Origin of the sequence: Pseudalkalibacillus berkeleyi (genome assembly GCF_021608225.1) — a bacterium.
GTDB lineage: Bacteria > Bacillota > Bacilli > Bacillales > Fictibacillaceae > Pseudalkalibacillus > Pseudalkalibacillus berkeleyi.
The window spans coordinates 1-50,487 of record NZ_JAKIJS010000006.1 but is presented as its reverse complement, the minus strand read 5'-3'; the positions used below and the strand labels follow the sequence as shown (position 1 = coordinate 50,487).

The 50,487-nt window shown below is 39.7% G+C and carries 49 protein-coding genes, 2 tRNA genes and 1 rRNA gene; 1 reads left to right on the top strand and 51 read right to left on the bottom strand.

All coding sequences use genetic code 11. The features are described from left to right. Positions 1–434: 434 nt before the first annotated feature. From cysK to metG, 39 genes are all read right to left on the bottom strand, one after another. Complete coding sequence (gene cysK / locus L2716_RS18010; protein ID WP_236339222.1) at positions 435–1,361, bottom strand: cysteine synthase A; 927 nt, start codon at positions 1,359–1,361, stop codon at positions 435–437. An 81-nt stretch (positions 1,362–1,442) separates the two neighbouring features. Then, positions 1,443–2,366 carry a peptidyl-prolyl cis-trans isomerase gene (locus L2716_RS18005; protein ID WP_236339219.1) on the bottom strand — a complete coding sequence of 308 codons (924 nt, stop codon included), beginning with the start codon at positions 2,364–2,366 and terminating at the stop codon, positions 1,443–1,445. Then, positions 2,363–3,259 (bottom strand): Hsp33 family molecular chaperone HslO, encoded by an 897-nt coding sequence (hslO, locus tag L2716_RS18000; RefSeq protein WP_236339217.1) that lies wholly within the window; start codon positions 3,257–3,259, stop codon positions 2,363–2,365. Before hslO ends, L2716_RS18005 begins: the two co-directional genes overlap by 4 nt. 18 nt (positions 3,260–3,277) lie before the next feature. Next, positions 3,278–4,051 carry a type III pantothenate kinase gene (locus L2716_RS17995; protein WP_236339215.1) on the bottom strand — a complete coding sequence of 258 codons (774 nt, stop codon included), beginning with the start codon at positions 4,049–4,051 and terminating at the stop codon, positions 3,278–3,280. Positions 4,052–4,263: 212 nt separating this feature from the next. After that, on the bottom strand, positions 4,264–6,222 hold the full coding sequence (ftsH, locus tag L2716_RS17990) for an ATP-dependent zinc metalloprotease FtsH (RefSeq protein WP_236339213.1): 1,959 nt from the start codon (positions 6,220–6,222) through the stop codon (positions 4,264–4,266). Between the two features lie 77 nt (positions 6,223–6,299). After that, positions 6,300–6,842 carry a hypoxanthine phosphoribosyltransferase gene (gene hpt / locus L2716_RS17985; protein ID WP_236339202.1) on the bottom strand — a complete coding sequence of 181 codons (543 nt, stop codon included), beginning with the start codon at positions 6,840–6,842 and terminating at the stop codon, positions 6,300–6,302. Positions 6,843–6,857: 15 nt separating this feature from the next. Beyond that, positions 6,858–8,258, bottom strand: a complete 1,401-nt coding sequence (gene tilS, locus L2716_RS17980; RefSeq protein WP_236339200.1) for a tRNA lysidine(34) synthetase TilS — start codon at positions 8,256–8,258, stop codon at positions 6,858–6,860. A gap of 243 nt (positions 8,259–8,501) precedes the next feature. Beyond that, positions 8,502–9,482 (bottom strand): serine/threonine protein kinase, encoded by a 981-nt coding sequence (locus L2716_RS17975; protein WP_236339175.1) that lies wholly within the window; start codon positions 9,480–9,482, stop codon positions 8,502–8,504. After that, complete coding sequence (locus L2716_RS17970) at positions 9,454–10,194, bottom strand: vWA domain-containing protein (RefSeq protein WP_236339164.1); 741 nt, start codon at positions 10,192–10,194, stop codon at positions 9,454–9,456. The genes L2716_RS17975 and L2716_RS17970 overlap by 29 nt, the downstream gene beginning before the upstream one ends. 137 nt (positions 10,195–10,331) lie before the next feature. Next, positions 10,332–12,821, bottom strand: a complete 2,490-nt coding sequence (gene spoIIE / locus L2716_RS17965) for a stage II sporulation protein E (protein ID WP_236339154.1) — start codon at positions 12,819–12,821, stop codon at positions 10,332–10,334. A 470-nt stretch (positions 12,822–13,291) separates the two neighbouring features. Next, positions 13,292–13,366, bottom strand: a tRNA-Glu gene (locus tag L2716_RS17960). A gap of 227 nt (positions 13,367–13,593) precedes the next feature. Continuing rightward, positions 13,594–13,670 (bottom strand) — tRNA-Met (locus L2716_RS17955). Between the two features lie 315 nt (positions 13,671–13,985). Next, the gene (locus tag L2716_RS17950) at positions 13,986–14,411 is read right to left on the bottom strand and encodes a S1 domain-containing RNA-binding protein (RefSeq protein ID WP_236339152.1); all 426 of its coding nucleotides are present in this window, start codon (positions 14,409–14,411) and stop codon (positions 13,986–13,988) included. Between the two features lie 73 nt (positions 14,412–14,484). Beyond that, the gene (locus L2716_RS17945; protein WP_236339150.1) at positions 14,485–14,868 is read right to left on the bottom strand and encodes an FtsB family cell division protein; all 384 of its coding nucleotides are present in this window, start codon (positions 14,866–14,868) and stop codon (positions 14,485–14,487) included. Between the two features lie 14 nt (positions 14,869–14,882). After that, entirely contained in the window at positions 14,883–15,485 is a 603-nt protein-coding gene (gene yabQ, locus L2716_RS17940) for a spore cortex biosynthesis protein YabQ (RefSeq protein WP_236339148.1), read from the bottom strand. Further along, the gene (gene yabP / locus L2716_RS17935) at positions 15,482–15,796 is read right to left on the bottom strand and encodes a sporulation protein YabP (protein WP_236339146.1); all 315 of its coding nucleotides are present in this window, start codon (positions 15,794–15,796) and stop codon (positions 15,482–15,484) included. The genes yabQ and yabP overlap by 4 nt, the downstream gene beginning before the upstream one ends. Before the next feature lie 272 nt (positions 15,797–16,068). After that, positions 16,069–16,329 (bottom strand): RNA-binding S4 domain-containing protein, encoded by a 261-nt coding sequence (locus L2716_RS17930; RefSeq protein ID WP_236339144.1) that lies wholly within the window; start codon positions 16,327–16,329, stop codon positions 16,069–16,071. Beyond that, positions 16,330–16,602, bottom strand: a complete 273-nt coding sequence (locus L2716_RS17925; RefSeq protein WP_236339142.1) for an HU family DNA-binding protein — start codon at positions 16,600–16,602, stop codon at positions 16,330–16,332. Between the two features lie 89 nt (positions 16,603–16,691). Further along, entirely contained in the window at positions 16,692–18,173 is a 1,482-nt protein-coding gene (gene yabN, locus L2716_RS17920; RefSeq protein ID WP_236339140.1) for a bifunctional methyltransferase/pyrophosphohydrolase YabN, read from the bottom strand. Continuing rightward, positions 18,166–19,812: a putative polysaccharide biosynthesis protein gene (locus L2716_RS17915; protein WP_236339139.1), complete on the bottom strand. Its 1,647-nt coding sequence runs from the start codon at positions 19,810–19,812 to the stop codon at positions 18,166–18,168. Before L2716_RS17915 ends, yabN begins: the two co-directional genes overlap by 8 nt. Before the next feature lie 242 nt (positions 19,813–20,054). Continuing rightward, on the bottom strand, positions 20,055–20,591 hold the full coding sequence (gene spoVT / locus L2716_RS17910) for a stage V sporulation protein T (RefSeq protein ID WP_236339137.1): 537 nt from the start codon (positions 20,589–20,591) through the stop codon (positions 20,055–20,057). Between the two features lie 333 nt (positions 20,592–20,924). Continuing rightward, a complete protein-coding gene (mfd, locus tag L2716_RS17905) occupies positions 20,925–24,461 on the bottom strand; it encodes a transcription-repair coupling factor (protein ID WP_236339135.1) in 3,537 nt (1,178 codons plus the stop codon). A 270-nt stretch (positions 24,462–24,731) separates the two neighbouring features. Then, positions 24,732–24,962, bottom strand: coding sequence for an anti-sigma-F factor Fin (gene fin / locus L2716_RS17900; protein ID WP_236339132.1), 231 nt, complete (start codon positions 24,960–24,962; stop codon positions 24,732–24,734). Between the two features lie 59 nt (positions 24,963–25,021). Continuing rightward, the gene (pth, locus tag L2716_RS17895; RefSeq protein WP_236339230.1) at positions 25,022–25,582 is read right to left on the bottom strand and encodes an aminoacyl-tRNA hydrolase; all 561 of its coding nucleotides are present in this window, start codon (positions 25,580–25,582) and stop codon (positions 25,022–25,024) included. Between the two features lie 733 nt (positions 25,583–26,315). Beyond that, complete coding sequence (locus L2716_RS17890) at positions 26,316–26,969, bottom strand: 50S ribosomal protein L25/general stress protein Ctc (RefSeq protein WP_236339131.1); 654 nt, start codon at positions 26,967–26,969, stop codon at positions 26,316–26,318. Between the two features lie 78 nt (positions 26,970–27,047). After that, on the bottom strand, positions 27,048–27,998 hold the full coding sequence (locus L2716_RS17885; protein WP_236339128.1) for a ribose-phosphate diphosphokinase: 951 nt from the start codon (positions 27,996–27,998) through the stop codon (positions 27,048–27,050). Positions 27,999–28,003: 5 nt separating this feature from the next. Next, on the bottom strand, positions 28,004–29,392 hold the full coding sequence (glmU, locus tag L2716_RS17880; protein WP_236339126.1) for a bifunctional UDP-N-acetylglucosamine diphosphorylase/glucosamine-1-phosphate N-acetyltransferase GlmU: 1,389 nt from the start codon (positions 29,390–29,392) through the stop codon (positions 28,004–28,006). Between the two features lie 478 nt (positions 29,393–29,870). Beyond that, positions 29,871–30,161 (bottom strand): septation regulator SpoVG, encoded by a 291-nt coding sequence (gene spoVG / locus L2716_RS17875; protein WP_236339119.1) that lies wholly within the window; start codon positions 30,159–30,161, stop codon positions 29,871–29,873. 225 nt (positions 30,162–30,386) lie between these two features. Further along, on the bottom strand, positions 30,387–30,764 hold the full coding sequence (locus tag L2716_RS17870; protein ID WP_236339087.1) for a RidA family protein: 378 nt from the start codon (positions 30,762–30,764) through the stop codon (positions 30,387–30,389). A 6-nt stretch (positions 30,765–30,770) separates the two neighbouring features. Continuing rightward, the gene (gene purR, locus L2716_RS17865) at positions 30,771–31,604 is read right to left on the bottom strand and encodes a pur operon repressor (RefSeq protein WP_236339077.1); all 834 of its coding nucleotides are present in this window, start codon (positions 31,602–31,604) and stop codon (positions 30,771–30,773) included. A gap of 68 nt (positions 31,605–31,672) precedes the next feature. After that, on the bottom strand, positions 31,673–32,533 hold the full coding sequence (gene ispE, locus L2716_RS17860) for a 4-(cytidine 5'-diphospho)-2-C-methyl-D-erythritol kinase (RefSeq protein WP_236339075.1): 861 nt from the start codon (positions 32,531–32,533) through the stop codon (positions 31,673–31,675). 234 nt (positions 32,534–32,767) lie between these two features. Further along, entirely contained in the window at positions 32,768–32,938 is a 171-nt protein-coding gene (locus L2716_RS17855; protein ID WP_236339066.1) for a small, acid-soluble spore protein, alpha/beta type, read from the bottom strand. Between the two features lie 319 nt (positions 32,939–33,257). After that, complete coding sequence (gene veg / locus L2716_RS17850) at positions 33,258–33,527, bottom strand: biofilm formation stimulator Veg (protein WP_236339056.1); 270 nt, start codon at positions 33,525–33,527, stop codon at positions 33,258–33,260. A gap of 242 nt (positions 33,528–33,769) precedes the next feature. Beyond that, positions 33,770–34,675 carry a sporulation peptidase YabG gene (yabG, locus tag L2716_RS17845; protein WP_236339047.1) on the bottom strand — a complete coding sequence of 302 codons (906 nt, stop codon included), beginning with the start codon at positions 34,673–34,675 and terminating at the stop codon, positions 33,770–33,772. 201 nt (positions 34,676–34,876) lie between these two features. Next, positions 34,877–35,755: a 16S rRNA (adenine(1518)-N(6)/adenine(1519)-N(6))-dimethyltransferase RsmA gene (gene rsmA / locus L2716_RS17840; protein WP_236339045.1), complete on the bottom strand. Its 879-nt coding sequence runs from the start codon at positions 35,753–35,755 to the stop codon at positions 34,877–34,879. Then, the gene (rnmV, locus tag L2716_RS17835; protein WP_236339043.1) at positions 35,752–36,312 is read right to left on the bottom strand and encodes a ribonuclease M5; all 561 of its coding nucleotides are present in this window, start codon (positions 36,310–36,312) and stop codon (positions 35,752–35,754) included. The genes rsmA and rnmV overlap by 4 nt, the downstream gene beginning before the upstream one ends. A gap of 219 nt (positions 36,313–36,531) precedes the next feature. Then, positions 36,532–37,728, bottom strand: coding sequence for a resuscitation-promoting factor (locus L2716_RS17830; protein ID WP_236339041.1), 1,197 nt, complete (start codon positions 37,726–37,728; stop codon positions 36,532–36,534). 207 nt (positions 37,729–37,935) lie between these two features. Next, the gene (locus tag L2716_RS17825; protein WP_236339021.1) at positions 37,936–38,706 is read right to left on the bottom strand and encodes a TatD family hydrolase; all 771 of its coding nucleotides are present in this window, start codon (positions 38,704–38,706) and stop codon (positions 37,936–37,938) included. A 366-nt stretch (positions 38,707–39,072) separates the two neighbouring features. Continuing rightward, positions 39,073–41,046 carry a methionine--tRNA ligase gene (metG, locus tag L2716_RS17820; RefSeq protein WP_236339019.1) on the bottom strand — a complete coding sequence of 658 codons (1,974 nt, stop codon included), beginning with the start codon at positions 41,044–41,046 and terminating at the stop codon, positions 39,073–39,075. A 573-nt stretch (positions 41,047–41,619) separates the two neighbouring features. Between metG and abrB the strand changes: the two genes are divergently transcribed. Continuing rightward, entirely contained in the window at positions 41,620–41,904 is a 285-nt protein-coding gene (gene abrB / locus L2716_RS17815) for a transition state genes transcriptional regulator AbrB (protein WP_236339017.1), read from the top strand. Between the two features lie 51 nt (positions 41,905–41,955). Here abrB and rsmI read toward each other — a convergent pair whose 3' ends face one another. The 12 genes from rsmI to rrf all read right to left on the bottom strand — a co-directional run. Further along, positions 41,956–42,828, bottom strand: a complete 873-nt coding sequence (gene rsmI, locus L2716_RS17810; protein WP_236339015.1) for a 16S rRNA (cytidine(1402)-2'-O)-methyltransferase — start codon at positions 42,826–42,828, stop codon at positions 41,956–41,958. Next, positions 42,794–43,093: a GIY-YIG nuclease family protein gene (locus L2716_RS17805; protein ID WP_236339005.1), complete on the bottom strand. Its 300-nt coding sequence runs from the start codon at positions 43,091–43,093 to the stop codon at positions 42,794–42,796. The genes rsmI and L2716_RS17805 overlap by 35 nt, the downstream gene beginning before the upstream one ends. Beyond that, positions 43,083–43,820, bottom strand: a complete 738-nt coding sequence (locus L2716_RS17800; protein ID WP_236339003.1) for a tRNA1(Val) (adenine(37)-N6)-methyltransferase — start codon at positions 43,818–43,820, stop codon at positions 43,083–43,085. The genes L2716_RS17805 and L2716_RS17800 overlap by 11 nt, the downstream gene beginning before the upstream one ends. Before the next feature lie 239 nt (positions 43,821–44,059). Continuing rightward, positions 44,060–44,416, bottom strand: a complete 357-nt coding sequence (yabA, locus tag L2716_RS17795; RefSeq protein WP_236339001.1) for a DNA replication initiation control protein YabA — start codon at positions 44,414–44,416, stop codon at positions 44,060–44,062. A gap of 12 nt (positions 44,417–44,428) precedes the next feature. Continuing rightward, positions 44,429–45,253 (bottom strand): PSP1 domain-containing protein, encoded by an 825-nt coding sequence (locus L2716_RS17790; protein WP_236338999.1) that lies wholly within the window; start codon positions 45,251–45,253, stop codon positions 44,429–44,431. 5 nt (positions 45,254–45,258) lie between these two features. Next, a complete protein-coding gene (holB, locus tag L2716_RS17785; RefSeq protein ID WP_236338997.1) occupies positions 45,259–46,245 on the bottom strand; it encodes a DNA polymerase III subunit delta' in 987 nt (328 codons plus the stop codon). A gap of 16 nt (positions 46,246–46,261) precedes the next feature. Then, positions 46,262–46,702, bottom strand: coding sequence for a YaaR family protein (locus tag L2716_RS17780; protein ID WP_236338989.1), 441 nt, complete (start codon positions 46,700–46,702; stop codon positions 46,262–46,264). Positions 46,703–46,714: 12 nt separating this feature from the next. Then, positions 46,715–47,044, bottom strand: a complete 330-nt coding sequence (locus L2716_RS17775; protein ID WP_236338987.1) for a cyclic-di-AMP receptor — start codon at positions 47,042–47,044, stop codon at positions 46,715–46,717. Between the two features lie 96 nt (positions 47,045–47,140). Next, the gene (tmk, locus tag L2716_RS17770) at positions 47,141–47,773 is read right to left on the bottom strand and encodes a dTMP kinase (protein WP_236338985.1); all 633 of its coding nucleotides are present in this window, start codon (positions 47,771–47,773) and stop codon (positions 47,141–47,143) included. Further along, positions 47,766–49,220: an aminotransferase class I/II-fold pyridoxal phosphate-dependent enzyme gene (locus L2716_RS17765; protein ID WP_236338975.1), complete on the bottom strand. Its 1,455-nt coding sequence runs from the start codon at positions 49,218–49,220 to the stop codon at positions 47,766–47,768. The genes tmk and L2716_RS17765 overlap by 8 nt, the downstream gene beginning before the upstream one ends. 169 nt (positions 49,221–49,389) lie before the next feature. Then, the gene (locus L2716_RS18465) at positions 49,390–49,545 is read right to left on the bottom strand and encodes a sigma factor G inhibitor Gin (protein ID WP_408005356.1); all 156 of its coding nucleotides are present in this window, start codon (positions 49,543–49,545) and stop codon (positions 49,390–49,392) included. Between the two features lie 853 nt (positions 49,546–50,398). Beyond that, a 5S ribosomal RNA gene (gene rrf / locus L2716_RS17760) occupies positions 50,399–50,487 on the bottom strand; the annotation flags it as partial.

Genomic DNA, 50,487 nt, shown 5'->3' with positions numbered 1-50,487 from the left:
AAAAGCGGAATCGCCTTGGTCAGGTGCGTAGAGCGCTGGAGGTTCCTCGCAATAACACGCTTTTTGTGTTGTAAGAGGAATCGAAGCGACCTCGAGCACTTAGGCGATGTAGCTAGACATCAAGAAAAGCGGAATCGCCTTGGTCAGGTGCGTAGAGCGCTGGAGGTTCCTCGCAATAACACGCTTTTTGTGTTGTAAGAGGAATCGAAGCGACCTCGAGCACCTAGGCGATGTAGCTAGACATCAAGAAAAGCGGAATCGCCTTGGTCAGGTGCGTAGAGTGCTGGAGGTTCCTCGCAATAACACGCTTTTTGTGTTGTAAGAGGAATCGAAACAACCCCCAATAGAGTTCGCTCTCTCATCTATGCGACCATTTCTTCCATTAAAAAAGAGCCGACACTATTGTCAGCTCTTCACACTTTGGTCCATTAAATTTATTCTTCGTCGAATTGGTAGAGAGGAGTACTTAAGTAACGTTCACCATTACTCGGAATAATTGCTAGTACCTTCTTACCCTTACCTAGTTTCTTAGCTACTTTTAATGCCGCTGCAATTGCAGCACCTGAAGAAATACCCCCAAGTAATCCTTCTTCTCTAGCGGCCTTTCGAGCGTATTCAAAAGACTCATCTGAAGTTATAGTAAGCACTTCATCATAGATCGAAGTATTCAAAATGGATGGCACAAATCCAGCGCCAATTCCTTGTATTTTATGAGGACCAGGACTTCCACCAGACAAAATCGGAGAATCTGTAGGTTCTACTGCATAGATCTGAATCGATGGATAGTGCTCTTTAAGGACTTCGCCAGCTCCTGTAATTGTACCGCCTGTACCGATGCCAGAAACAAACGCATCGAGTTGATCTCCCATTTGTTCAACAATTTCTTTCCCAGTCGTATCTCGATGTACGGCTGGATTTGCTTCATTTTGGAACTGTTGCGGCATGAAGTAGCCACGCTCGCTTGCAAGAGCTTCAGCTTTTGCAATTGCACCTTTCATCCCTTCTGCACCTGGAGTAAGGATCAGTTTGGCTCCATATGCACGGAGAAGATTTCTGCGCTCCATACTCATCGTATCTGGCATAACGAGTATCGTACGGTAACCTTTTGCAGCTGCAACCATCGCAAGACCGATGCCTGTATTACCACTAGTAGGCTCAATGATTGTATCATTCTCCTTAAGTGCACCAGCTTTTTCTGCCGTCTCAATCATCGATAATGCTATACGGTCTTTGACACTACTACCTGGATTCATGAATTCGAGTTTCAAGTATACATCTGCATCTTCTTCACTAGTTAGTCGGTTCAATTTTACAATTGGTGTTTGACCAATCAGATCGACTATAGAATTTCCCACTCTCATACCGTTCACTCCCCAATTCTTAGTATCTTCATAGGAATACTAACTTCAATCCATCTTAGCATTATCAGAATCTTTATTCAATTAATCAGTACCATACTCCCAGTTCACATCTAACTCTTTCCACAATTGTTTAGGATCGAAATCAGACTCCAGTTGTTGTATGGCTAATTGACGTCTAATTTGTCCTTTAACCTCTTCGAATTTATAAGAAGAGCCTTTCTTCGTATCATGAAGATATACAATGCCATATCCGTCTTTAGTTTTGAGTGGTCCACTCCAACTATCTTTCTTCATATTCTCGATCTCTTCAAAATATGCTGGATCAACGTAGTTACTTGAAGTATCAACCCACCCCATTACACCGCCGCTAGGTGCTGAAAATTCATCAATAGACTTTTCTCTCGCAAGTGTTGAAAACGACGAACCATTCTCAAGCTCTTCTATCACTTGATCTGCTTCTTCCTTAGTTTCAACGACAATTTGGGAGATCTGGAATAAAGGTTTCAAATCATACAATTGTTGATGATCATTATAATATTTACGCAATTCCTCTTCGTTAATGACGACATCTTTCGTAATCAGTTCTTCTAATAAAATGGCATGCTTAATTTCTTGCTTTAATTGATCATCGTTCATCTTTTGAATGTCAGGATGTTCTTGTGCATCCGCTCCAGTTCCGACCATTCGATGATACAATTCTATTTCTCTTTTTAATTCATCACTCGAAACAGACAAATTATGTTTCTTAGCAAGTTGAGATACAACCAATTTGTTGATCATTTGTGTGAGCATTTCTTTTCCGTAGCGTTCTTTTAGTTGTTGCACCCATTCTTTTTCAGAGATTGATTCATTACCGATTTGGGCAACACTACCTGACAATGTTGACAGCATGGACTTCTTTCCCCCGCTAGCTGTTTCTTCACTTTCATTCATGAAATAGGATAGTGTCCCTATATTTGTGATTAAAAGAAAAACAACAATACCGATCAACCATTTCTCTTTCATTCACCGTTCTCCTTGCGAGCTTCTTCTAGGAATTTTTGCAAATCATCTTGAGTAAAGTGGTAAGCTTCATTACAGAAATGACATGTTGCGTCTGCCTTTCCATCTTCATCAATCATTGCTTGTATTTCCTCTTCACCAAGGCTAATGATCGCATCAGCAAAACGTTCTTGTGAACATGTACATTGAAATTGGACAGGTGAATTGGAGAGTAATTTTACGTTATCCTCTCCTAGAACATTGTAAAGAAGCTGTTCAGGTGTATTTCCTGCTTCAATCATTTTAGATACAGGATCCAAATTTTCCAAGCGCTTTTCAATAAAGGTAATCATTTCATCCTGCGCACCTGGCATAACTTGAATAATGAATCCACCCGAAGCAAGTACTGAATTATCTGGATTCACAAGTACGCCAACGGCAACAGCAGATGGTATTTGCTCTGAGGATACGAAATAATAAGTGAAGTCTTCACCCAATTCTCCGGAAACAAGGGGCACTTGCCCAGTAAAGTTATCTCGCATGCCAAGGTCTTTCACTACTGAGAGCGTACCATTCTTCCCAACTGCCCTTGCGACATCTAGCTTGCCCGCAGCGTTCAAGTCAAAATGAACATGAGGATTAGAAACGAAGCCTCTCGTCCCTCCATCTACGTTAGCGTCTACGATGATCGCACCTAGTGGACCATCTCCTTCAACCTTGACTGTTAATTTATTCCCATCACCTTTGAGCATCGACGCCATCATTGTTGAGGCTGTCATCGCACGTCCTAATGCAGCCGAAGCCGTAGGCAGTGTACCTTGACGTCGTTGGGCTTCTTTAACCATTTCTGTTGTATCTACAGCAAAAGCACGAATGCTACCATTAAACGCTAACGCTTTAACTAAATAATCTGACATGATGTGAAACTTCCTTTCTTAATATGCATCTGTATTTTTCTGATAGATCAGTTGTAATCCTTTTAATGTCAAGAATGGATCCACAACGTCAATGATGTTTGATTCATCACCAATTAGGTGAGCAAGTCCACCAGTAGCGATAACCGTTGGATTTGTACCTGATTGGTCTTTCATCCGTTGTACTATTCCTTCAACTTGACCAACATATCCATAAAAAATGCCGGCTTGCATCGCACTCACGGTATTTTTCCCTACAACGTTTTCAGGTTTCATGATTTCAATACGAGGTAATTTAGCTGCATTTGTATATAAGGCCTCTGTTGATATACCTATACCAGGGGAAATTGCCCCTCCTAAGTAATGGTTCTGTTCGTCAATATAACAATATGTTGTCGCGGTTCCAAAATCTACAATGATCAATGGGCTCGCGTATTCATGCAGTGCTGCGACAGCATTCACAATTCGATCAGCACCGACTTCTCTTGGATTTTCAGTCTTTATGTTCAAACCTGTTTTGATACCTGGGCCAATGACTAGAGGTTTAAGGTTAAAATACTTTTCGCACATTTTTTCAAGTGGAAACATGAGTGGCGGTACGACAGATGATAATATGATTCCATCTATGCTCTTGAAATTTAAACCAACATGCGTCAGTAGATTAGAAATAAACATACCGTACTCATCTTCAGACTTCTTTTTGCTCGTTCCGACACGCCAATGATATTTCAACTCATCCCCTTCGTAAACGCCGAGGACGATATTCGTATTCCCTACATCCATTACTAGAATCATGTTATTCCCCACTATCTATACCATTTTCTTTAGTTATAACACAAACACAATATGAAAACACGCGCAAAAAAATAACGTTACTGTACTATTCCTCTTTAATTACAAAAGGCTGTTTTCATATACATTGTTGCCCTTGTAACAGATTGTTGAAAGAGAGCCTTAGATTAAGAAAAGGATGTCCGAAGTGGACACCCTTTTCTGACCGAACAGTATTATTCTTTATTGTTCTGATCCGAATCATTTGTATCTTCGGAATCGTCTGTTGTATTTTCTTCTTTCTTATTGATGTTAACTTTCACATCATCGTCAGAAGCTTGTTCTTTCTTTTCAGGCATAACATATCCCTCTGGCATTTTGCCTGTTTCGTATAGGGATTTAATTTGTTCTTGATCGAGCGTCTCAACTTCTTTCAACGTCTCAGCAATCAAGTTCAGCTTATCTTGGTTCTCTAAAAGAACTTCTCTACAACGGTTATATGCTTCCATGATGATCTTTTGTACTTCTAGATCAATGTCATGAGCGATTGCATCACTGTAGTTCTGTTCATTTTGAATATCTCTACCAAGGAATACATTCCCACCAGATCCTTGACCAAATTGCATAGGACCTAATTTTTCACTCATACCGAATTCAGTTACCATTTTCCGCGCAATACCTGTAGCACGTTGGAAGTCATTACTTGCTCCCGTACTTGCTTCACCGAATGTGACTTCTTCAGCTACGCGGCCTCCAAGAAGACCGATAATCTTATCAATCAATTCTGGTTTCGTCATGAAGTAACGGTCTTCTTTCGGAAGTGTCACTGCATATCCACCAGCTTGACCACGTGGAACAATTGTAACTTTGTGTACAATTTCGGCATTATCGAGCGCAAGCCCGATAATTGTATGACCGGCTTCGTGATAAGCAACGATATCTTTTTCCTTTTTGGAAATGACACGGCTTTTCTTAGCTGGTCCAGCAATGACTCGGTCTGTTGCCTCGTCAATGTCTTCCATATCGACTTTCTTCTTATTTCTTCGAGCAGCTACTAGAGCAGCTTCATTTAATAAGTTTTCTAAGTCGGCACCAGAAAATCCTGGTGTTCTCATTGCGATCGTCTTCATATCGACTTCGTCTGCTAACGGTTTGTTTCGCGCATGGACCTTAAGGACCGCTTCACGACCTTTAACATCTGGACGGCCGACAGGAATTTGACGGTCGAAACGACCAGGACGTAGTAATGCAGGGTCTAAAATATCTGGTCTGTTCGTTGCCGCTACAATGATGATACCTTCATTTGCACTGAAACCATCCATTTCAACAAGCAATTGGTTTAGCGTTTGTTCACGTTCGTCGTGACCGCCGCCTAGTCCTGCGCCACGTTGACGACCAACGGCATCAATTTCATCAATGAAAATGATACATGGTGCGTTTTTCTTGGCATTTTCGAACAAGTCACGGACACGAGATGCACCGACACCGACAAACATTTCAACGAAGTCTGAACCACTGATTGAGAAGAACGGCACGCCAGCTTCTCCAGCGACAGCTCTCGCTAACAATGTTTTACCAGTACCAGGAGGTCCTACAAGTAAGACACCCTTCGGAATACGAGCACCTAGTGCAGCGAACTTACGAGGGTCTTTCAAGAATTCAACAACCTCAACAAGTTCTTGCTTTTCTTCATCTGCGCCAGCTACATCTTTAAATGTAACTTTCTTCTTTTCTTCGCTATAAAGCTTTGCCTTACTTTTACCAAAGTTCATAACACGGCTACCGCCACCTTGAGCTTGGTTAAGTAAGAAGAAGAATAAGATAAATATGATGACAAACGGAATAATCGAGGTAAAGAAAGTTACCCAACCGCTCGTTCCTTCTGCTTCTTGTACTTCCAATTGAACTTTTGCTTCCTCGGAAAGTGCGACCACTTCTTCCGTTAAAGCTGGTGGAATGTTCGTTGTAAAGAACTCTTCATCCTTATAGGAGTTAAGTTGCCCCTTTAATACATACACCTGATTCTTAGGTTGCATGGATAGGGAGTCTACTTCACCTTTTTGTAATTCCTGTTTAAATTCGTCGTATCTTAATTGTTTCACGTCGTTGTTACTGCCATTGAAAAAGCTCACTATACCTACAACGACAAGGAATATTAATAAATAAAAGATTGTATTTCTAAAGATGCGATTCATCCCTTACCTCCTCTCGCATACAAGCAAATCAATAATTATAGTACCATACGTGTTCATTTATTCACAACAATATGACTTTACTGGTTTTGGTAAATTTCAGGCTTCAATACACCTATAAATGGTAAATTTCGATAACGCTCCGCAAAGTCTAACCCATAACCTACTACAAATGCATCTGGAACAATAAATCCAGCAGTATCAGGCTTGAGATCAACCTTTCGGCCAGTTGGTTTATCAAGCAAAGTTACAATCTTAATAGAGTTAGCTTTTCGATGCTTAAACAACTCAACAAGATAATTCAATGTTAAACCACTGTCGATAATATCTTCGACAATGAGTACGTCACGGCCTTCCATTGAAGTGTTCAAATCTTTTACAATCTTAACCTCTCCTGAAGAAACCGTTGAATTTCCGTAGCTAGATACATCCATAAAATCAAGCTCAACATGGATGTCCATGCGTTTGACTAGATCAGCCATGAAAGGTAGTGCACCTTTCAAAACTCCAATCACGAGTGGAAAACGATCCTTATATTCTTCTGATAGTTGTGCTGCTAGCTCCTGGACCTTTTCTTGAATTTCTTCTTCAGAAATCAAGATCTCTTCCATATCGTTTCTCATAAGTATGTATTCCTCCTAGACCTCATGCCTCGTATTTTCAAAAGATAATAACATCCAATCATCCTCGGCACCCGTAGGGGGTGGTAGTTCTGCATGCTTGATTCCTGGAATCCAAATGATCTTACCAGTCGAATCCACAACAATCGGCCAAACATCCCGAAGGTGCTTCGGTACTTTCGCATCAATGAATACGTCTTTCACTTTACGAGACCCTTGGACACCTGCTGGCTGGAGTCGATCTCCATTTTCCCTTGTTCTTACGAAGAGAGGGAAGTTAACCTGGGTTGGTGCAAACACTAAATAATCTTTCCCTCTTTTGTCGGTCTTCATTCTGCTTTTCGGCAGAAATGTTAACTTTCCTATCGGTACTTGATGGACCTCACCCTCTATAAGAGCAAAACGGTAAGGTAAGTGATGATCATTGGGGTCAAATGAAAAGGTACACTTCTCATATGAACGACGTACGAATAATCCATTCGGAAGGTGTATTTCACTTGATGGGTTCTCCGACTTGATCAGCTGCAAACAATCCTTGATATGATTAGATATAATATTCTCTTGGTTTGTTGGATAAAGATAGTTTAATATTAGATGAATCCCTCTTCTTTGTAAAGGAATTGCCATCTTGAGAAAAGGTCGTACAGACAATGTCAATTCTTTGTCACACTTTTTCAAAATAACATTTCCTAATGCGTCCTCCGTTTGCTTCCTCAAATATTGTTCATCTTCGGAAACAGCCTCACTTAACGATTGAAATTTCAAGTGAACATGTGTATTTTCCTCTTTCAAAAATGGAAGGATTTCTTTTCTAAATCTATTTCTTGTATATTTGGACTCCGCGTTACTCGGATCATTACGAAAGGGAACGGAATGAACATCACAATATTTCAAAATTTGATCCTTCGTTACTTCTAGCAAGGGGCGGATAATCATACCTGTTGAAAAAGGCCGACTCAATGGGATGCCAGATAAACCAGCAGCACTTGTACCTCGAACGATATTCATCATCATTGTTTCAATCTGATCATCCCCATGATGGGCTAGGGCAAGATAATCCGCTTGGTAGGCCTTCATCACGCCATCATAAAATTGATATCTCAATTTGCGTGACGCCAGCTGCGGTGATGAACCTGTCTCTTGTATATATTGTGGAAGATTCTTTCTCGTTTGTTCAAATTCTATCGAATGCTCCTGGCAATACCTCTTTACGAATTGAGCATCCTCAACCGATCCTTCTCCTCTAAACATATGATCCATATGTGCAGCAACGATTGTTAAACCCCAACCCTTCCGTTTCATGGACAAATAATGGAGTAATGCCATTGAATCAGGGCCACCAGACACACCAACAACAATGACAGCACCTGACCTTACGAGCTTTTTTCTTTCAATAAACTTGTCTACTTCCTCGAACATGGAGAAGTCTCCTTTATATATGTAAAGAAAAGCGCAAGCACCCTTCTTAGTCATGAAGGTCACTGGAAGTCCGACGAGGAGGCTGTTGCCGCCGCAGGAGGACTGAAGTGATCCAAATGACTGGGTGCTGAAGCTAGACATTACATCTAAGTGACCAAAAAATTATACTTTCTTATCTATCCAAAGAAACGAGCGTCATCACCTCGCTTCCTAAATGTAAGGTCATTATAACATGGTAAGAGCTTACACCGTATTTCCGATTAAATAGACAATGTAAAAAGCTAGTAAGAACAGAAAGATGAGCATCGTTTCTGTAATTTGCCTTTTACGTTTTGATTTCTTTCTTTGATAACGTCCTTTAGTCGAACCTTTAGGAGTTGGTTTTGGGGTGGGGCTTTTTTTCGGTATCGCTTGTGATGATGATTTTCTAGAATAATATTCCAGCAAATCATCCTTCATTGCATCTGCTGTTGCATATTGTCCATGTAGCGCTTTATATAAGATTTTTCTGTACTTTTTGAGCGAACGGTTATGATCAATCAACTTCTGAAGCTGTTGCCACCCACCTTCTTTCTTATCAAACCGTTTCGGGTAGGCGAAGTTCATTATAATCATAGCGACAGCAAATAAGTCATAGGTCGGTTCCGCCTTTCTCGATCCCATCCCCCAATAACCACGGTCAAAGAATTCCGTATACTCCTTGATCGCTCTTCCCATCATTGTCGTACCACCTACATCAAGCCAGCGGATTTTCGGCGGAGGTCCTGTAATGAGTAAGTTATCGGGTTTCAAATCACCAAAGACCCAACCTGACTTATGAAGGTCAGCCAAATCTCTTAATAGTTGCAGAATCAGGATGCCAAACCATTCTTCTTTCCTTTGACGCATGAATACGAAAAGTGACTCCCCCTGTACATACTCCATTACATAGAATGGGAATGTACCTTTAGGCGTCCTCCAATCATCCATTTCGACGAAAGAAGGTCCAAGCGTTTTTCCCTGGACCTTAGATAGATGCTTCAACACGTTTACTTCTGAGGTAATCGACAGCGTATCATGACTTACTTTTACAGCCACCTTCGACTGTTTACTCTTTGCCAGATAGACCGTCCCGGTTGCTCCAGAACCCAATTCCCGAAGAATCGTGTAATGATTCTGATTCCACTTACCTATTATGAGATCACCTGGCGATAGATTAACTTCCGGATTCTTCGAAGTATTCATCTTCTTCACCTAAAAACTTGCGCTTAGAACCCCTTTCCGAAAACTGTTCAAGCGCTTCTTGAAGTGCCGGTCCTGTTGGCGTAATACCACCCGTTGTGATTTTCTTGAATAACTTCCCTAGTGTATCTAATTGTGGTGTCCAATCTAGAAGTTTTTCTACTGATTGTTTTTTACCAGGAAATGCGAATATGGAGAACACATTCTGTCCACCTCTTGAGTTCAATGAGATGGATAAGTCTATGAGCGATTCTTGAACAGTCGGCAATTTGTCATCCATACTCGCCGAAATATCAACTAAGATCAATACTTCCAAGTTAACAGTCTCGCCGATTTCATCGACAACTTCCATCACTTGTCCCCGTTTATCTGGAGGAAGATCCTCCATTTGTTGATCATCACCTAAAATGTGTGTAAGCTCCTTATTGATCATACCGTGAATCGTTTGCGTCATCGCCTTTTGTGTAACCATTTTCACCGTATGGGCAAGCTGATTTGCATATACAATTTGACTAACGCCACCACCGCTCATTGCTATATCTTCAACTTCCTTCAAACCATGCTCACCGTATGCTTCATTTTTCGATAAGATTCCAATGACGTTGATTGCAACGCCTTTCTCACGGGCTAATGCCGCAATGGCAACTGGGTCTTCACCTTGATTCGAGCATCCATCTGTAATCAGTAAGATTTGTCGTAATGTCCCTTTACTCATGCGAAAAATCCCCTCTCTCAAATTGTTATTACCATAATGGTCAACCGAGAAGGGATTTATACTAGTTTTGGTGAGTCTCGTATTATCATTCGCATATTGCTAGAATCTCCTTATCTTTCAATAAGCATTTAAATCAATTAAGCCTGTTTCTGCTCCCCCTTATTCTGATACCTGATCGTCGACCATTTAGGAATATTGCGGTTTAATTTCGTTACGACGACGGTCATATCATCATCAATATGACCACAATCTGTACGAATGACCTCTTCTAAAAGGAGGTCAGCTATCAGTTGAGGGTCATCAGAATGGATTTCTCGTATTTTACGCTTGATCCAAGCTTCTTTATTTTCTACATTCTTCGGACCTTCGAAAATACCATCGCTCATCATGATGAGGAAGTCTCCTGCTTTTAACTGATCACTCACCACCTCAACGTCAAACTCCTCAATAATGCCCATTGGTAGATTACTTGCTTCTATCATTCTGACTTGATCTGCTCGTTTAACGAAGCTTGGACTTGAACCGATCTTCAAAAATCGTACCGCGGCATCTTGGAGGTCAATCATTGCAAGATCTAATGTTGAAAAGATTTCATCAGTTGTCCTTAGTGAGAGAATTGAGTTAACAGACTTAATTGCTGTTGTTTCATCGATCCCCGACTGTAGGATTTGCTGCAAAAGCTTTAACGTCTCATTGCTCTCGAGATGAGCACGTTCCCCGTTCCCCATACCATCGCTAATCGCAACAGCGTACTTTCCAACTCCAAGCTCGATTGTCGAATGACTATCCCCAGACACCCAAGCGCCCCCTTTAGCTGCACTTGCGACACCTGTCTCAATCACAAAGTTTTGTGATGAACGGAAAACGACGTGGCAGTAACCGTTTGGATAAGCTGCGCATTCTTCATTTTTCACGACAATTGCTTCATCCAATATGTCTGATAATAATGGAGCAATTACCTTTTCGGCTTCTCCTCGTCCATTGCAGTATGGAATACTCATCTCGATGTCAATGCTACCCTTGTCTAGGTTATATATTTCAATGTTTCCAACCTCAAGTCCAATATCATCTAAAGCTAATTTCACTTGTTCTTCTTGTATTTGATGATTTTCTCTCTCACGTTGAATTTCTTTTGCGAAATTATCCATAACTTGCGATACACCATGGAGTTGTTCTGCAACAAGCCTTCTACTTTCCTTCACTTGCTGTTTCAGTTTGATGTTCGCATGATATTGACCGAGCTCATATTGGATCGTATCAATGACTTTCTTTGACCGCACGCAGTGTCGCTCCCAATCCTTTTGTAACCCTCGATCTTTCAATGTTCCATTCGGTGTCGTTTCGGTCATAATATTTGCCATGTAACCATACGTCTCTTCAAAGTTATTCACCCAACAATGTCGTTTCTTGAAGCAGTTTTGACATGTTTTTTCAGTGATATTACTCAAAAACATATCTAACTCTCGTTTCCCTTCTTCCTCCAACATCGTTGTAGCACTCGTATTTAAGAAACTATTCGATAAGGTTTGGAACAAATGAGAGAATTGCTCTACGCGGTTTGCTGTAACGTCCCTCACCTTGCGTAAATACTGTTGTTGTTCTTGGTTATATTCTTTCGTCCCGGGTATGTAGCGAGAGATTTTTGAAATAGCTTTGTTCGGCGTTAGAAGAAAGAGACCGACCGCTACGCAGGATTCGAGAAAACTATTGAAAAGCATGCCTGATTCATTGCCATAGAGTCCAATTAACATCGTTCCTATAAAGAGACCGACACCAACCCCCAATTTCTTCCCTTCTTTTAGGAGACCACCTAACAACCCCGAAAATGCGAGTAAACTCATTTGATAGAGACTCGCAATATTAGCAAGACCTAATATAAGACCTGTTACTACCCCTACTGTTGCGCCAATCGCAGTTCCACCGACAATAGCGAAGATTAACACGAGATAGCGTGACAAAATATGTTCAAGTGATAAATCGTATACTTGCCAACCGATCGTGCCTGTCATAACCGATGCGAGCAGGATAATAAAACATACAATCTCTTCATTTTTTAAGGAGTGTTGAATTTTCTTTATAGAAAGGAGAGGGATGCTTTGTAAGAAGATCAGCGTGAGTATACCGCTTAATCCCGCTTCTATTGCAACCATTAACATTGTCCCTGTAGTAATTGACTCTGAGGCAAAAGTTAGCAAACTCATCCGAGTTATGAAGCTTGCCGCTACAACCGTATACGGTAGGATTTTGAAACTTTGTTTTACTAGATTAGTAGTAATGGCATTTATAACGAAGAAGACGGCTAGGCCAACGGAGATGAACAACCCGGTTTTATCAAAGGTTGTTAATGCACCTGCTAACAATGCGATCGCTGCCACTCCTGCTCGCTCACGCTTTAATAATAAGACTGCACCAAAGAATGGAATGGCAAATGGAGATAATTCGGTAAGTATAAAGGCTCGTCCAAGTAAGAAGCCTGTACAAAATAACACTAAACTCCAATGCATGAGAACGCGCTGGACTCTCATGATTGCTTCTCTTGTATGCATGGAAATATTGTTTTTCAACCTTTCAACAAGAACAAACTTTCTCAGTATTTGGTTGCTATGGGCTCCAACCTTTTGCATCATTCCCCGCACCACCCGTTAATAGATTTGTGTTGTCTATTTAACCACATACCATTTTCATATTTTGTCAAAAGGTAAGGCGGAGGGAAAAAAACTTCTCGACGCGTTACGATGCCGAGCGTCAATATGATTCAATTTTTTAAATATCAAATAGGGATAGATACTTTGCCCTTATCCTTAGGGACGTCTATACGCACCCATTATTTGTAAGAGGTGAATTAGAAATGAGAATTATGGCGAAGGGACTACAGGATGGAAGAAAGTTTATATGATTCTACATAAATGGAGTCATATGTCGATGGGTTGACGCCTGCTCTGTAATATTTTCACCACTTATTTTGAGCATCACTAGAATATATGTTGGGATTAGGCATTTTGTATCTTCTTTCTATTAAAAACAAGAAGACTCTCAACCATTTTTCAGCACAAAAAAACTGTCCCTTACATGAAGGACAGTTACTCATTATATGTATTGGTGACCCCTACGGGATTCGAACCCGTGTTACCGCCGTGAAAGGGCGGTGTCTTAACCACTTGACCAAGGGGCCTAATTTATATTTATGATATAAGTAGAAATTCGACGTTTATCATTCGTTGCTCTTTTTAAAATCTTAAATTATAAGTTAAAAAGTAGACGAATCAGAAACTAGAAGTTCAAGGCACGATAAATTTGAGGATCGGAATGTATGTCGTTTATACATGAGAACCGGAAAATCAGAGTAACGTAGAAATTCGACGTTTATCATTCGTTGCTCTTTTTAAAATCCTATAAAAATGGTAGCGGCGGAGGGGATCGAACCCCCGACCTCACGGGTATGAACCGTACGCTCTAGCCAGCTGAGCTACACCGCCATAAACAATATGTTTTAAAGACACAACAAGAATAATACAAGATAATCAAAACCTAGTCAATAGTTTTTTTGGATTTGTTGGTGGCAAATAAAGAAAACTTGGCAAAGCCAAGCCTTGGCGTAGGGTGAGCCTTAGTTGCGCTTATACTTAATACAGGAATTTTCAATTACGTCGAGTAAATCTGAATCTGAAAAATTATATACCTTCTTAACGCATAAAAAAAGACTAACATCGCTGTCAGTCCTTCTTCTATTTTTGCTTGCATATTCCGATTAGAGCTGATTTTACTACAATCGGTAAGCAGCAGATGATGAATTACCCTCGGCGTGCACCGCGTCCTCCACGTTTTGATTCGGTTTGCCTTTTTATAGTGGATAAGCGATCTTCACTATCCTTCAAGAAACGATTCAACTTATCTTCAAATGAAACGACTTCATTTTGCTGTCTTCTAGGTTTGCCTCCCTTTCCACGAGGGCGGTCTGGCCTGCGATTCTGTCTTGGTGGTTGGTCTTTCGCTTTCTTGATTGAAAGTCCAATTTTGCCATCATTATCAACATTGATGACCTTTACCTCAACTTCATCTCCGACAGTTAGGTGTTCGTTAATGTCCTTGACATAATTATCGGCAACCTCACTAATGTGGACTAAACCGGTGATACCATCTGGCAGCTCGACAAATGCTCCAAAATGGGTAATGCCTGTTACTTTTCCCTTCAATTTGCTGCCTACTTCAATTGTCATTGTAAAAATTGCTCCTCCTTAAAAAGATGAATAAATCAAATTTACTTTATTATACATGCCCCAAAATATATGGTCAACGAGACTCCTCTTTCTTTTTAGGAAGTTTGAAGATCGTTTCCCCAGGTTTGGACATATTATAATCTCTTCTTGCTACCTCACCAATATAATCTGGGTCTTGTAGTTTATTCACTTCTTCGCTTAGTTGTGATTTTTCTTGTTTAACTTCTTCTAGACGCTTTTCTACTTTTTGTCGTTCTTCCTTCTTTTCTGCAATGACAGTAGATTGTGAGGTAAGTGTGGAAATCATGACGGTAAACATGATGACAACCAGTACACCGAAAACCACTAAACGCCTGTAAAGCCCTTTCTTTCTACGATGTGCACGTTCCTGTTTTTTTCGTTCCTGATTCATGATGTTTTCGTTTAACGCTGTTACCTTGTCATTTCGTTGGACCATCTTGAGCCCCCTTTTTACCTTTTGAATTTCCCTATCCAGTCTTTCACTTTATTCGTTGGCTTCTTCCATATTCCTGCTTTTCCCTTTAGTTTTGTTAGCATTTTCGCTTGAATCCTTTTCAAAACTTTTTGAAGAAGGAAAACACCGATGATTTTAAAGGGGAAGAGAAGAATACCTAAAATGAATAGAAGGACAGATGATAGCAGTCTACCTATCATTTTACTCAAGGTAAGAAGGAGATTCAATATGACTTTTATGGGATGGATGACAAAAGTGGAAACTAATTTCTTAATCATTCTTGTCACCCCTACGAAAAATGTAATCAAGTACTCCAATAATTTTTTGTAGCCTCTTTGCAATAAACTTTGATAACAGGCAAATCCACAAAGTAATGCTAGAAAAATAATGACGCGTACTTCACCGTGATTCACTTGTAGTAATACATAGAAAATGAGAAGAGCTTGTAAGACCCAGAAGACGATATCATTTACAAACCTTAACCAGTTCCACTTCTTGTCCCTAGGCTGGAATCTGTGATACGTGTCAAGGGCTGCTCCAATCCAAATCCCACTTCCGATCATCGCCAGGATCGTATAGAATTGGACGGTCAAGCTCATTTGAACAGCTTGCTAAAAAAACCTTTAGCTTTTTCCCCTTGTTGCTGATCTAAATAAACAAGGTCGTACACCTTTCCCTCAATTGAAACTAATCCTTGTTCTAGGTTTAGGTTCTTCATCTTTAAGTTGTAGCCTCTAACTGCGAGGAATCCCATTGAGGTTTCCAGCAAAAATTCCTCATTATCAAAGCTTTCTACTTGCTTCACACCTGTTATATCAAGTGCTTTCCTACCTCTCATCTTGACATCATGATCCGGTGCTGTTTCAGGTTTATTGTAATTGGAACCATTATAATCGTAGTACGAATCCATGTGCTCCCCTCCAAACATAGTTTGTACAAATGTATGAGCACACAGGATTAAATAGAACAAGCTTTAATTGTCGGTATCCAATGACATCCGAGCTACCTTGGCGATTCCTCTTTTCTAACAAACCAAAAAAGATTGACCTCCAGCTGTTCGGTCGCCACTACCACACCATTTTTGCAAAATGATAAAGTAATGAAGACCGACATTTCTGTAAGTCAATCTTTCTTTTAAATTAACCCCGTTTTATTCGAGAATGTCTTACTCGCTCCACGCAGTTACTCGTTAACACGTTCCTCACTAACGAGTGAATACATAGATGCTGCATCCTCTTTCTTGGTTGTCTCTTTTAAATCTTCCACTTTGACCGTAACAATCTTTTGTCCAAACCGGATTTTCAGTTCATCTCCCGGTTGGATAACTGAGGACGCTTTACCAGCGTTCCCGTTTATTAAGATTCTCCCTTGATCCGATATCTCTTTCGCTACGGTGCGTCGTTTAATCAAGCGAGAAACTTTCAAAAATTTATCGAGACGCATTTACTTTACAGCGTCTTTCAACTTGTTTCCGGCACGGAATGCAGGAACAGTTGATGCTGGAATGTCGATAGACTCACCAGTTTGTGGGTTACGGCCCGTACGGCTTGAGCGTTCACGAGTTTCAAAAGTTCCAAATCCAACAAATTGTACTTTGTCGCCTTCTTTTAGTGCATCTGTAATTTCAGTAAGCAATCCGTTCACAACTGCTTCTACGTCTTTTTTCGTTAGACCTTCTTTTTCAGAAATATTGTTGATTAGATCATTTTTATTCATTGTATGTACCTCCTATTATTCTTACCTTGTTTGATAGACAGATTCGCACATGAAGCAACATCTCTGTCCATTCCACAGAATAAAATTCTCTATTCTCCTAGAGAATCCTTCTTTTTTGACATATTTTTTGCTTGTTCCCACAAAACGTCCATGTCCTCGAGCGTTACTTGGTCAAAAGGGACACCTTTCTCTTGAAGCGAATCCTCAATGTACCGAAATCGGTTGAAAAATTTGTGATTCGTACGATTGAGAGCAAGCTCAGGGTCAATCCCATAATAACGGCATAGATTAACGAGTGCAAACAAACAGTCCCCGAATTCATTTTCCATTTCGCTTTCATCTTGCTTTTGGACGGCTTGTTGGAATTCGTTTAGTTCTTCTTTAATTTTAGCTAAAATCGGTTCAACTTCATCCCAATCAAACCCTACTTTCGCAGCTTTCTTCTGAAGTTTCTCAGCTCTAATTAAGGCAGGATATCGGTCGGTCCCATCCAGAACGGATGCCGCATTCTTTCCACCTTTTTCAGTTTTCTTAATCTCATCCCAAGTTTTCTTCACTTCCTCAGCTGTGTCTAGAGAATCATCCCCAAACACGTGCGGGTGACGGCGGATCATTTTTTCAGTTAAAGCTTGTATGACATCTTCTATTGAGAAATAGCCTTCGTCTTCACCGATCTGGGCATGGAGCATGACTTGAAGAAGGACATCCCCTAGTTCATCGGTCAGGTGATCATCGTCTTGCTCATCAATCGCTTCGATCACTTCATACGCTTCTTCAAGCAAATATTTACGCAAGCTCTCATGCGTTTGTTTCTTATCCCATGGACATCCATTAGGACCTCTGAGTGTCCGGATGACATGGCGTAACTGATTAAATTCTCGCGTTAATTTACCCTCGTCTTTTATAGGCTCAACATAAAGTGCCGTTAAGTTATGTAGTTCGACGTGACGATCCAACTCGTATAATTGCACAGATACGATGCTCTCATTGTTTGAGCCTGCAGCTGTGACAACATGAACAGGATGGTCATCTGGGTATCGCTCCATCAGAGTCAATTTCACATGCGAAGCAACGAATGAATCATAAACTTGACCGATGATGACGTGTTGCTGTAAATTCATTTGCTCCATGGTAAGGTTGGTACCATCGAGCAGTTGAAACCCATCAATCGGGTCAATTTGAACTGCTTGAAACATCGCATCTAGAAAGCTTTGTCCACCCTGGAACTCGACCTTCGTGTCATGCTCATCTTGTCCATGAATCAGTAATTGCACGGTTTGTTCTGCAACTAACGGATGTCCTGGAACCGCATATACGATATCCTTTTTCTTCGCTTCTTCCCATAGCTTGTTTGCGATTTCTTGATAAACATCTTCAAATTCTGATTTTTGCTCATAAAGTTTGTCGAAGCTTTCAAATGTTAACCCTTCAAGCTCTAATTCTTTCACAACAGGATGCTCTTTCGTCCGCAAAAAGACGTGCGATGACGCTTTAATTCGCTTATAAACACCTAGCGGGATTTGATCAAGATCACCTGCACCTAAACCAATCACTGTAATCGTATTACCCATTCTCACCTCTCCTATCTCTGTAGAACCATTTAATTAAGTATTCGCCCTTCGGTAGCATCCGAAGTTCGTCTCGGTTCCAAACATTTTGATACATAAGTACCAGTAAATAAACAGCAGCACCTATTCCCGCACTTGATAACGCAATAACCCCGGCAACTAATCGTTCATTACCTGACTGAAAGAGTAACAAGGATTCTTTCCATAGAAATGTACTGACTGCCATTAAAATCAAGGCAAATACAACTTTCAAACTAGAAAATCGATGGACTTGAAATACATTGGTCAGCTTTTGGACCATCATTAAGTTACAAATCGCAACAAAGGCGGCACTCATTACAGTCGTAATTGCGGCCCCGGTAATGCCGAAATGAGGAATGAACCATAAGTTCAACAGCCCTTTAATTCCTAGTGAAATTAAGATGAAAAGTACAGGAAAACTAATTTTTCCAAGCCCTTGTAGAATCGCTGAAGACGTAATCGCAATCGATCCAAATAAGATCGCCACCCCGAGAATACCAAGAGCTAAAGAACCATTTTGATCCTCATATAAGAACACATTCGTCGGTTCAATAATGACTGCTAATCCAATCGCAGCAGCACCACCAACGATGAAGCTAAATTTTAATGACTGACCAGCAAACTCAATGACTCGCTTTCGATCATTACTTTGATTCGCTTTCGCAATGAATGGAATAAGCGGTAAAGCCATTGCAGTCGCCAAAACCGTTCCTAATTGCAGTAATGGCTGGCCCCGGTCAAATACACCTTTACTCACTTTTGCATCTAAAGAATCCATACCGCTTGATTGCAGTCCAGGAACAACTTGTAAAGCGTCAACAAGCTGAAACAATGCAAACATCACGGCTGTAATACATATCGCAAGTCCACCTTTTAAAATGGTTCCAATCAATGCAGTTGACTGACGAATTGGCAGAAAATGAATCCCCAATATAGGTTTTGATTGTTTCTTCAAAAATAAACCTAATATAAAGATAGCAACTACACTACCGGCTAAACCTCCAAATACAGCCCCACTTCCTACTAAATAGCGATCGGCTCCGTTCGTGACGAGATAAATCGTAAAAATTAAAATAAGACCTACTCTAATCATTTGTTCTGCAATTTGAGAGACAGCTGTCGGTGTCATATCTTTTTCACCTTGGTAGTATCCTCTCATTACAGATAAAAACGGAACAAATAGAAAAGAAAAAGAGGCCATCCTTAACGGTCCAACGAGCATCGGATCGTTCATACCTTTCGCAATGTGATCCGCAGAATGGTACAAGATGAGAAAGACAATTACAAAAAAAGTACACAAACCAACAAACGTTGTCGTTAGTGCGTCTCTTGCTTGTCTCCCCTCATTTTCAGAAATGATTTTAGATATAATGAGCGGAAAACCATATAAACTTAATGCAAATGCTATCGCATAGAATGGATATACTTGTTGATACACATATAATCCAAGGTCACCAGCGATATTTTGAAAAGGAATCCGATAAAAGGCACTTAACACTTTGACAATCAATGCAGCGCCAGATATGACAAGTGTTCCTCTCCAAAACGTTTTCTGTACATCCGTTTGATCTAACATTGTGACACCGCCTAAATCGATAAAGAACACATATACTTTATTCATAAACCTACAAGAAATCTAAAGTATTGCCTAAAAAAGCTTTTTTTAAGTACAATAATAGCCCCATTATATCACGAGTGATATGAAATAAAGAGGCTACACAATTACAAACGGTTATTCAGAACACCTGGCGATCGCTGTGACTTGAGGTATTTATTTCGGCTTCACGTATCCTTATGAAAAGCCAAAAAAAATAGAGCTTCCAGAAAATCAGTGTTCACTGACTTTTTGGACAGCCCCTTCACTTATTGCTCCATTTGTTTCGCTAAAAATCCTGCAGCTGTTTCAGATAACTTTTGTTCAATGTCCCCAATAGGCTTGTCCGTTTTTGAAAGAAGCACTACCGAACCAATGGGATCCCCATTTGCTATGATTGGAGCTATGACATGAGATACAGGCTCATTGTTACCATCAATAATCTCTACACTTGTTGCTTGCGTTGAGACAACCGTTTTCCTGTCATTCATCGAGTTTTCAATCAATTTACCGATGTTCTTATTCATGTACTCCTTTTTGCCTCCACCAGCCACCGCGATAAAAGAATCACGATCAGAAATCAACGCGATATGTTGAGTGTGCTCATATAATGACTCTGCATATTCTTGAGCAAAATCTCCAAGCTCACTGATGGGAGAGTATTTCTTAAGTATGACTTCCCCTTCGCGGTCTACGAAAATTTCAAGAGGATCCCCCTCACGAATACGTAAGGTTCTTCTAATTTCCTTAGGGATGACGACCCGTCCAAGATCATCAATGCGACGTACGATACCTGTGGCTTTCATTCTTTGTTGTCCTCACTTTCTATCGTTGCAAGATAATGGAGATACAATAGCATTCTTGGTATGAATGAATAAATATACCATTCATTTTCCTTTAGTATCCGTACGTTCACTTAATCTATTCACCAAAAACGGAAAATTCTTCATAAAAATGAAAGAAAAGCGCACAGGATGTACTGACTTCGATGTTCACCACAGGAGGTGGTTCTTAGTCGAACATCCTTACTCATAGTCGAATAACTATTGTCACAGGTAGTTGTGGGGACTCGCCTGGATCGCTTATCCCGCAGGACTTACAAATAAAAAAAGCAGGTATCAACCTGCCTTTTTTACATTTTATGCTTGTACCGCTTCCTTCTTCGCTTGTGGAACTTTCTCAAGGACATCTTCAATCGTTTGAAGAATTTGTTCATCTGTCATTTTTCTATGGTTAATAAGTACTTTGATTTGTTCTTGTGTCATCCCCAAGTTAACATGACGACCAATTTTGTTGACGATATCAAATAACTTGCTGCCATCTATGTTCAATGTCGTTTCCTTTGAGAAGAGCATTTGAATTTGTTTATTTTTCAATTGTTCGATTTTCTCTACCTTCTCTACTTGCGCGTATAGCTTGATTCTTGCAACCGCAAATAAATTCGCTACTTGATCTGGATAGTCTCCAAATCTGTCGACCATTTCATCATTAAGGTCGAATATGTCATCAAAGCTCTCGATTCCTTTGAAACGTTTGTACATATCAATTTTCTGCTTTTCATCTTGAATATATGATGCTGGAATATAAGCGTCGACATTCAAATCAAGTTCGAGTTCAATTTCCTTCTTCTTCGGTTTGTCACCTTTACGTTCTTCAATTGCTTCTTTGAGCATTTGAGAATATAAGTCGAATCCGACGGAATCAATAAATCCATGCTGTTGTGCACCTAATAAATTACCCGCACCACGAATAGATAGGTCTCGCATTGCAATTTTAAATCCTGAGCCTAACTCTGTAAATTCCTTGATGGCTTGCAGACGTTTCTCAGCGACCTCCGTAAGTACCTTGTCACGCTGATACATGAAATACGAATAGGCTACACGATTTGACCGGCCTACACGACCGCGTAACTGATACAACTGAGATAAGCCCATCTTATCGGCATCATTTACGATCAACGTGTTAACGTTCGGTATATCTACACCCGTTTCAATGATGGTCGTACTTACGAGTACATCGAAATTACCATCTAAGAAATCAATCATGACTGATTCAAGCTCATTTTCACGCATTTGTCCATGCGCAAATGCCACACGAGCATCAGGAACAAGCTGCGAAATTTCCTCTGTCATTCGTTCTATTGATTCAACTTTATTATAGAGAAAGTACACCTGCCCTCCTCTAGAAAGTTCACGCTCTATCGCTTCTCGAATGGTGCCACCACTATATTCAACAACATACGTTTGCACCGGGAATCGATTTTCTGGTGGTGTCTCGATTACAGATAAATCACGAACACCAAGCATAGACATATGCAACGTTCTCGGGATAGGTGTAGCTGTAAGCGTAAGGACATCTACGTTCGTTTTCATTTGTTTAATCTTTTCTTTGTGCGTGACACCAAAGCGTTGCTCTTCATCAATAATTAACAAACCAAGATCCTTAAATTGAATGTCCTTTGAGAGGATCCGGTGTGTGCCAACCACAATGTCGACAGTTCCTGCTTTTAAGCTTTTCATCGTCTCTGTCTGCTCTTTTCTCGTTCTGAACCGACTTAATGATTTGATCGTAATCGGAAATTCGGAGAATCTTTCTTGGAATGTTTCGTAATGTTGTTGCGCCAAAATTGTCGTTGGAACAAGGAATGCCACTTGTTTACCATCATTAATCGCCTTAAATGCAGCACGAATAGCAACTTCCGTTTTCCCATATCCAACGTCACCGCACAATAGTCGGTCCATCGGTCTTTCTTTTTCCATGTCTTGTTTAATTTCTTCAATTGCCCGGAGTTGATCCTCTGTTTCCTGATAGGTAAATGCACTTTCAAAGTCTTGCTGCATTCCACCATCCTTTGAAAATGCATGCCCTTTTGAGGCTTCTCGTTCGGCGTACAGTTTAATCAAATCATCGGCAATATCTTGAACAGAAGACTGCACCCTGCTCTTGACCTTCTTCCACTCACTACCGCCAAGCTTATATACTTTTGGTTCTTTCCCTTCTGAACCTACGAACTTTTGTACTTGATCGATTTGTTCGACGGGGACATAGAGCTTATCATCCCCAGCATATTTCAAATGTATATAATCTTTATGGACGCCATTAATGTCCAGGGTCTCGATCCCAAGATATTTACCAATACCATGATTAATATGAACGACGTAATCGCCGACCTTTAATTCAGAATAACTTTTGATACGCTCAGCATTAGAGACCTTTTGTGGTCTTCTCGTCTTTCGCGTTTTCTTTGTAAAAACCTCATTTTCAGTTAGGACGACAAGCTTTCTCATCGGTAATTCAAATCCACCATTTAAATCTCCGATGATAATATGGTTTTTCCCTGGTGTTAGAGGTGTGGTCTCATCTACGAAACTTGATTCAATATTGTAATCTTCAAGGACACGTTCTAGCCTTTTCGCTCGATCTTGATCTGCTGCTAAGAAAACGATAGCATCCTTACTATTGTGCCATCTTTGTATTTCAGATTGCAGTACGTTTAATTGTCCATGGAAATTCTGCATGGCCTTACAATTCATATTGATAATATTTTGGGGATTGGTGTGAGGTACATGTCTTAAAAATAATGAAAGGTATAAGAACAATAAGTTCGGACGGTTCACCAATTCCTCATACTTGTGACTTAACGTAAGACCAGACAACATTTCTCCCTGGTTCAACAAGGTTGTGTGCCACTCTGCTTCTTGTTTTTCCAAATTTGAAGATGTTTCTTGCACTCGACTGATTTCATCCACGACAACGAGTGTGTTATCCGGTAAATAGTCTAGTAAACTAGCTGGCTGATCGTAATAGCAAGAGATATATTTGTACATGCCTTGAAATGTTTGTTTTTGTTTCAGCTGTTCAAGTTCGTATCCGATATGTTCGGTTAGCTTCTCTTTCACACCACTATCTTTTATTTTCTGAAGAGACCTAGATAGTCCAAGTTCGACATTTTGTACAGCTTGATCAAAATGTTCCGGGAAAAGGATAATTTCTTCTGCTGGGCCTACCTTTATTTCTTGTAATTGATCAGCAGAACGTTGCGTTTCAACGTCGAAATATCTAATCGAATCGACTTCAGTATCGAAGAGCTCAATTCTAAGTGGCTGTGACTCGGTCAGAGGGAATATATCAACAATTCCCCCACGAATGCTAAATTCGCCTGGGCTTGTGATCATATCTGAACGTTCATATCCCATTGCAACTAACTTGTTCTTCACCTGATCCAGATCTATATCCGTTCCCACTTGAAGTGTAAATTGGCTGGCACTCCAAACATGTGGGGGTGGAATCATTCGTCTTAAACCAGCAATAGGTGTAATGATAATGTTCCCTCTGCCGTGTCCTGATAGCTGATTTAATACGTCAATTCTTTGAGACTTTAATTCAGGACTTGCGATGGCAATTTCTGCTGAAGTTAGTTCATTTACTGGATAGAGGTGCACCTTCTCCTCTCCTACCAATGAAACGAGGTCTTCATAAAGCTTCTGAGCTTGAAATAAATTATGCGTGACCACGAGCTGAGAACGATCATCTGCTCTGTTTAAACAAGCCATCAATAACGTTCTAGAAGAGTTGGATAAACCTGAAACGAGTTGTTCGCTGAGCCCTTCAGACATGCCTGTAATCAGGGATTGAAAATCGTCATTATCACAAAAATAGTTCAATAAACCTTGCATTGCATAATCTCCCTCCCTGTAGGAATGGGCGTAATAATTTCCCATCTATTAAATCTTGTTGCCTATATTATTCTTGAAATATGCAATTCTTTGTATAAATCAATCGTGTATTTCTATGATCAAGGCTGTTTCGTATACATAGTAGCTTTTGTAAAAGATTGTTGAATGCCATGATTCCCTATAGAAATAACCTTTTAGAGATGAGCCATTATCATTAAACTGCTACTCATTCAGACAGCAAAAAATGCCTTGGTTACAAAACCAAAGCTGTTACTGTATGAATGTATCCAGTGCGTGGTAATCTGGGTTTTTATTTAGCATCTCATAACAGTCCTCACATATAGATTTCACATAAACATGTCCATCGTCATCATAAGATACGTATTCTTCTCTTTCTTGGTCTGTTAGTTGATCTAAACCTAAGTTTGTCGTCGCAACGGAAGATACATCTAGCTTTCCGATGTGGACATTACAATGCTTGCATGCATAATAGACTGACATCTTACGCCTCCTTAGTGACATAACATACTACCATTATGGTCCCTAAAGGGCTTTTCTATTCATCCATTAAAACGGTTCATAACTTGCGAAAATGGTGTATCTGCCCAGTTTTCACAAGCATCTGCTGAGCGTTTTAGTGCTTCATTAATGTTTGCTTGTTGGTCTGGTTTAAATGTTTTCAACACATAGTCAGGAACAGCTTCTCCTGGTTCTGGCCGACCAATGCCAATACGAATTCGTTTAAAGTCTTGACTACCTAAATGCTGTATGATGGATTTCATTCCATTATGTCCACCAGCACTTCCCTTTTCACGTAATCTTAGCTTACCCGGGACTAAGTCGAGATCATCATAAATGACAAGTAAATCTTCCCGTTCAACCTTATAATACTTCATAAGAGGTACGACAGAATCTCCTGAACGGTTCATGTAGGTCAAAGGCTTTAATAAACATAGTTTATGTCCATTCACTTCACCTATGCCATACAATCCATTGAACTTCTGTTTGTTCAGTGGGATGGAGAGGGATTCTGAAAGTTGATCAATGACCTTGAACCCTACATTATGTCGTGTTTCTTCATATTTGCTACCTGGATTTCCTAGACCTGCAATGACTTTCATTTCCTCATAACCTTCCTTTTCAAACAGCTGCTTAATTCTATTCAGCATATACAAATAACTCCTCATATCAACTTTCTTATTCTATTCCAGATGAAACCGCTCCATCCTCCCAAGAAATTAGAAAAGCTTAAGCACCCCGATTAGACACGAAGGTCACTGGAAGACCGACGAGGAGGCTGTCGCCGCCGCAGGAGGTCTGAAGTGATCCAAGTGTCTGGGTGCTGAAGCTAGACAATAGAAAAGCGGAATCGCCTTGTTAGCTCCGATGGTCACTGGAAATCCGACGAGGAGGCTGTCGCCGCCGCAGGAGGATTGAAGTGATCCAATGATTGACCGTCCCATTATAACATAAAGAAAACTTAGCGAACCCAAGCCATAGCGCAGGGTGAGCTTTAGTTGCACTTATACTTATTTCTGAAATTTTCCACTACGTCGAGCTAACTGGAATCTGAAAATTTATAAGTTTAACGTATAAAGAAAACTTAGCGAACCCAAGCCATAGCGCAGGATGAGCTTTAGTTGCACTTATACTTATTTCTGAAATTTTCCACTACGTCGAGCTAACTGGAACCTGAAAATTTATAGATTAACGTATAAAGAAAACTTAGCGAATCCAAGCCATAGCGCAGGGTGAGCTTTAGTTGCACTTATACTTATTTCTGAAATTTCTTAACGTATTAAAGAGGCGTAACCTAAATGGCTACGCCTCTGTATAAGACTATAATAGCTCTTATTATTCTTTGTTGTCTTCTTCATTGTTGTCATCGGAATCATCTGATTCCTTGTCACTGAGCACCTCAGGTTCTTGCTCTTCATCATCTGCCACTTCTTCTTCAGGCTCTTCCGTAGGAGGTGCAACTGATACGACAACCTCTTCCGGATCGGAAAGAATGTTGTAAGAAGAATTTTCGATAAGATCAGCTACAGTAAATGCGTCACTAATATTCAATTCTTCAACGTTCACTTCAAATTCACTTGGAATTTCAGCAGGTAACGCTCGAACCGTAATGGTATGAAGGAAGTGCTGTAATACGCCACCTTCCTTAGCACCAGCAGGTTCACCAACTAAGTGTACTGGAACTTCTGCGTCTGTTTCTTCATTAAGATTAATTTCTCTAAAATCAACGTGAATAAGTAAATCTTTCAAATGGTCGATTTGAAGATCTTGAACCATTGCAGAATGTTTCTTATTATCAATTGAAAGATTGATTACTGAATTAATACCATTATCACGAATGGATTTAATGAAATTAATTCTGTCTAAATAAATTGGCTTACTGTCACCATTCCCGTAGAAGACTGCTGGAACATTGCCTTCCTCACGTAACTTCCTTGTAGTAGAACGACTAAAATCATCTCTTACTTTTACATCTAAATCGATAGCCATAACGAAATCACCTTCCTGTCAGTTACTATTTTAGAAATATACCCGAAATCAGATAGGTTCAAACATTACATCAAAAACTTAGTCGAAAAGTTTACTTACAGATTGTTGTTCGTGAACTCGGATGATCGCCTCACCTAGTAGCGGAGCAACCGATAATTGTGTCAGCTTATCAATGAATTTTTCTTCTGGTAATTCAATCGTGTTTGTTACGACAAGCTCTTTAATCTTAGAATTTTGAATCCGTTCTATTGCAGGTCCTGAAAGGACAGGATGAGAACAACATGCATATACTTCTGTTGCACCATTTTCAATCAATGCATTAGCCGCAAGCGTAATCGTACCAGCAGTATCAATGATATCATCAATCAAAATCGCTGTCTTTCCTTCGATGTTACCTACAATGTTCATCACTTCCGATACGTTAGGACGTGGACGTCGCTTATCAATAATTGCAATTGGCGCTTTTAGTCGATCTGCCATTTTTCTTGCACGCGTCACGCCTCCGTGATCTGGAGATACAACGACGATGTCGTCTAAATTCTTACTTTCGAAATAATTGGCTAATGTCGGTACAGCCAATAGTTGGTCAACTGGAATATCGAAGAATCCTTGGATTTGCGGGGCATGTAAATCCATTGAAATCACACGTGTAGCACCTGCTGTTTCTAGTAAGTTTGCAACAAGCTTTGCCGTAATTGGCTCTCTTGATCGTGCTTTTCGGTCTTGTCTAGCGTATCCATAATACGGAATGACAACATTGATGGTTTTTGCGGACGCTCGTTTAAGCGCGTCAATCATGATTAGGAGCTCCATCAAGTTTTCGTTAACTGGGGATGAAGTGGATTGAATAACATAAACCTCTCCTCCACGGATGCTCTCCTCAATATTGATTTGGATTTCACCATCGCTAAATCTTTGTACTGAACATTTACCCATATGAACACCGATATGTTCCGTTATTTCTTCTGCCAATCCCTCATTAGAATTTAGCGAAAAGACTTTAAGTTTGGAATTCTCATACTTGGACACGCTTATTACCCCCTGTGGTTGTTTTGCTTTTCTTGTATTTTAGAAACATAACCTTCTTTATTCGTCTGTCTCGCTCTTGCAATTGAAAGCGAATTCCCTGGAACATCGTCAGTTATCGTAGATCCTGCTGCTACGTATGCATTTTCTCCAACGTTAACAGGTGCTATCAAGTTAGAATTACAACCGATAAATGCACCGTCGCCTACTTTTGTCAGATGTTTGTTCTTACCGTCATAATTAACCGTAATTGAACCGCAACCAAGATTGACGTCTTTTCCAATCTCAGCATCTCCAATGTAACTTAGATGAGATGCCTTACTACCATCATCCAATTTAGATTTCTTAATCTCTACAAAATTTCCAATCTTTGTATCATTTCCCAATTCGGACTGAGGTCGAATATGTGCGAATGGGCCGATAGATACATTGTGCCCTACCTCGCTATCATGAACAACAGATTGTTTAACAACCGTTTCGTTCCCAATCTGACTGTCTTTAATTTCTGTATTCGGTCCAATGACCGCCTCTTCTCCGATTGTTGTATTCCCATGAATAAATGTTCCTGGGTAAACAACCGTGTCCGAGCCAATTTTCACATCTGATGTGATATAGGTCTGTTGTGGATCAATGATCGTTACACCATTTTTCATGTGATGTGTAAGGATTCGTTGCTTCATGTATTGCTCAGCTTGAGATAGAGCAACTCGGTCATTAACGCCTATCGTTTCTTCAAATGCAGGGGTTTGATAAGCTGCAACCGTCTCCTGTTGATCTTTCACGATTTCAATAACATCAGGTAGATAATACTCACCTTGAACATTATCATTTGTCACTTGTTTCAAAGCTTCGAATAACGTTCTATTGTCAAAACAATACGTACCAGTGTTGATTTCTTGGACAGCTTGCTCGTGAATGGATGCATCTTTATGCTCAACAATTTTAGATACAGTGCCATCTTCATTTCGAATGACTCTTCCGTAACCGAAAGGATCTTCAGCATGAGCTGTCAAAAGAGTTACTTTAGCGTTTTCCTTCTCGTGGTGTCTCAATAAAGCATCCATCGTCTCTGAAGAAATGAGCGGGGTGTCTCCACAAACGACTAGTGTCGTACCATCAAGATCTCCTAAAAGCCCTTCTGTTTGCATAACTGCGTGTCCGGTTCCAAGCTGCTCTTCCTGTAAGACGTAATCAACTTCTTCACCAAGTTGGTCCTTAACCTTTTCTGCTCCATGACCAATGACAGTTACAATTTGATCGACTTCTACTTTGTTGATTTGATCGACGACATGTTGAACCATTGGCTTCCCGCCTACAGGATGCAACACTTTATATAAACGAGATTTCATTCGGGTACCTTTTCCAGCTGCTAAGACAACTGCATAACGTTTCGACATATATATCCTCCAATACTCGTTGACCTTTATCCAATATGAATATATCTTATAATCCCGTATGATTCAAGGAAAGGCGCCATATATAGCTATTTTGTCGCTAGATTGAAACATTCTATGCAAGATGTGACAATTGACCCGCTTATTTTCGTTACATTTTCCTTAATGTCTTCAGGGGAGTTATAAATTTGGGCTGTTTTCCTAAACATTGTTGTTATAGATTGTTGAAATACTCTTCGCTTTCCACGGGCGACCATCAAGCCTCCTCGAGCACACTGGTACAGGATGTACTGGCGAAGATCATAATTTCGCTCTGCGGGGTCTCGATTTGGCCGCTGTTCCCGTAGGAGTCTCGTGTATTTCAACAACTCGTTTTGTGAACTTATCCTCAAGAGCAACAATCTTTTAAAATTAATCTATAATTTTAAAACACAATAAAAAGAACCTAATCATTTGATCAGGTTCTTAGTTGCGTAGATTATTAGGATGCACCCGCTTCTTCTAGGGCTGTCTCCAATTCCCCTACACGATGGTATTCGGTCAATACAGCTGTCTGAATCTTCTCACGAGTGTTTGAAGTTATTGGATGTGCGATGTCGCGGAATTCACCATCTGGCGTCCGTTTGCTTGGCATCGCTACAAACATACCATTGTTACCGTCAATCACACGAATGTCATGAACGACGAATTCATGATCGATGGTGATTGAAGCGATTGCCTTCATACGTCCATCTGTGTTCACTCTTCGAAGTCTTACGTCAGTTACTTCCATCTTGTAAAACACACCACCTTTTTTATAAATACCAGCGTACTACGTAGTTTCTACATACTAGTAACTTTTTCCTGCTCGGAAAATAAAAAATTATTTAAAAATTTAATCATTTTAACAATTCTATAAAAAGGGCTACAAAAAAGGGGGCTATTTGCTCTATATTAGATCCTTAAAAAAGCCAACCACAGAGTATCTTCTGTGGTTGGCTTTTGGCGTCTTTAACATTTATGGTTGTACGAGTGCAATCACTTCAATTTCAATCCGCACATCTTTAGGTAATTTTGATACTTCTACACAAGATCGTGCAGGTTTATGGCTCTCAAACTGGTTACTGTATATTTCATTAACAGCAGGAAAGTCGTCCATATCTTTTAAGAAAACCGTTGTCTTAACAACTGAATTCAATGAAGCATTCGCCTCAGCCAATACAGCCTTAAGATTGGCAAAGACTTGGTTCGTCTGCGTTTCAATGTCTTCACCGGCAAGTGTACCTTCTGGTGTAAGGGCAATTTGTCCGCTACTATAAAACATGTTGTTTACAACAACACCTTGAGAATAAGGACCTATCGCTTCAGGTGCGTTAGTTGTATGAATTTTCTTCATATCTGTTCACTCCCCATTCGATATTCGATCTAAATAATTTCCAGCTTCTACTTGAATTTTCTTATCTTTCGTATCTACAGCTGTCAATCGAGTCACTGAAATATAATCATCAACAAGTCTTTCTTGGACATCCTCAGACTCTACAAGAACTCCGATACCGGCTAAATTCGCTTCAAACTCTTGTAACAAATCCGTCATTCCTTTAATCGTTCCACCAGCCTTCATGAAATCATCTAGAATGAGAACATTAGAGCCAGATGCAAGACTCCTTTTTGCTAGGGCCATCGTTTGAATCCTTTTGGTGGACCCAGACACGTAATTAATACTCATTGTAGACCCTTCCGTCACACGACTATTACTACGAACAATGACAACTGGCACATTTAAATATGAAGCAACTGCATATGCTAATGGAATTCCTTTCGTCGCTACCGTCATGACAACGTCTATCGTTCGATCCGCGAACATAGAGGCAAACATACGACCAACCTTGTTGATGACTTTAGGATTCCCAATGATATCTGTCATATAAAGATAACCGCCTGGCAACACCCGTTCAGAAGAGCTTAATAAATGCTTTAACTCCTCGATGACCTCACTTGCTTCTTGTTCGGATACGCGTGGGATGTAACGTACGCCCCCAGCGGCACCAGGAACCGTCACAAGCCAACCGACACCTTGTCCCTCGAAATTTTCCTTTATGATTAACAAGTCTTCACTGATTGAAGACTTTGCAGAACCATACCGTTCACTGAAAAATGAAAGAGAAATGAGTTCATGTGGATGTTGGAGGAGATATCTAGTTAAATCCACGAGCCTACTGCTTCGCTTTAATTTCATGAGTTTTTCCTCCAGAACCGAATATTTTAAGGTTAATATATCACTTTTGTACGGGTTTATTCAACCTTCTATTCCGATTCTCCTAACATCCGGACCATATAAACTTCATTACAAAACCCTCGCAAGCCATTATAAATTCTTTGCGCACGTGTATCGTGAACCGTCAATCCGAAAACAGTTGGCCCGCTTCCACTCATTAGAACACCCTCAGCACCTAACCTCGTCATCTGCTTTTTAATATGAAGAACTTCAGGGTGATCTTTAAGTGTCACCGATTCTAAAACATTACCTAAAGTAGAACATATACGGTCATAGTCTTTGTCCTCAATAGCTTCTAGCATAGAATGGGTATCTGGATGCTCTACCTCTTTTATTTTCAATTTCCGGTATACATCTGCTGTCGAAACACCGATGGAAGGTTTAGCAAGAATCACCCAGCAAGGAGGCGGAGCTTGAATCGATTCGATCCTTTCTCCCCTACCTGTAGCTAACGCAGTACCTCCATAAACACAAAAGGATACATCTGAGCCAATTTTAGCGCCTAAGTCGGCTAGCTCATCAAGAGAAAGGCCTAGGTCCCATAATTGATTTAATCCTTTTAATGTCGCAGCTGCATCACTGCTTCCCCCTGCAAGACCAGCAGATACGGGTATTTGTTTATCAATAACAATATGAACCCCATTTGTCAGGTTAAATTCTTTTTTCAACAATTCCGCCGCTTGAAATGCAAGATTTCTGTTGTCAGAAGGGACATAACCTCCTGATGATTCAAGACTAATTTTATCCTCTTCTAACTCCGTCAATTCAACTCGATCAGCAAGATCAATTGTCGTCATCACCATTTTGACTTCGTGATACCCATCATCCCGCTTATGTAATACATCCAACGACAAGTTAATCTTCGCTGGTGCTTTAACAGATAGTTTCAATTTTTCCACCTACTTATTTCGTCCATTTACCGCAGATAAGTTTACCATAAATTTTTTCATATTTGCGGTCACGGTTCAATATATATGTTAAAACTTTCATGAAATCAAAAAAGGATGACCAAACTCGGTTTAATCAACACGGGCCTAACATTTCCTGCAACACTGTGTTGAGGGGGCTGTTTGGCAGCTGGAGGATTGTAAGCCAGTTGGGTCGATCCTTATATATCGCAGTAGCTATTCAGACATTTGTTGTTGTGCTTTTTCAATCGCACGTTTAACCATGTTACCGGCATCCCGAGAGCGTATTCCTCCCCAGCCTTCTTTCTGAACGGTATCATAGAAGCCTAATTCCTTAGCAATTTCTTCTTTAAAACGGTCGGACATGATGCCTTTACGTTTAGCCATAATTGCAAAAGCCCCTTTCAAATACTTAATGACTACTACTTATCTTTAGTATGGGTTGTTGAAAGGGAATTATGATTTCCTTATGTATCCTATATAACAAAAAATTGATGCATTAAACTCTTTCGAAATCCACTCACTTTCCGCGATTTCGAAAAGTGCAATCGCCTTGTTCAGGTGCGACAAGCCAACAATATACGCATTTTGTGTTTTTGGTGGAATCGAAGTGACCTCGAGCACGTAGGCGATGGAGCTAAACATCAAGATCATATGCGCAATTTTCGCCTTTAAAAAAGTAAAAAAGCAGTTAGACACTTATGCCCTACTGCCCACTTACCATCATTCCGCTCGTAGTATCTTCAGCAAATGTAATTTCAACCGTTTCAGTCAACACATCCGCATAGCTATATGATACACGCTCAAATGCATTTGTATCTTGATCCAGCTTTACAATAAAGACTGCTGGATACGTTTCTTCTAAGGTGCCGCTTCTTTCAATGGTTTTACGTCGTCCTCCGTTAGCTTTCAAAGTAAGCCGCTTACCAACTTGCCCTTCTAACACACGCTTTATATCAGGAATTGTTTTACCCATTCTACTACACCTCACTTAGACAAATTATAACATCATTTGATGCATTTTGTCAAAATAAATCTAAAATTATAGCAATGCTCCTCTGCACTTGTCAACGGTGTTGACTCTTTTTTTTAATATAAAATTATTTTGCCTAAAAATTGGGGGATTATGTAGACTTGTACAAAAAAGATTAAACAGGAATCGACAAAATTCGAATCAGGCTGGCTCAAAGCAAAGTTCACGCGAGACAGCCCGGTCTATTATACGTTCGTATTTGCGTTAGTGGATTGATTCGTGCTATTGTTTTCAGAATCTTTAAGCGGCATTCCCGTTCGTAGAAAACCTGTTGTTTCAACCCCACCTAATCCGTCATCACCCGTAATCGTATTTCTTAGAACCTCCCATACATTGATCCGGTCATAAAAAGAGGAGAAACTTACTTTAGATACGATATAGACTGGGTCGAGCGCATGAATATTGACTCTCGAGGGGGAACTCGCAAAGTTCGCACCTGCTCTAATTAATGATTCAAAATGAGATTGACATGCTCCAGCAAAAATCATCAATTGATCAAGGTTTGGATTCTTCTTTCTTGCATCTTTTACAGTCCGAACAAAGTATTTAGAGTGCCGATAGGCTTGAAGGTCCGTTTTCTCTCCTTTGGAGCGAATATACGCATCATGACCAGTTATGACCAATATATCAGGAGCTACCTCTTCAAGTAACGCCGGAACCTTCTCAGGCATTTCAGTCTCTTTCATATGGATTCCGAATACGGGTACATTTAATTTCTTATATAATTCCAAGCACTTGTTCAAATAATACGGATCCCCATCAACATGTAATACCTTTCCAGGCAATCTGAAGTAAGATTGATCCTTGTCATAACCTCCAGTTGCGGAGTACTCCATCTTATGCCTAAGCAATTGATAATCCTGACGAAATAAACGATAGGAAGACTTCTCTTTCTCTTTAATCTTCTTTCTTCTCTCCTGTTGCTCATCTCCACTCATGACAACTAGATCATCTATAGGGGCATCAGCAATAAGTCTCATATCTTCTCCAGCAAGCTCTGCTATTTGATCTTCCGATATATTCGTGATGCGAAATAATAAATCGCATTGGTATGAGCTTCTTCCAACGATATCTCCGACTTGGATAGACATATCCTCATTTCCCCCTCGACGAGAGTGATCCGTATAATTCTTTTCTTCTATTCATTCTTAGCCTAATACACAACCACCCAATTCATTCTCTACTCTTTATACCTATGTACCAACATTGAAAATAATGATAAGAATACAAAAACCCTTATCTACGTGAGAGGTTAACTTCTCAAGTGATAAGGGTTTGTTTCGTTAAACATATTACTTTCGTTTCAAAGCAAGTAAAGCATTTGACAGATGTGCAAATTCTTCAATAGAGAGTGCTTCTCCACGACGCTTTCCATCTATACCAACACTTTGTAATGCCTCTTCTATTTCTGGCTTCTGTTCTTTAGTGAACAAATTGTTTTGTAGATTATTCAATAATGTCTTTCGCCTTTGTCCAAAGCTAGCCCTAACAAGTTCAAAGAAAAATGCTTCATCGTCTACATCCACTGGTGGCTTTTCTCTTAAAGTTAATGAAATTACTGAAGAGTCAACGTTAGGTTGAGGTACAAATACGGTTTTCGGGACTTTTACTTCCGATTTCGTTACTGCATAATATTGAACAGCAATCGATAAGGATCCGTAGCTTTTCGTACCTGGCTCTGCAGCTAAACGGTCGGCAACCTCTTTTTGAATCATGACAACAATACCACGTATTGGCAATCGTTCGGTTAACAATTTTAAAATAATGGGTGTCGTTACATAATAGGGTAAGTTCGCGACTACCATTAAATCCTCTACATCTTTAAATTCATGTTCAATGACTTCATGTAGGTTCGCTTCAAGCACATCTTGATGGATAACCTTTACGTGAGGATAGTCTAACAACGTATCTTTTAAAATGGGTATTAACCTTTGATCTATTTCAAATGCAGTGACCTTCTTTGCACTTTTGGCAAGCTGCTCTGTTAACGAACCTATGCCAGGGCCAATCTCTATGACACCTGTTTCAGATGTGACACCTGCCGTGCTGACGATTTTATCTAATATATTACGATCAATTAAGAAGTTTTGACCCAAACTCTTCTTGAAAGTGAATTTATGTTTATCGATAATTGACCTTGTATATTGAGGGGTTGAGATATCTTTTCTCATGACTCCTCCTCCTTTAATACTCGTTGAAGCGCACTTCGAAATTCATCTCGACTAATTCGAAACATCTTCAACCTTTTATGTAGCTGTTTCCCATTACTATAACCTAATTTCAAATATAATCCGAGTTTTTCACGACGTGCTTTAGCATCACTTCCACCGACTAAACCTGCATTGACAAGATCTTGCCAGCTGATTAGTTCAGTTTCTTCGTCGGTTGCGTCTTTCCGTGCACTTTGGAGGGCATTCTGAATAGACTCATCGGATGCGTGTTCAATACCTAGCCCTTTGTTGTTCAAAGCAATCGCTTCTAACTTTGGAAGGAATGCATGCTTACAACCAGGGACACTTTCCCGAATAATCCGACGGATCCGCTCACCAGGATAATCTGGATCTGTAAAGACAATTACCCCTCGTCGTTCTTGAGCAAGTCGAATACGTTCAATTGTTGAAGCGCTAATCTCAGATCCGTTTGTTTCAATTGTGTCTGCATCCAACGCTCTTTTTACAGCAATTGTATCGCTTTTACCTTCAACAACGATTATTTCTTTTATTTTCATGAAAAACCTCCGGAAATTTTGAAACCTTTTTGTAAAAAAACCGTCTAAATTAGTAGTACCACCATTAAAACAGTATACCCTATCCTATTCTTTAAGATAAAGCGTTGTTTTAATAGGGTTTATTAAATTTTATTGTTGCTTCTTACAAAAATAAAAGTACAGGGTTTTACCCCTGCACTCACATTTAGTATAAAAATATCAGATAACATCTAATGGAAATCAATTAATAATCTTAATTCGAACAGTCTTTCTACCCCAACTCCTAGCAGCTGATTTACTGCTGAAAAATACATCAATCTTATTACCGTTAATAGCGCCACCTGTATCTAAGGCTGTCGCATAACCGTAACCTTCAACCCAAACCTTACTTCCTAATGGGATGACACTTGGATCGACCGCAATGACTTTTGCGTTAGGGTTTGCCTTTAAGTTATATCCTGTAGTCGTAACGCCTGAACATCCAGTGCAAAATGCAGTATAAGCGGTACTTGATACATAAAATTCTCTTCCTGCAGGCTCAGATGATTTCTTACGTGATACAGTTTTTGTATTTACTCTTGTTCCGACAGCTACAATCTTATCCTTACTATCTGAAACTTTTTCAGTCTTAACAAGTTCTCTAGAGACTTCCTTACCGTTCTCCATCACAACTTCATAATGCTTTTTCACTTTACCTTCTTGGCCATTAGAAACGACTTTTTCTTTGCCTTTATCGAGGCTGCTGTCTTTTCGTTTAACGACAGCATAGTCGACTTTCTCTTCCACTACATCGGTGACCTTTTCTACGCGAATGACTTTGACCTGTGAGCCCTTCTTAACAAGAGCGTCTTTACCAGGTTCTACGCGATCCATTTCAGACAACTGGATCTTATTTTGTTTTAAAAGGTCAGCGACCGTAATCGAAGTAGCCCAAACTTTCTTTTCCTTCCCTCCATCGTTCAATTGAACTTGGAAGGCTTTATCAAGCTTAACCTCTAATCCATCACTAATATCTGTTTCAAGCTTAGGTGTTACTTGATCATGTTTACCGACTTCAATTTGCTCTTGGTCCAATAACTCGTTAACCGTACTAGCTGTAGTCCATACTTTCTTTTCTTCTTTTCCAATTTTAACAGTTACTTGATGCGCTTGCGTCCAAGTGACCTTCATTTGATTCTTCACTTTTGTATCTAAGCCAGGATCCACTTTGTCATGCGACCCTATATCAATGCCATTTTCTTTAAAGATCCCCTTAACGGTTTCGGCATGAGTTTCCACCTGCTTCTCCTTACCATTAATCGAAAGCGTCACCGAATTCTTGGTCATTTCATATGCCCCAACACTTACAGCTGCTCCAAATACGATAAGGCCTGCAATGGATACCAGAAGCCACTTTCCTGAGAACATTCTGGTCATGACAGTTTTTAGGTGAGTCATGTTCCGACCCCTCCTTTTGCTTTTTTCAGTTTCTTAACACCTGTTGCCCGAATCGAGCAAGGTCTCCTTTCACATTTGGTCCCCATTATGCAAGGAGATTTTCCAAAAAGAAAGGAAATTCGCTCGACATTTTCTCTGTACTTTTTATTCGAAATTTGTAGAATCTCGCTTTGTTTTGTTTCTATCTTCTTTCTTCGACAGTAGTCTTCAGCGATTGATGCCGAATAACCGAAATGCGTTGTCGGAAGTTTTTTGTGCGAGTTCTTCTATTGAAATACCTTTTAGGTCTGCTATTTGTTCAGCAATATATTTTACATAAGATGATTCATTCCGTTTCCCTCTAAGCGGATGAGGGCTCAAAAACGGACAATCAGTTTCTATTAATAGTCGATCCATTGGAATTTCAGTCGCAACCTCTTTTGGACGTTTCGCATTCTTAAATGTAACGGGTCCCCCAAAGGATATGTAGAAATTCATGTCCATACATCTCTTTGCAATTTCTAAGCTACCGCTGTAGCAATGCATAATCCCGCCAACTTCACTTGCATCTTCTTCTTCCAAAATGGTAACGACATCTTCCGTTGCATCACGATTGTGAATAACGATAGGAAGTTTAACTTTCTTAGCAAGACGAATTTGCTTTCTGAATACTTCCTTTTGAACATCATGTGGGGATTTGTCCCAATGATAATCTAGTCCCATTTCACCAAGTGCAACGACTTTTGGATGAGATGAAAGCTCCTCAAGCCAACCTAAATCTTCTTCAGTCATGTCAATTGCATCTACTGGATGCCACCCTACAGCTGCATATATAAATTCATATGTTTCAGCTAACTCTAGCGCACCTTTGATTGTTTTACGGTCGAAACCTACAACAACAATGTGTGAAACGCCTTCATCTAGCGCTCGTTGAATGACAATTTCTCGATCCTCATCAAACTGATCCGCATTCAAATGCGCGTGTGTATCAAATAACATAGTTACAAACACCTACTAAAACTTTTGTTTTCTGATTCAGATTTCCTACTCTCTGAAGCACTTTCCTAGTTTATCACATTTATTAAAGGAATTGCTAAGTCAGTACCTTGTCAATCAGGTTACAAATTGATTACAGACGAGAAAACCGTTGGTATGACTGGTCTGAAGACATTATCACAGGAGGGTAAGACAACGAGAAAAAGGTGTATTTTTACATTTTTATAGTTTTTTTACTCTTTAAGCGCCCGGTATTATATATTTAACAAGACAGAATAACCCATCTCATTTTCGGATATAAACTTTATTTATTATCCATAAAAAAAGGTCGACCCACTTACGTGGTATCGACCTTTGTGATGTAAATGTTTATTTTACGATAGATCCGTTAGGTAATGTTTGATCGATTGTAGCTAATTTAAGCTCACCGTCTTTGCTTCCAGCAAGGATCATGCCTTCTGAACGCTCACCTCGAAGTTTGACTGGTTTCAAGTTTGTAACACAGATCACCTTTAATCCGACTAAGTCATCCGGTTGGTAATGCTGCGCAATTCCAGAAACAACCTGTCTTTTCTCATCGCCAAGATCTAATTGAAGCTTTAAGAGCTTATCAGCCTTTTTCACTTTATCTGCTTCAATAATTTCTGCTACCTTCAATTCTACTTTAGAAAAATCATCAAATGTAATTTCGTTTGTTGTCTCTTCTGCTTGATCTTTTGTCGTTTCAGAGGACGTTTCCTCTTCAGTCGGTGCTGAACCTCTCATAGAAGATTTAATATACGTAATTTCATCTTCATTTTCTAATCTTGGGAATATCGGTTGTCCTTTTTTCACTCTTGTTCCACCCGGAATTTGTCCGAATACTTTCAGACTTGACCAGCTTGTCAGTTCCTCATTCTTCTCTATTCCTAGTTGCTCCCATATTTTCGTCGGAGCTTTGGTCATAAATGGCTGAACCATTACTGAAATATACCTTAATGATTCCGCTAAGTGAGACATTACAGATGCTAACTGCTCTCGTTGATCATCGTTCTTAGCAAGGATCCATGGCTGCGTTTCGTCAATATACTTATTTGTTCTACTGACAAGTTGCCAAATAGATGATAATGCTACTGAGAATTCCATATGATCCATTGCATTTTCTACTTTAGTTAATGTAGCGCTCACTAGATCCTCAAGTGAATCATCATATGATGTAATCATCCCTTGATGAGCAGGTATTTCACCATCGAAGTATTTGTTAATCATGGCTACTGTTCGATTCAGTAAATTACCTAAATCATTAGCAAGATCATGATTGACACGATCTACAAAGCTTTCAGGGGTAAATACACCGTCAGAACCAAACGGAACTTCACGCAGTAGGTAGTAACGAAGTGCATCAAGTCCATAACGATCAATTAGAGTGACGGGATCGACAACATTCCCCTTTGATTTGGACATTTTTCCATCCTTCATTAGCAACCAACCATGCGCAAAGACTTGCTTTGGTAAAGGCAGATCTAGCGCCATAAGTATGATTGGCCAATAAATCGTGTGGAAACGTGTAATCTCTTTTCCAACAAGATGCACATCAGCCGGCCAATACTTTTTGTATTTTTGATCATCAGATGATCCATAGCCGAGTGCCGTAATATAATTTGAAAGTGCATCAATCCACACATATATAACATGCTTCGGATTTGCTGGCACTTTTACACCCCAGTCAAAGGATGTTCTAGACACAGCTAAGTCTGCTAGTCCAGGTTTGATAAAATTATTTACCATTTCATTCTTTCTCATTTCAGGTAGGATGAAATGTGGGTTTTCTTCATAGAACTGTAGTAATCGATCTGAGTATTTACTCATCTTAAAGAAATAAGATTCTTCCTTTACCTTTTGAACAGGACGACCACAGTCAGGACACTTCCCATCTTCGAGCTGTAAATCAGTAAAGAAAGATTCACAAGGGGTACAGTACCATCCTTCATATTCATCTAAATAAATATCACCTTGGTCCATCAACCGTTGGAAAATCTTTTCGACAACATCTTTATGTCGATCCTCTGTCGTTCGAATAAAGTCATCATAAGAAATATCAAGCTTCTTCCATAGATCTTGTATGCTTTCGACAATACCATCTACGTATTTAATCGGGCTGACGCCATTCTCTTCTGCTTTATCTTGAATCTTCTTACCATGCTCATCTGTACCAGTTAAGTACATAACATCATAACCACGAAGCCTTTTATACCTTGCCATAGCATCTCCTGCTACGGTCGTGTATGCATGTCCGATATGAAGCTTTCCACTCGGATAATAGATTGGAGTTGAAATATAGAATGTTTTATTTTCCCCAGACATCTTGCTACCTCCTCGAATTTCCAAAAATTGTTTCACACCATTTAATTAGGGGTATTTTAAATGAAAAATCTAGTTAACGAAAGTATTTTTCCCGTTTCATTCTACCATTAATTGAATACTTTTTCTTTCACTAGACATAAAATGACACAGCGCTACGAAAAACAATATATGTAAATACCTACAGGATTACTGTACTTAAACAAAAATATACCCGATTTAAGAGAAATCTCTCAATAGCTAAATCACCCATTCGACATATCTTTTGTCGAAATATGTCGAAACTATGTCGTTGATTAATACTTTTAGATTATAAATACCGGCTGTATATTTAGTATATTTTTCCTGTTTGTTATTTCTAACTTTGGAAATGTCTTTCAATTCTATGTTTGCGGATTGCGTCAACTCAAGGGAAAGCTCTTGTTTACAAAAAATGCAAATACTTTCTTAAAAGAAAATGATTGACGCGTTTGGGAATCGCTGGTATTATGAGAGCATAATAGTTTTTGTCGAATAATGGCGATAAACATAGAATGAATTCAAAAAGATACGATAAAAGAGAGGAGATTTTACAGTATGAAATCTACAGGAATTGTACGTAAAGTTGATGAATTAGGACGAGTAGTTATTCCAATTGAGCTCCGCCGTACTCTTGGTATTGCAGAAAAAGATGCTCTAGAAATCTATGTTGACGATGATCGCATCGTACTTAAGAAATACAAGCCTAATATGACTTGCCAAGTAACAGGAGAGGTGTCTGATGACAATCTTTCTATCGGAGACGGCAAGATCATTCTTAGCCGCGAAGGTGCAGAATCAATCCTTAAAGAATTGAACGACTACGTTTCTAAGACAAAGTAAATAAAACGATAAAAGAGATGCTGACATTCGATTGTCAGCATCTCTTTTCATTTATTTCACATGATAGGTTTGATAGACTTCTCGCTTCGGCAGATTACGATCGAGAGCAACTTGCTTAATGGCTGCTTTATTCGACATCTCTTTTTCCTCTATATAATGCTCGATATGCTCTACAACTGAAAGTGATGCCCACCATAAATCTTCAGATTGATCGATTTCACCAGAGCCTTCAATAATTAAGCAAAACTCTCCTCTAATTTGTTCATCTTCACTCCATTGCTGCAAATCTTCCAATTTGCCTCGGATAATCTCCTCATATTTCTTCGTCAACTCTCTGTTTAACGAAGCCATCCGTTCATTTCCAAGTCCAGAAGACAAATCTTTCAGCGTTTCTTTTAATCGGTGAGGTGATTCATACAATATGATTGTATCTCTAATTTTCGCTAATAACTCAATTTCTGACCTTCTCGATTTCTTATCTCTAGGAAGGAATCCATAAAAATAAAAATGGTCCGTTGACAATCCTGATGCCACAAGTGCGGGAAGAGCTGCATTCGCTCCAGGAAGCGGAATAACTGGTATTTGTTCTTCAACACATTGTTTAACAAGCTCATATCCAGGGTCAGAAATCCCTGGCATTCCTGCATCACTCACGATTGCGATCGTTTGTCCATTCTTAAGTTTTTCGATTAATTTATCTCCGCTTTTCATTTTATTATGTTCATGATAGCTCACAAGATGTGTTGTGATTTCAAAGTGATTGCATAATTTCTTCGTTTGTCTCGTATCTTCGCATGCAATCAAGTCCGCTTCTTTCAAATATTGAATCGCTCTAAAGGTCATATCTTCGAGGTTACCGATAGGGGTTGGAATGATGTATAACTTACCATCACTGACAGCTTGATAGCTTGATTGGTTCCACATGGTCCATAGACTCCTTTGTATCAATGAGACGTTCCTTTTCTACTCTTTTCAATTGTTTAATTTGGTATTCCGCTTTCAAAGCATCCGATTTTGAAATGTGTTCTTCGATATATACAAGCCTAACAGGCGTTCTACCTCGAGTATATTTCGCACCTTTACCTTGTTGATGTGTCTGTAAACGCTTTTCAATATCATTTGTATACCCTGTATAGAGGCTTCCATCACAACATTCCAGTATATACACACAATGGGTTTTATCGTCCATACGCACGCAAAACCTCCTCCGTATACGTATTCGATTCATTGTATACGACGATTGGCGGGAGAAGTTTTAAGTCTGGCTTCCCATTTTTGGTCCCTTCAACGAGGATCATATTTGCCTCTTTGTTTTGTTTTGGATATACAAATTGAAGGCGCTTCGGTTCTAGTTGATATTTTCGCATAAGTGAAAGCAGATCCATCAACCGCTCAGGTCTATGAACAAACGCTGCTTTTCCCCCATTGCGGAGACTTTTAGCTGATATCCGCACAACATCATCCAATGAGCAATAAATTTCATGGCGTGCAATTGCATAATGCTCATTTTTATTATGATCTTTTGGATTTGTCGAATCAAAATAAGGCGGATTACATGTGACAACATCATATTCTGGTTTAGCCTCTTCTTCAAAGTCTAAAATGTTTTGATGCTCAATCTGTATTTGTTGTTGAAGGTTATTTAATCGCACACTGCGCTCTGCCATACTAAAAAGTCGTTCTTGTATTTCAATTCCTGAGATCGATCCATTCGTTCTTTTAGATAAGATTAATGGAATAGCTCCTGTACCCGTACATAAATCTAATAAATGACCTTTTCGAATAGGTACATATACAAAATTCGCAAGTAGGACGGCATCGAGTGAAAATGTAAATACAGAAGGACTCTGAATGATTTCTAACTCCCCTTGGATGATATAATCGATCCGTTCACCTTCAAAAAGTTCTACTGTCATAGTTGTTATACCCTTTCACATGAAATTCTATAAAGTAAGCTTGGCAAAAAGCCTAAGCACCCTGACTCGTACAGGATGTTCTGACTTCGACCACAAGACGTGGTGGTATTCACTGAAAGCCTGATGAGAAGGCTAATCGTCTACCACAACCCTCGGATGGTTACAAAAAAACCTTATCAAACTGTACATTTGATAAGGTCTAGGAATAAGAGAACATCTCCTTAGAAAGTGATGAACACTTACTTTTTGTTAAGAAACGAAAGGCAGAATAAACAATCGCCTTCTGTCCGTATGCTCCCATAATGAAGGTTGCAAATATGGAAGCCTTCTTGATACAACCGGGCGAGAGTGTCGAATCCTTCACCAATATCTGGTGCATTCTTGTTCCCATCCGATTCATTTAATGAAGACTTACCCTTGGCAGGCTGTTTTTCTCTTTCTAGGCGGCTTCTTAAATTTCGATTCTCCACCTCTAAATGGTGATTCTCTTCTAGAAGAGCAGCCAATTGGCTTTTTAAATCGCCTAATTGCTTATACAAACTTCCAATCTGCTCTTCCATTTCACTAACTCTTGAGAAGATCTCTTTCTTTTCCACGGCTTCACCCCGTTACTCTGTCACTTGTGAAACGGAGCCTTCCTTAATAAGCTCATCAAGGGTGTATTCAATCACACGTTCGCGTTCGTATAAATTTACTTGTACTAAACGCTCGAGAATGTTTAGACCAACGACTTTCCCGTTTCCATGTGCGGTGTGAATTTCTTCTCCTATGTCTGGAAGCTCCTTTTTTGCTGTTTCGTAATCATCATTTTCGTATTTCAAACAACACATTAATCGACCACATAACCCAGAAATTTTCGCTGGATTCAATGAAAGGTTTTGATCTTTCGCCATTTTGATTGAGACTGGTTCGAAATCTCCAAGGAATGTTGAACAACATAGTAAACGTCCACACGGTCCAATTCCACCAAGCATTTTCGCTTCATCTCTCACACCGATTTGGCGCAACTCAATCCGAGTACGGAATATGGAAGCTAAATCTTTAACTAACTCTCGGAAATCGACACGACCATCTGCTGTGAAATAGAAAATGACCTTGTTGCGATCAAATGTATATTCTACATCAACCAATTTCATGTCGAGATCATGTTCATCAATCTTCTTCACACATGTGTCAAATGCTTCCTTGGCTGCTTCTTTATTTTCCTGGACTGAGATTTGGTCCTTCGTATTCGCGATTCGTACAACCTTCTTTAATGGAAGCACTACATCGTTTTCATCTACCTGTTTATTAGCAAGGACCGTCTTGCCATATTCAATCCCTCTAGCCGTTTCGACAATGACAAATGTATTAATATCTATATCCAGATCTCCAGGATCAAAATAATATATTTTTCCCGCTTTCTTAAAGCGGACACCAATTACTTCATACACTAGGGTTATCCCTCCTGCAATCTAAGCACTAACTGCTCCATTAATAACTGAAGATTCATATTTGCGTTCAAACGTCGCTTTGCCTCAAGAACCTGCATCATTTGCTGCTGCACTCGACTCTGGGAGCTATGTAGAGCTTGGACGGATAATATATTTTGGCAATCGTTGAAAACAATTGATTGTTCTTCTTCAAGTTGGGTGAGAAATACATCCTTAAACCAGAGCAACAACAAATCTAATCCAATACCAACCTGTTGTTTCTCTTTAAAATGTGGATGCCAATATTCATTAAGAGCGAGAAGAACACGGTGAGGTCTCTCATGAAGCTCTTCTCCTAATTTTAACACGTTCTTTCGAGCTTGTACAAACCACTCATCGTTTAGAAGTTCTTCGGCCTCTTTTTGATCATTTGTTAACGCTACAGCCGTTTGTGCTAATTGTTTTGAATAGCCGGTTTCCTGTAGTGTGTAAGAGAGTTCACTTTGAGACTGTGGGGCAAATGTTAATATTTGACACCTTGAACGAATCGTATCGAGCATTTGATGAGGATTTTCAGTTAAAAGAAAAGCAATCGTCTTCTGACCTGGCTCCTCCAAAAACTTCAACAAGCTATTTGCAGCTTGAGTCGTCATCTTATCAGCATGCTCGATGATATACGCCTTGGATTTAGATTCTAATCCCAAATAGGAAAATTCTTTTTGTAGCTTACGAATTTGTTCAATTTTGATCGACTGCCCATCCGGTGCAACGACATGGACATCTGGGTGATTGCCTGAATCGATCCGCTTACAGTCAGAACAATCATCACATGGTTCACTCGCTTCTCTTGCACGGCAAAAATAGGCCTTCGTCAATTGAATGGCAACCTGCTTTTTTCCCGTTCCCTTATTCCCTTTGAATAAATAAGCATGTGCCAACCGTTCTTTTCTTATACTGTTTGTCAGCAACTTCACAATATAAGGTTGTTTATCCGATAGCGTATTCCAACTCATTTATATCGACTCTTTTCTACGTATACAAATTGACGAGTAATCCTTTAATTTCACCAATTCTTCCTAATATATCAATAGACTTTCCTTCACGGGAAACAAGTTGATCTGTCAGTGCAATCAATTCGTCATCTACCCGTTCAACGAGATGCATGGTCTCAAATTGACCATTCCCGTTCCAGTTATTAGACTTCTTCAAATTCATACCGAATTCCACGGTTTCCTTCATGAACCGTTTCACAAGACGTTTATATTCTCTAAGATCGCTTAATGTTTGGGATTTCAAAAGTCTATTCCCCTGTTGATCGATCTTATTTAATAAAGTGGATAAATGCTCACGTTGTAGTTTCTGTTGTTGTGCTTGAACGACTGATTCAAACTTCCCTGACTTTAGAGGGGTTTTCGTTCCGTCCTGAAGCCGCTGTTCAACAGTGGTCCTCACTTCTGGACCAATCTTCATATTCGTTGCCTCCTAAAATTGCATGAACTGCTCAATTGGCAGTACAAATACTGTAGCGCCACCAACCTCAACTTCTACCGGATAAGGTACATAAGAATCCGCGTTTCCACCCATTGGTGATACTGGGGCTACAAGTTGATCTCTGCTTTGACAGTTTTCTTTAATAATATCAAGAACACGTTGGACATGCTGATCCTCTGTTCCAATCATAAACGTTGTATTACCGGACCTGAGAAAACCGCCTGTACTTGCAAGTTTCGTGGCTCGAAAATTACTTTTCACGAGGGCCTCGGATAACCTATTACTATCTTTATCTTGAACTACCGCTACCACAAGTTTCATAAGCGAGAGCTCCTTTCAAGAATTTATGCGTGATCTCTTTATGATGTTCGGTGTCTTCTATTCTTATTATAACAGGTGCAAATAGCTCAATCTATTTTATATTTGGAAGTTTTCTTCTAATATACAAATAACATCCTGATAAACGGCTTCAATAGACTGTTCTGCATTAACCTTTACAATTCGTTCAGGAAACATGCTAATGACACGACGATAACCTTCTTGTACTTTCTTATGGAAATCAAGCTTCTCAAGGTCCAATCGATTTTTCTCACGATCCGTGTTATCGTCAATTCGACTTAGACCTACCTCTGGTGATAAATCAAAGTATATCGTTAAATCAGGCATACGGTCTTCTGTAGCAAATCGATTGATCGAATATACTTCATCAATACCAAGATCTCTTGCAAAGCCTTGATAGGCTAGACTACTATCAATGAACCGGTCACATAAAACATGTTTTCCATTTTGTAAGGCAGGAAAGACTTTTTCAGCAAGGTGCTGCCTACGAGCTGCAGCATATAGTAACGCTTCTGTCCGTCCGTCCATACTCGTGTTTTGTGGATGAAGGATGACCGAACGAATTTGCTCGGCAATATCAATGCCTCCAGGTTCACGGGTACATATAAAGGATACATCTCGTCGATTAAGCTCCTCCTCAACCCGTTTAATAATCGTTGTTTTCCCCGCACCCTCAGGGCCTTCAAATGTAATAAATAATGGTTTACTCATAAGATATTTCCTCCAAATTTCTACGTTCTATGATTACTGAAATGCCTTCGTTCAGTTGGTTACCTTGGAATCTCGCCTCGTATTCAACGAGAAATTGACAGTAGTCAATGTGTTCTTTCGTGATACGTTCTCCTTTTAAAATGACCGGAATCCCTGGAGGATAAGGAATGATCGTTTCAGCACTGATGTAATCCTTCGCATCCGATAATTTCATCTTAACTGTTTTTTGTTCATTTATTTCTTCTTCATTCAGCTCAAGCTGAGTAACACTAGGGAAGTTCATACCGTTTAGTTTAACCAGATCGTTCTCCCTAACTTTAAATGATTTTAATAAACTTTTCATTCGACTTACGATTTCATCAGTACTCTGCATAGGTCTCAAGGGGAGTATGAACAAAACATTATATGGATCAGCAAGTTCGGTATAAATCCCGACACTTTCAAACAGCTTTTGTAACGCATAACCTGATAGGTCTGTCCTCGATTGAATCGTAAGCTTTAAGGGATCAAGCCATTCATAACGACCTTGATTGCGGATCACTTTTATTTGAGGTATTGCTGATAACTGCTCTATGAACGCTTGTATGCTCTTTGTAATTTCAGGAATATCAGAAGGCTCTATGGCTTCAAGATAAGCTCGTGCGAAATCAAGTGACGCCATCAAAACATATGACGGGCTGCTGGATTGTAAAAGCTGTAGTTTCTCTTCTAACGTGCTTCTGTTAATCATCGAAGACTTCATATGCATATAAGAAGCCATCGTCATTGCAGGTAACGTCTTATGAGCAGATTGGACAACAACATCAGCTCCCATCGATAAAGAGGAAGGCGGAAAGGGTGACCCAATCCCAAAGTGTGCCCCATGAGCTTCATCTACGAGTACAGGGCATTTCTTTGTATGAATATAATCAATGATTTCGGTCAAATCTTGGGTCATGCCATAATAATTTGGGTTCGTTAGTAGAACGGCATCAAACGGACCATAAGCTTCAAAAGCAGATTGTATTTGTTCAAGAGAAACCCCAACGGAAACACCTGTCTCTTCATCGATCTCGGGCGTTAAAAAAATAGGATGTGCTTGTGCAAGCTTAATCCCATTCATTAGTGATTTATGAGCATTCCGTTGAACAAGTACCTTGGATCCTTTCTTACAAGTAGCTAAAATCATAGCTAAATTACCAACGGTTGTCCCGTTTATCAAAAAATAGCTGTAATCCGCCTTGTAAACTTCTGCAGCTTTTCTTTGAGCTTCTTTTATAATGCCAGAAGGATCATGTAAATCATCCAATCCTCGTAATTCAGTTACGTCAAGCGAAAGGAGGTTTTGCTTTATAGAATCATCCTTCCATAGCTCACCATACTTATGACCAGGCACATGGAAAGAATAATCCTGCTTTGCATAGTGTTCCTTAAGGCGATCTAGTAAAGGAGTATGTAAGCTTTTCATTATCCATCATTCCGATTCTTCTATTTACGTACTTTCCCCATTTTATCAAAAATTGACCCTTTTGACTTAGAATGTAGGGATTGGATGTATTTTTGATCATTTAGAAAGAATTAAAACACTGATGATTCGAAATTTAGACAAACAAAAAACAGGTGTATGCTCACCTGCTTTAACACGACACTCGATTAATTTTCCTTAGTTTCTCTATAAAATATTGATATTCAGCGTCATCCGTTTCCGTGACAACCATTCTCTGTTCACATTTGGTGCATAAAAAGTGTTGGAAAATATAAATCCCTTTATTGGATTTTTCCTCACAAACCATACACATGTCAATGGATTGTTTTGTAGTTTCCATTTCTCCCACCTCCATCACCATTGTTCCCAGAAACAATTATAAATATACAAACTCATTAAATATTTCGAAAAATAATCTACTAACGTAAATGTATGATAGAACAATAGAAATTGTGTATGTCTCCTTAAAAGTAAACGAAGAAGAATGACCTAACCTGAGAAAATACTCAGTTATGAACTGAAAACCACGACATTTTATAAATCCCTTCCTGGACCTAAAGCTCATTGGGTGCTCCGAATTTCGTTTGTGCTGGTACCAAGCACTCATACGCCCTCTTTGAGTGCTTCGTAGAACGATTTCCCTGCTACCGAACACTCATTGCACCTCTTTGGGTGCTTCGTAGAATGATTTTCTTGCTACCGAGCACTCATTCCACCTCTTTAGGTGCTTCGTAGAACGAATTCACTTCTACCGAGCACTCATTCCACCTCTTTAGGTGCTTCGTAGAACGATTTCCCTCCTACCGAGCACTCATTCCACCTCTTTAGGTGCTTCGTAGAACGATTTCCCTCCTACCGAGCACTCATTACGCAACCTATTTCATATATAGATGATTTTTGGTACAAAAATCTACCTTTATAAGAACGTTTCATTCTACTTCGCCCTTACTTGTGGAACTATTGCTCTTACTTGTGGAACTTGCGCTCTCACTCGTGGAACTTTCGGGATGGCTTGTGAAACTTTTGCGCCCACTTGGGGGATTTGGTAACTTCTTACTACATGGATCTTTCAAAACCTCAATTACTTTGTAGACTCGACTCCTTGCGGACTTCTTTAAACATACAAAAAAGAGCAGTCTCTCGACTACTTCTTTGAATTTGCCCGGCGACGTTCTACTCTCACAGGGGGAAGCCCCCAATTACCATTGACGCTGAAGAGCTTAACTTCCGTGTTCGGCATGGGAACGGG

What these genes read in the sequence shown, in the direction of transcription:
- L2716_RS17870 (WP_236339087.1), bottom strand. Translation starts at nt 30,764, where the DNA reads ATGAAGAAAATTCATACAACTAACGCACCTGAAGCGATAGGTCCTTAT.
- yabN (WP_236339140.1), bottom strand. Translation starts at nt 18,173, where the DNA reads ATGGGTAATACGATTACAGTGATTGGTTTAGGTGCAGGTGATCTTGAT.
- L2716_RS17805 (WP_236339005.1), bottom strand. Translation starts at nt 43,093, where the DNA reads ATGGACGATAAAACCCATTGTGTGTATATACTGGAATGTTGTGATGGA.
- L2716_RS17975 (WP_236339175.1), bottom strand. Translation starts at nt 9,482, where the DNA reads ATGAATACTTCGAAGAATCCGGAAGTTAATCTATCGCCAGGTGATCTC.
- spoVT (WP_236339137.1), bottom strand. Translation starts at nt 20,591, where the DNA reads ATGAAAGCCACAGGTATCGTACGTCGCATTGATGATCTTGGACGGGTC.
- L2716_RS17915 (WP_236339139.1), bottom strand. Translation starts at nt 19,812, where the DNA reads ATGAATAAAGTATATGTGTTCTTTATCGATTTAGGCGGTGTCACAATG.
- L2716_RS17925 (WP_236339142.1), bottom strand. Translation starts at nt 16,602, where the DNA reads ATGAATAAAAATGATCTAATCAACAATATTTCTGAAAAAGAAGGTCTA.
- L2716_RS17800 (WP_236339003.1), bottom strand. Translation starts at nt 43,820, where the DNA reads ATGACAGTAGAACTTTTTGAAGGTGAACGGATCGATTATATCATCCAA.
- rsmA (WP_236339045.1), bottom strand. Translation starts at nt 35,755, where the DNA reads ATGAGAAAAGATATCTCAACCCCTCAATATACAAGGTCAATTATCGAT.
- L2716_RS17950 (WP_236339152.1), bottom strand. Translation starts at nt 14,411, where the DNA reads ATGACAATTGAAGTAGGCAGCAAATTGAAGGGAAAAGTAACAGGCATT.
- L2716_RS17945 (WP_236339150.1), bottom strand. Translation starts at nt 14,868, where the DNA reads ATGGTCCAACGAAATGACAAGGTAACAGCGTTAAACGAAAACATCATG.
- cysK (WP_236339222.1), bottom strand. Translation starts at nt 1,361, where the DNA reads ATGAGAGTGGGAAATTCTATAGTCGATCTGATTGGTCAAACACCAATT.
- L2716_RS17970 (WP_236339164.1), bottom strand. Translation starts at nt 10,194, where the DNA reads ATGAGTAAAGGGACATTACGACAAATCTTACTGATTACAGATGGATGC.
- L2716_RS18465 (WP_408005356.1), bottom strand. Translation starts at nt 49,545, where the DNA reads ATGGTTTGTGAGGAAAAATCCAATAAAGGGATTTATATTTTCCAACAC.
- tilS (WP_236339200.1), bottom strand. Translation starts at nt 8,258, where the DNA reads ATGTTCGAGGAAGTAGACAAGTTTATTGAAAGAAAAAAGCTCGTAAGG.
- glmU (WP_236339126.1), bottom strand. Translation starts at nt 29,392, where the DNA reads ATGTCGAAACGTTATGCAGTTGTCTTAGCAGCTGGAAAAGGTACCCGA.
- yabG (WP_236339047.1), bottom strand. Translation starts at nt 34,675, where the DNA reads ATGTCTATCCAAGTCGGAGATATCGTTGGAAGAAGCTCATACCAATGC.
- purR (WP_236339077.1), bottom strand. Translation starts at nt 31,604, where the DNA reads ATGAAATTAAAGCGAAGCAGTAGGCTCGTGGATTTAACTAGATATCTC.
- L2716_RS17830 (WP_236339041.1), bottom strand. Translation starts at nt 37,728, where the DNA reads ATGACTCACCTAAAAACTGTCATGACCAGAATGTTCTCAGGAAAGTGG.
- spoVG (WP_236339119.1), bottom strand. Translation starts at nt 30,161, where the DNA reads ATGGAAGTAACTGACGTAAGACTTCGAAGAGTGAACACAGATGGACGT.
- L2716_RS17825 (WP_236339021.1), bottom strand. Translation starts at nt 38,706, where the DNA reads ATGTTATTTGATACACACGCGCATTTGAATGCGGATCAGTTTGATGAG.
- pth (WP_236339230.1), bottom strand. Translation starts at nt 25,582, where the DNA reads ATGAAAGTCATTGCAGGTCTAGGAAATCCAGGTAGCAAATATGAAGAA.
- fin (WP_236339132.1), bottom strand. Translation starts at nt 24,962, where the DNA reads ATGTCAGTCTATTATGCATGCAAGCATTGTAATGTCCACATCGGAAAG.
- hslO (WP_236339217.1), bottom strand. Translation starts at nt 3,259, where the DNA reads ATGTCAGATTATTTAGTTAAAGCGTTAGCGTTTAATGGTAGCATTCGT.
- tmk (WP_236338985.1), bottom strand. Translation starts at nt 47,773, where the DNA reads ATGAGTAAACCATTATTTATTACATTTGAAGGCCCTGAGGGTGCGGGG.
- L2716_RS17890 (WP_236339131.1), bottom strand. Translation starts at nt 26,969, where the DNA reads ATGGCTATCGATTTAGATGTAAAAGTAAGAGATGATTTTAGTCGTTCT.
- metG (WP_236339019.1), bottom strand. Translation starts at nt 41,046, where the DNA reads ATGTCTGGGGAAAATAAAACATTCTATATTTCAACTCCAATCTATTAT.
- L2716_RS17855 (WP_236339066.1), bottom strand. Translation starts at nt 32,938, where the DNA reads ATGGCTAAACGTAAAGGCATCATGTCCGACCGTTTTAAAGAAGAAATT.
- veg (WP_236339056.1), bottom strand. Translation starts at nt 33,527, where the DNA reads ATGGGTAAAACAATTCCTGATATAAAGCGTGTGTTAGAAGGGCAAGTT.
- L2716_RS18005 (WP_236339219.1), bottom strand. Translation starts at nt 2,366, where the DNA reads ATGAAAGAGAAATGGTTGATCGGTATTGTTGTTTTTCTTTTAATCACA.
- L2716_RS17775 (WP_236338987.1), bottom strand. Translation starts at nt 47,044, where the DNA reads ATGAAACTTGTGGTAGCGGTAGTTCAAGATAAAGATAGTAATAGGTTA.
- holB (WP_236338997.1), bottom strand. Translation starts at nt 46,245, where the DNA reads ATGAGTTGGAATACGCTATCGGATAAACAACCTTATATTGTGAAGTTG.
- yabP (WP_236339146.1), bottom strand. Translation starts at nt 15,796, where the DNA reads ATGGATTCGTACTACGATTATAATGGTTCCAATTACAATAAACCTGAA.
- rsmI (WP_236339015.1), bottom strand. Translation starts at nt 42,828, where the DNA reads ATGTGGAACCAATCAAGCTATCAAGCTGTCAGTGATGGTAAGTTATAC.
- L2716_RS17765 (WP_236338975.1), bottom strand. Translation starts at nt 49,220, where the DNA reads ATGAAAAGCTTACATACTCCTTTACTAGATCGCCTTAAGGAACACTAT.
- ftsH (WP_236339213.1), bottom strand. Translation starts at nt 6,222, where the DNA reads ATGAATCGCATCTTTAGAAATACAATCTTTTATTTATTAATATTCCTT.
- L2716_RS17780 (WP_236338989.1), bottom strand. Translation starts at nt 46,702, where the DNA reads ATGAAGATTGGTCCAGAAGTGAGGACCACTGTTGAACAGCGGCTTCAG.
- hpt (WP_236339202.1), bottom strand. Translation starts at nt 6,842, where the DNA reads ATGAGAAACGATATGGAAGAGATCTTGATTTCTGAAGAAGAAATTCAA.
- mfd (WP_236339135.1), bottom strand. Translation starts at nt 24,461, where the DNA reads ATGCAAGGTTTATTGAACTATTTTTGTGATAATGACGATTTTCAATCC.
- spoIIE (WP_236339154.1), bottom strand. Translation starts at nt 12,821, where the DNA reads ATGATGCAAAAGGTTGGAGCCCATAGCAACCAAATACTGAGAAAGTTT.
- L2716_RS17995 (WP_236339215.1), bottom strand. Translation starts at nt 4,051, where the DNA reads ATGATTCTAGTAATGGATGTAGGGAATACGAATATCGTCCTCGGCGTT.
- rnmV (WP_236339043.1), bottom strand. Translation starts at nt 36,312, where the DNA reads ATGAAAATAAAAGAAATAATCGTTGTTGAAGGTAAAAGCGATACAATT.
- L2716_RS17930 (WP_236339144.1), bottom strand. Translation starts at nt 16,329, where the DNA reads ATGCGTCTCGATAAATTTTTGAAAGTTTCTCGCTTGATTAAACGACGC.
- yabQ (WP_236339148.1), bottom strand. Translation starts at nt 15,485, where the DNA reads ATGAGCTTGACCGTCCAATTCTATACGATCCTGGCGATGATCGGAAGT.
- abrB (WP_236339017.1), top strand. Translation starts at nt 41,620, where the DNA reads ATGAAATCTACAGGAATTGTACGTAAAGTTGATGAATTAGGACGAGTA.